Annotated in this window: 59 protein-coding genes, 1 pseudogene and 1 riboswitch (2 of these 61 cut by a window edge); of the genes and pseudogenes, 21 read left to right on the forward strand and 39 right to left on the reverse strand. The window is 45.7% G+C overall.

Going from position 1 to position 57284, the window contains the following annotated elements; genetic code table 11:
* Positions 1–1033 carry the start of a polyphosphate kinase 1 gene (ppk1, locus tag JOE49_RS00250; protein WP_028541444.1) on the reverse strand. It extends 1076 nt beyond the left edge of the window, so the window shows 1033 of its 2109 coding nt (coding positions 1–1033); it begins with the start codon at positions 1031–1033; its stop codon lies beyond the left edge, outside the window.
* Between the two features lie 307 nt (positions 1034–1340).
* Between ppk1 and JOE49_RS00255 the strand changes: the two genes are divergently transcribed.
* From JOE49_RS00255 to JOE49_RS00265, 3 genes are all read left to right on the forward strand, one after another.
* Entirely contained in the window at positions 1341–1586 is a 246-nt protein-coding gene (locus JOE49_RS00255; RefSeq protein ID WP_007431922.1) for a hypothetical protein, read from the forward strand.
* A 200-nt stretch (positions 1587–1786) separates the two neighbouring features.
* On the forward strand, positions 1787–2449 hold the full coding sequence (locus JOE49_RS00260; protein WP_160789075.1) for a futalosine hydrolase: 663 nt from the start codon (positions 1787–1789) through the stop codon (positions 2447–2449).
* Positions 2450–3307, forward strand: a complete 858-nt coding sequence (locus JOE49_RS00265; protein WP_209940372.1) for a 1,4-dihydroxy-6-naphtoate synthase — start codon at positions 2450–2452, stop codon at positions 3305–3307. It abuts the gene before it with no gap.
* A 157-nt stretch (positions 3308–3464) separates the two neighbouring features.
* Here the strand turns inward: JOE49_RS00265 and JOE49_RS00270 are convergent, their stop codons facing one another.
* The 6 genes from JOE49_RS00270 to JOE49_RS00295 form a co-directional block, all read right to left on the reverse strand.
* Positions 3465–3785: a hypothetical protein gene (locus JOE49_RS00270; RefSeq protein ID WP_023990165.1), complete on the reverse strand. Its 321-nt coding sequence runs from the start codon at positions 3783–3785 to the stop codon at positions 3465–3467.
* A 313-nt stretch (positions 3786–4098) separates the two neighbouring features.
* Positions 4099–4389: a hypothetical protein gene (locus JOE49_RS00275; protein WP_013311821.1), complete on the reverse strand. Its 291-nt coding sequence runs from the start codon at positions 4387–4389 to the stop codon at positions 4099–4101.
* Between the two features lie 18 nt (positions 4390–4407).
* The gene (locus JOE49_RS00280) at positions 4408–4734 is read right to left on the reverse strand and encodes a hypothetical protein (RefSeq protein ID WP_023990166.1); all 327 of its coding nucleotides are present in this window, start codon (positions 4732–4734) and stop codon (positions 4408–4410) included.
* A 28-nt stretch (positions 4735–4762) separates the two neighbouring features.
* Positions 4763–5107 (reverse strand): YkvA family protein, encoded by a 345-nt coding sequence (locus JOE49_RS00285; RefSeq protein WP_048481562.1) that lies wholly within the window; start codon positions 5105–5107, stop codon positions 4763–4765.
* 263 nt (positions 5108–5370) lie between these two features.
* Entirely contained in the window at positions 5371–7137 is a 1767-nt protein-coding gene (locus JOE49_RS00290) for a cellulase family glycosylhydrolase (RefSeq protein ID WP_160789070.1), read from the reverse strand.
* A gap of 641 nt (positions 7138–7778) precedes the next feature.
* A complete protein-coding gene (locus tag JOE49_RS00295; protein WP_028541440.1) occupies positions 7779–8696 on the reverse strand; it encodes a DMT family transporter in 918 nt (305 codons plus the stop codon).
* Positions 8697–8844: 148 nt separating this feature from the next.
* On the opposite strand from JOE49_RS00295, the gene JOE49_RS00300 reads away from it, so the two are divergent.
* Entirely contained in the window at positions 8845–9723 is an 879-nt protein-coding gene (locus tag JOE49_RS00300; protein ID WP_071642816.1) for a LysR family transcriptional regulator, read from the forward strand.
* Positions 9724–10079: 356 nt separating this feature from the next.
* Complete coding sequence (locus JOE49_RS00305) at positions 10080–10790, forward strand: DUF421 domain-containing protein (RefSeq protein WP_028541438.1); 711 nt, start codon at positions 10080–10082, stop codon at positions 10788–10790.
* A 20-nt stretch (positions 10791–10810) separates the two neighbouring features.
* On the opposite strand, the gene JOE49_RS00310 is transcribed toward JOE49_RS00305, so the two are convergent.
* The 3 genes from JOE49_RS00310 to JOE49_RS00320 form a co-directional block, all read right to left on the reverse strand.
* On the reverse strand, positions 10811–11254 hold the full coding sequence (locus tag JOE49_RS00310) for a ferritin-like domain-containing protein (RefSeq protein ID WP_049828413.1): 444 nt from the start codon (positions 11252–11254) through the stop codon (positions 10811–10813).
* A gap of 433 nt (positions 11255–11687) precedes the next feature.
* Positions 11688–13262 (reverse strand): sigma-70 family RNA polymerase sigma factor, encoded by a 1575-nt coding sequence (locus JOE49_RS00315; protein ID WP_209940373.1) that lies wholly within the window; start codon positions 13260–13262, stop codon positions 11688–11690.
* Positions 13263–13455: 193 nt separating this feature from the next.
* The gene (locus tag JOE49_RS00320) at positions 13456–13821 is read right to left on the reverse strand and encodes a hypothetical protein (protein WP_209940374.1); all 366 of its coding nucleotides are present in this window, start codon (positions 13819–13821) and stop codon (positions 13456–13458) included.
* 243 nt (positions 13822–14064) lie between these two features.
* On the opposite strand from JOE49_RS00320, the gene JOE49_RS00325 reads away from it, so the two are divergent.
* Entirely contained in the window at positions 14065–14292 is a 228-nt protein-coding gene (locus JOE49_RS00325; RefSeq protein ID WP_209940375.1) for a helix-turn-helix domain-containing protein, read from the forward strand.
* 311 nt (positions 14293–14603) lie between these two features.
* Complete coding sequence (locus JOE49_RS00330) at positions 14604–14978, forward strand: hypothetical protein (protein ID WP_209940376.1); 375 nt, start codon at positions 14604–14606, stop codon at positions 14976–14978.
* Positions 14979–15209: 231 nt separating this feature from the next.
* Here the strand turns inward: JOE49_RS00330 and JOE49_RS26210 are convergent.
* The 5 genes and pseudogenes from JOE49_RS26210 to JOE49_RS00350 all read right to left on the reverse strand — a co-directional run.
* Positions 15210–15317, reverse strand: a pseudogene (locus tag JOE49_RS26210) (iron-sulfur cluster assembly accessory protein); the annotation flags it as partial.
* A gap of 208 nt (positions 15318–15525) precedes the next feature.
* A complete protein-coding gene (locus JOE49_RS00335) occupies positions 15526–16122 on the reverse strand; it encodes a DUF4352 domain-containing protein (protein ID WP_209940377.1) in 597 nt (198 codons plus the stop codon).
* Positions 16123–16241: 119 nt separating this feature from the next.
* Entirely contained in the window at positions 16242–17039 is a 798-nt protein-coding gene (locus tag JOE49_RS00340; RefSeq protein WP_209940378.1) for a hypothetical protein, read from the reverse strand.
* Between the two features lie 675 nt (positions 17040–17714).
* Positions 17715–18677, reverse strand: a complete 963-nt coding sequence (locus JOE49_RS00345) for a tyrosine-type recombinase/integrase (protein ID WP_209940379.1) — start codon at positions 18675–18677, stop codon at positions 17715–17717.
* 224 nt (positions 18678–18901) lie between these two features.
* Complete coding sequence (locus JOE49_RS00350; protein ID WP_013311832.1) at positions 18902–19261, reverse strand: HesB/IscA family protein; 360 nt, start codon at positions 19259–19261, stop codon at positions 18902–18904.
* Between the two features lie 372 nt (positions 19262–19633).
* On the opposite strand from JOE49_RS00350, the gene mqnE reads away from it, so the two are divergent.
* The gene (gene mqnE / locus JOE49_RS00355) at positions 19634–20740 is read left to right on the forward strand and encodes an aminofutalosine synthase MqnE (protein WP_023990177.1); all 1107 of its coding nucleotides are present in this window, start codon (positions 19634–19636) and stop codon (positions 20738–20740) included.
* A 203-nt stretch (positions 20741–20943) separates the two neighbouring features.
* A complete protein-coding gene (locus JOE49_RS00360) occupies positions 20944–22011 on the forward strand; it encodes an NAD(P)/FAD-dependent oxidoreductase (protein WP_023990178.1) in 1068 nt (355 codons plus the stop codon).
* 118 nt (positions 22012–22129) lie between these two features.
* Here JOE49_RS00360 and JOE49_RS00365 read toward each other — a convergent pair whose 3' ends face one another.
* Positions 22130–22387, reverse strand: coding sequence for a YuzB family protein (locus JOE49_RS00365; RefSeq protein ID WP_023990179.1), 258 nt, complete (start codon positions 22385–22387; stop codon positions 22130–22132).
* Between the two features lie 87 nt (positions 22388–22474).
* Between JOE49_RS00365 and JOE49_RS00370 the strand changes: the two genes are divergently transcribed.
* The gene (locus JOE49_RS00370; RefSeq protein ID WP_013311836.1) at positions 22475–22720 is read left to right on the forward strand and encodes a NifU family protein; all 246 of its coding nucleotides are present in this window, start codon (positions 22475–22477) and stop codon (positions 22718–22720) included.
* A gap of 92 nt (positions 22721–22812) precedes the next feature.
* Here the strand turns inward: JOE49_RS00370 and JOE49_RS00375 are convergent, their stop codons facing one another.
* The 8 genes from JOE49_RS00375 to JOE49_RS00410 form a co-directional block, all read right to left on the reverse strand.
* Positions 22813–23577 (reverse strand): SDR family oxidoreductase, encoded by a 765-nt coding sequence (locus tag JOE49_RS00375; protein ID WP_023990180.1) that lies wholly within the window; start codon positions 23575–23577, stop codon positions 22813–22815.
* A 143-nt stretch (positions 23578–23720) separates the two neighbouring features.
* Positions 23721–24563, reverse strand: a complete 843-nt coding sequence (locus JOE49_RS00380; RefSeq protein ID WP_023990181.1) for a MetQ/NlpA family ABC transporter substrate-binding protein — start codon at positions 24561–24563, stop codon at positions 23721–23723.
* A 74-nt stretch (positions 24564–24637) separates the two neighbouring features.
* Positions 24638–25306: a methionine ABC transporter permease gene (locus JOE49_RS00385; protein ID WP_023990182.1), complete on the reverse strand. Its 669-nt coding sequence runs from the start codon at positions 25304–25306 to the stop codon at positions 24638–24640.
* On the reverse strand, positions 25303–26325 hold the full coding sequence (locus JOE49_RS00390; protein WP_053326058.1) for a methionine ABC transporter ATP-binding protein: 1023 nt from the start codon (positions 26323–26325) through the stop codon (positions 25303–25305). Before JOE49_RS00390 ends, JOE49_RS00385 begins: the two co-directional genes overlap by 4 nt.
* 136 nt (positions 26326–26461) lie before the next feature.
* Positions 26462–26601, reverse strand: a riboswitch (SAM riboswitch).
* Between the two features lie 126 nt (positions 26602–26727).
* On the reverse strand, positions 26728–27453 hold the full coding sequence (locus JOE49_RS00395; protein WP_025723590.1) for a Cthe_2314 family HEPN domain-containing protein: 726 nt from the start codon (positions 27451–27453) through the stop codon (positions 26728–26730).
* 51 nt (positions 27454–27504) lie between these two features.
* Positions 27505–29271, reverse strand: coding sequence for a UbiD family decarboxylase (locus tag JOE49_RS00400; RefSeq protein WP_025723591.1), 1767 nt, complete (start codon positions 29269–29271; stop codon positions 27505–27507).
* A gap of 129 nt (positions 29272–29400) precedes the next feature.
* A complete protein-coding gene (locus JOE49_RS00405; RefSeq protein WP_209940380.1) occupies positions 29401–30330 on the reverse strand; it encodes a COX15/CtaA family protein in 930 nt (309 codons plus the stop codon).
* A 173-nt stretch (positions 30331–30503) separates the two neighbouring features.
* Complete coding sequence (locus tag JOE49_RS00410) at positions 30504–30848, reverse strand: thioredoxin family protein (protein WP_028541427.1); 345 nt, start codon at positions 30846–30848, stop codon at positions 30504–30506.
* Positions 30849–31085: 237 nt separating this feature from the next.
* Here JOE49_RS00410 and JOE49_RS00415 point away from each other — a divergent pair, with 237 nt between their 5' ends.
* Positions 31086–32375 carry a DUF2515 family protein gene (locus JOE49_RS00415; RefSeq protein ID WP_209940381.1) on the forward strand — a complete coding sequence of 430 codons (1290 nt, stop codon included), beginning with the start codon at positions 31086–31088 and terminating at the stop codon, positions 32373–32375.
* Between the two features lie 17 nt (positions 32376–32392).
* On the opposite strand, the gene JOE49_RS00420 is transcribed toward JOE49_RS00415, so the two are convergent.
* The 7 genes from JOE49_RS00420 to JOE49_RS00450 form a co-directional block, all read right to left on the reverse strand.
* Complete coding sequence (locus JOE49_RS00420; protein ID WP_071558292.1) at positions 32393–34027, reverse strand: putative polysaccharide biosynthesis protein; 1635 nt, start codon at positions 34025–34027, stop codon at positions 32393–32395.
* A gap of 138 nt (positions 34028–34165) precedes the next feature.
* The gene (locus JOE49_RS00425; protein WP_028541425.1) at positions 34166–34645 is read right to left on the reverse strand and encodes a DUF456 domain-containing protein; all 480 of its coding nucleotides are present in this window, start codon (positions 34643–34645) and stop codon (positions 34166–34168) included.
* Between the two features lie 51 nt (positions 34646–34696).
* Positions 34697–35446: a Cof-type HAD-IIB family hydrolase gene (locus JOE49_RS00430; RefSeq protein WP_023990191.1), complete on the reverse strand. Its 750-nt coding sequence runs from the start codon at positions 35444–35446 to the stop codon at positions 34697–34699.
* Positions 35447–35528: 82 nt separating this feature from the next.
* Positions 35529–37607, reverse strand: a complete 2079-nt coding sequence (locus tag JOE49_RS00435; RefSeq protein ID WP_028541424.1) for a peptidoglycan D,D-transpeptidase FtsI family protein — start codon at positions 37605–37607, stop codon at positions 35529–35531.
* A gap of 191 nt (positions 37608–37798) precedes the next feature.
* Positions 37799–39880, reverse strand: a complete 2082-nt coding sequence (locus JOE49_RS00440; protein WP_209940382.1) for a peptidoglycan D,D-transpeptidase FtsI family protein — start codon at positions 39878–39880, stop codon at positions 37799–37801.
* A gap of 20 nt (positions 39881–39900) precedes the next feature.
* Positions 39901–41052 carry a transglutaminase domain-containing protein gene (locus JOE49_RS00445; protein WP_028541422.1) on the reverse strand — a complete coding sequence of 384 codons (1152 nt, stop codon included), beginning with the start codon at positions 41050–41052 and terminating at the stop codon, positions 39901–39903.
* 16 nt (positions 41053–41068) lie between these two features.
* Positions 41069–41551: a hypothetical protein gene (locus JOE49_RS00450; protein ID WP_023990195.1), complete on the reverse strand. Its 483-nt coding sequence runs from the start codon at positions 41549–41551 to the stop codon at positions 41069–41071.
* Positions 41552–41775: 224 nt separating this feature from the next.
* On the opposite strand from JOE49_RS00450, the gene JOE49_RS00455 reads away from it, so the two are divergent.
* Positions 41776–42948: an MFS transporter gene (locus JOE49_RS00455; protein WP_023990196.1), complete on the forward strand. Its 1173-nt coding sequence runs from the start codon at positions 41776–41778 to the stop codon at positions 42946–42948.
* Positions 42949–43353: 405 nt separating this feature from the next.
* Positions 43354–43698: a toprim domain-containing protein gene (locus tag JOE49_RS00460; RefSeq protein ID WP_029518206.1), complete on the forward strand. Its 345-nt coding sequence runs from the start codon at positions 43354–43356 to the stop codon at positions 43696–43698.
* Positions 43699–43788: 90 nt separating this feature from the next.
* Here the strand turns inward: JOE49_RS00460 and cyoE are convergent, their stop codons facing one another.
* Positions 43789–44733, reverse strand: coding sequence for a heme o synthase (gene cyoE, locus JOE49_RS00465; protein ID WP_209940383.1), 945 nt, complete (start codon positions 44731–44733; stop codon positions 43789–43791).
* Positions 44734–44936: 203 nt separating this feature from the next.
* Between cyoE and JOE49_RS00470 the strand changes: the two genes are divergently transcribed.
* Complete coding sequence (locus tag JOE49_RS00470) at positions 44937–45920, forward strand: metal-dependent hydrolase (protein ID WP_160789992.1); 984 nt, start codon at positions 44937–44939, stop codon at positions 45918–45920.
* A 251-nt stretch (positions 45921–46171) separates the two neighbouring features.
* Here JOE49_RS00470 and JOE49_RS00475 read toward each other — a convergent pair whose 3' ends face one another.
* Positions 46172–46393, reverse strand: coding sequence for an alpha/beta-type small acid-soluble spore protein (locus JOE49_RS00475; protein ID WP_013311857.1), 222 nt, complete (start codon positions 46391–46393; stop codon positions 46172–46174).
* A gap of 121 nt (positions 46394–46514) precedes the next feature.
* Between JOE49_RS00475 and JOE49_RS00480 the strand changes: the two genes are divergently transcribed.
* Positions 46515–46682 (forward strand): hypothetical protein, encoded by a 168-nt coding sequence (locus JOE49_RS00480; RefSeq protein WP_007431986.1) that lies wholly within the window; start codon positions 46515–46517, stop codon positions 46680–46682.
* A gap of 43 nt (positions 46683–46725) precedes the next feature.
* Here JOE49_RS00480 and trpS read toward each other — a convergent pair whose 3' ends face one another.
* On the reverse strand, positions 46726–47715 hold the full coding sequence (trpS, locus tag JOE49_RS00485) for a tryptophan--tRNA ligase (RefSeq protein WP_023990202.1): 990 nt from the start codon (positions 47713–47715) through the stop codon (positions 46726–46728).
* 453 nt (positions 47716–48168) lie between these two features.
* Here trpS and JOE49_RS00490 point away from each other — a divergent pair, with 453 nt between their 5' ends.
* Positions 48169–49134, forward strand: a complete 966-nt coding sequence (locus tag JOE49_RS00490; RefSeq protein WP_209940384.1) for an aldose 1-epimerase — start codon at positions 48169–48171, stop codon at positions 49132–49134.
* Positions 49135–49224: 90 nt separating this feature from the next.
* The gene (locus JOE49_RS00495; protein ID WP_013311861.1) at positions 49225–49461 is read left to right on the forward strand and encodes an alpha/beta-type small acid-soluble spore protein; all 237 of its coding nucleotides are present in this window, start codon (positions 49225–49227) and stop codon (positions 49459–49461) included.
* Between the two features lie 244 nt (positions 49462–49705).
* Here JOE49_RS00495 and JOE49_RS00500 read toward each other — a convergent pair whose 3' ends face one another.
* Together JOE49_RS00500 and JOE49_RS00505 are read right to left on the reverse strand one after the other, a co-directional pair.
* Complete coding sequence (locus JOE49_RS00500) at positions 49706–50107, reverse strand: hypothetical protein (RefSeq protein ID WP_023990204.1); 402 nt, start codon at positions 50105–50107, stop codon at positions 49706–49708.
* A 259-nt stretch (positions 50108–50366) separates the two neighbouring features.
* Positions 50367–52154 carry a M3 family oligoendopeptidase gene (locus JOE49_RS00505; RefSeq protein WP_028541419.1) on the reverse strand — a complete coding sequence of 596 codons (1788 nt, stop codon included), beginning with the start codon at positions 52152–52154 and terminating at the stop codon, positions 50367–50369.
* A 97-nt stretch (positions 52155–52251) separates the two neighbouring features.
* Between JOE49_RS00505 and JOE49_RS00510 the strand changes: the two genes are divergently transcribed.
* Both JOE49_RS00510 and JOE49_RS00515 read left to right on the forward strand, forming a co-directional pair.
* Positions 52252–52422, forward strand: a complete 171-nt coding sequence (locus JOE49_RS00510; RefSeq protein ID WP_014277894.1) for a YycC family protein — start codon at positions 52252–52254, stop codon at positions 52420–52422.
* On the forward strand, positions 52419–52655 hold the full coding sequence (locus tag JOE49_RS00515) for a hypothetical protein (RefSeq protein WP_023990206.1): 237 nt from the start codon (positions 52419–52421) through the stop codon (positions 52653–52655). Before JOE49_RS00510 ends, JOE49_RS00515 begins: the two co-directional genes overlap by 4 nt.
* A 92-nt stretch (positions 52656–52747) precedes the next feature.
* Here JOE49_RS00515 and JOE49_RS00520 read toward each other — a convergent pair whose 3' ends face one another.
* Together JOE49_RS00520 and JOE49_RS00525 are read right to left on the reverse strand one after the other, a co-directional pair.
* The gene (locus tag JOE49_RS00520) at positions 52748–53458 is read right to left on the reverse strand and encodes a DUF2225 domain-containing protein (RefSeq protein ID WP_023990207.1); all 711 of its coding nucleotides are present in this window, start codon (positions 53456–53458) and stop codon (positions 52748–52750) included.
* A 42-nt stretch (positions 53459–53500) separates the two neighbouring features.
* A complete protein-coding gene (locus JOE49_RS00525; protein WP_023990208.1) occupies positions 53501–53878 on the reverse strand; it encodes a globin domain-containing protein in 378 nt (125 codons plus the stop codon).
* Between the two features lie 412 nt (positions 53879–54290).
* Between JOE49_RS00525 and ylbJ the strand changes: the two genes are divergently transcribed.
* Positions 54291–55589 (forward strand): sporulation integral membrane protein YlbJ, encoded by a 1299-nt coding sequence (ylbJ, locus tag JOE49_RS00530; protein ID WP_209940385.1) that lies wholly within the window; start codon positions 54291–54293, stop codon positions 55587–55589.
* Positions 55590–55655: 66 nt separating this feature from the next.
* Positions 55656–56459, forward strand: a complete 804-nt coding sequence (locus tag JOE49_RS00535) for an NAD kinase (protein ID WP_013372943.1) — start codon at positions 55656–55658, stop codon at positions 56457–56459.
* A 58-nt stretch (positions 56460–56517) separates the two neighbouring features.
* Here JOE49_RS00535 and JOE49_RS00540 read toward each other — a convergent pair whose 3' ends face one another.
* A protein-coding gene (locus JOE49_RS00540; RefSeq protein ID WP_209940386.1) for a YutD family protein crosses the window boundary here: on the reverse strand, positions 56518–57284 show its 3' portion. 139 nt of this gene lie beyond the right edge of the window; only the last 767 of its 906 coding nucleotides appear in the window; its start codon lies beyond the right edge, outside the window; its stop codon occupies positions 56518–56520.

Genomic DNA, 57284 nt, shown 5'->3' on the forward strand with positions numbered 1-57284 from the left:
GTACGTTGAAAATATCCTCTTGCGGGGGCAGTTCTTCCGGATACAGTGGTTTGATTGCCGGAAATTTCAAATGCGAATACCCCTCCAAATGATCGGCAAAAGACGACAAAAACGTCAGATCCAACGGCCCGTCCATCTCAAACACATGATCGAACAGCTTGAATTCGCGTTGAAGCTCCATCAGGGCATAGGGATGAATCCCTTTTTCTACTTCCAGTCTAACCGGCGCCCCCCGGCGTCTTCGACGCAGCTCTTTTTCAATCTCTTCGAGCAAATCTTCGATCTCTTCTTCATTAATGGATAAATCGGAGTTACGCGTAACACGAAAGGCATGAACTGCCTCCGGAACATATCCGGTGAACAGCGTTTGGATGTGATGCTTGATTAGTTCCTCAATTAAAATAAATGATTTCTTCTTGCTGTTCGACCGCAAAGGCACCGTAACAACACGTGGAATATTCGAAGGCACCTGCACAATGGCAAAAAGTGGTTTATCCTCCTCTGTATCCCCGGGACGTCTCAAGACGACCGCTAAATATACGTATTTATTGTGAACGAGTGGAAAAGGACGGCTCTGATCGACCGCCATCGGCGTGAGCACCGGAAATATAATTTCATGAAAATATGCATCCAGCGACTTGCGCTGTGTCGTATTTAAGTCTTCATATTCGAACAGTAAAAGACCCTTTTTCGTCAAGAGGCGAGAAATATCACGATAGGTCCGGTATTGTTCCGATACCATTGAGACGGTACGCTTGATCAGGCGTTTGTACAAACCGGAGGGGGTATATCCCGTAAAATCCTTTTGCATAAAACCCGCCTTGATCTTCTCGCGCGTCTCTGCAACACGAACAGCCATAAACTCATCCAAATTGCTAGATACAATCGCCAAAAATTTGGCTCTCTCCAGCAACGGTGTATCTGCATCCTGAGCTTCCTGAAGCACACGGCGATTAAATTCAATCCAGCTTAAATCTCGGTTAAAGTAACGTTCTGACCCGGCTTTATCCTTATTCTGACTCTCTATCAACATATGGCCTCCATCAATTCATGCAGTATAGTTACCCTTTATTGTACTATTAGATGAAACGCACTAGCATCACAGCAGTGTAAACGCAATGTAAAATGTGTGTAAACACAAACTGGATGTTTGAAAAGGTCAATCGGATGCTTTACAAAAATAGCATTAAGCGGTACAGTGTTTACGTCTGTTTCATAGAGTAGATTGACGAACCGTTCCTTTTTCAGTTGTTTATGTTCATTATGATGTGTAGTAACCACTTAGAAGCCACGTTCAATTGCTGATTTTTAAATGGCATGATATAGGGAGGATTTACGTTATGGAACCCAAGAAAACGCCACGCGTACTGCAAAAAAACATCGAATTTTTCACCGCGGCGCTGTCTCAACACCTCGTTTCGGTCTGGCAAGAAGACCCTACAGGTGTATACTGTGAGATTGGCTGTGGATATATCGAGTTATTCAGTAGCGAGATGATTCGGGTGCGCAATCAAGATGGAACCCCAAGCCATTATGACCGCAATATCACCATGTTTCAGTTAATCACGAAGGATCAGCCGATATAATTATTATATGCTATGCCTGCGCTGTTCTTCCAGATTAGAATTGTTTTATGTTACAATTACCGATTTTCATATCTGCTGAATCCTGCAGTTTTTCCAAAAAGCGCCTCAGAGCGCTTTTTTTGTCGACTTTTTTTGAACATCGTTTCGAAAAGCAGTATGATAAGGGAGCATATTACCTAAATTTAAAGGGGAATCAACCGATGGAGCATACAACATCAGATGGACGCATCCTGGTTATGACCGCGGTTGAAGGCGAACGGGAAGCTGTACTGCGGGGCCTGAAAGGCGACACCCGTTTTGTGGTCGAGCTGGCTGGCGTGGGCGCACCGTCCGCAGCAGCTTCAACCGTGCTAGCACTGGCGGCGGCTGGTGACTACCGGCTGGTTATCAGCGCCGGAATTGGTGGCGGCTTCGTGGAGGTCGCTGCACTGGAAAGCGTCGTTGTTGCTGACGCGATCATTGCCGCCGACCTGGGTGCCGAGACGGCAGAGGGCTTCAGCAGCGTGGACGAGCTGGGTTTCGGCTCAAGCCGAATTGCCGTGAATGTTGCCACCGCGCAGCGATTCGTTCAGGCGTTGCGTGCCGCTGGACAGACAGCTGTCGCGGGGCCGATCCTGACCGTTTCCACAGCCACCGGTACGGCGGCAACAGCGGAACGGCTGGCCAAACGCGTTCCCGGAGCTGCTGCCGAAGCGATGGAAGGCTACGGCGTAGCCGTGGCGGCAAATAGACTGGAACTGCCGACGATGGAAATCCGCACGATTTCCAATGCTGTTGGTCCGCGTGACCGCGCAGCCTGGCGGATTAAAGAGGCTTTGCAAGCGTTGGAAGCCGCATTTTCTACATTAACGGAGGTTATATAGATGCAAATTGCTTTTTCACCTTGTCCCAATGACACTTTTGTCTTCCATGCCCTGGCGCATGGATTGATTCCGGGCGTACCCGCGCTGGACATTACATTTGCCGATATCGACATCACCAACAATCTGGCGATCACACCAGACGGACTGGATATCATGAAAATTTCGTATGCTGCACTCCCTTGGGTGCTGGATGAATACGCCCTGCTGCCTTGCGGAGGCGCACTGGGCCGGGGGTGTGGTCCGCTCGTGCTGACCAGGGAAGGTTCCACCGTCGAAGGCCCGAAAGCCCTATCCGGCAAGCGTGTAGCCGTTCCGAGTGAACGTTCCACTGCCTATCTGCTGTTCCGCCTGTGGGCAGCCAAGCATGTGCCTGGGGGTGTCGGCGAGATCGTCGTGATGCCGTTCGACCAAATCATGCCTGCTGTCCGTGACGGGGAGATAGATGCCGGACTGGTTATTCATGAAGCACGGTTCACGTATCCGTCCTACGGACTTAGTAAGCAAGTCGATCTGGGGAACTGGTGGGAAGAAGATACAGGGCTGCCGATCCCGCTCGGAGCTATCATTGCCCGCCGTACGCTAGATCTGGATGCGATCACAAACTGGATACGCGCCTCTGTCGAATATGCTTGGAAGCATCCTGAAGCTTCGCGTGAATATGTATTGTCTCATGCGCAGGAACTTTCACCCGATGTCGCCCAATCGCATATCGACCTTTACGTAAACGATTTTACCGCCAATCTGGGAGACAGCGGATATGCCGCCATCGAAGCTTTGCTTGGTCGCGCTGCGCAGGAAGGGCTGGTACCTTCGTTTGATTTAGCCCAACTGCGCCCTACTTTTATAACAACACGTTAAAAGGGACAGACATGCCATGCATGTTTTCATGCTGAATAGAGTAGTTTAAACATATAAAACCTCCCGAACGAGCACATGGCCTAGCCAGGCGCCCCATTCGGGAGGTTTTATCATTTCATATGGCGAATCCTCATTCGGACTCGCTTGATCCTTATTCTTAGTTCTGTTCCTGCTCCACAACCTCGGTCTTAAATACGTTATCCAGTTTGGTACCCAATCTTTTGACCAGCGGCACCTTGATATCCCGGCTCAGCTCCTTGAAAAAAGCGTCCATGTCACAATTAATCTTATCCAACACGACCTTCACGGTACCCTCTTCCAAGATCTGCTCATTCAGATCCTCCGGTACGGTAACCGAGATATCATACTTCTTGCTTAACGTTTTAATGTAGCGGGTAAAGATTTCGATAAGCTCCTCATTGTTGAACTTCTCAACTGCAACTTGCCCTTTGTTAGTAAATTTCAAATTCACTCTCACGTTAGCATTTCCCCTTTTCCTTTTGACCATTTATTTTGGATAAACGTTGAACCTTTCAGAGGCTCTTCAAAGAAAGGGCCTTACCGGTCGTTTTAGACTCTTGTCCTTTGATATACTAAGTATAACACATTAAGGCCGTTTTCATTTCCCAACTTGTCGTTTTATGATAAAAAATGATACAATTTGCGCATTTTCAGCATAAATTCTTTCTTTTCATGCCAATCATTAGAAATAGTTTATACACAAATACACAAAAAAACGCCTATCTCGCAAAAGAAAGACGTTTCCGTATAGATGCCTAAGTGGTATGCATTTACAGAGGTTTCGTACATTCCCAACCGTGTGAACGATACTCACGCACAGCGTCTCGTATATCCTCAATATCATCAGAATGCAGCAAAACGGCAGGTAGAATTACCCAATATTCATTCTCCGCTAGATCAATAAATACGTCCTCGACATCGTAATATTGCATATCGCCAAATGCCGTATCCCTAATTTTCTGTCCAACCAAAGGTGTAAACTGGGAATCAAATGTTTTCATCACCTTCGTATATTCCTTCACGCCCGTTGCCGAGATCTGCTGTGAAATAATGACGCTCAATGCTGTTACCTCCCTGACCTAATAATGCTCATTATACCCTTCTCTCAGACCTTCTACAAAACCTTGTGCAAAAAAAATCATAAAAATCAATAGGCCGATGCCAATAGCTACGGAGCTGATTACGATAATGAAGATCCCCTGCGTGTCTCTTTGTTCCATCTTTTTAGTCAAAATTCCGAAAACAAGACCTATGATCCCCAACAAGCCTCCAACGACAAAAAAACTAAATACGAACCCCAAACCTGCAAAAATCCAGCCAAATAGAGCGAGCACCCAGCCCTGCGGCTGTGGCTCACTCTGTTTCATCTGCCAGCGTTCCCTCGCTGTAGGTGTATATCTGTCCATTCCTTAGCTCCCCCGCTCATTGCATCTCTTAAGAAAAAAATTCGCTCGCCTTCTCCCGATGGACAGGCTTGATATGCATGTCCAACACTTTCAAAGCTGCCAGCACAATCCCCGCATCATCTGTAAAACCCAACATTGGAATAACATCTGATATAGCATCTAATGGAGAAATAAAATACGCTAAGGCTCCGAATGCTACCCCTTTGGCATACAGAGGCGTTTCAGGATCTATCGCACAATAGTACATAGCCACCGCATCCTTCACAAAGGGAACTTTTCCAGCCGTGGACTTTACCTTATTGAAAAATCCCTTTTTCACCTGTTCTTCCTGTTTTGGATCATACTTGGCTTTGGTTACGTCAAAATCCTTCATAGGTTCCTCCTCTTGCTGACTGGTGAGTTTGAAAGTGCCACCTTCCCGCTTACCAAGCGGATAATTTTGAACCGTCATTTTCACTAACTCAACAGACTTATAGTCATATTTTACTATGACCTCCTTTGATATTCTAGTATATTTTTCCTATTCCTTGCTCCTATGTATTTGTACATGCTTTTGCTTACGATTCCAGAACAAACTAAACGACCTTTCCCATTAGAATTTCGAGAAAAGGCCGTTACTAAAACAATATGAATCTTTTACTGTTTACCGTTGCTATAAATCGTGCTTAACTTGGATGTTGCTCTGATGCCATTCGGACCTTCAATAATGGCATGTCCTTGTTCAGTATAGCTCGATCCTGCCCAGTCGTTTGACATATCCAAATATTCTAGACCTGATCCATTTCCTTTCCAAGACCATCCAAGATAACCTACACCTTTTTGTTGGGCATAACTCATAATGGTGGCCTCGTCAACATCACCATTTGTATGCTTGATTCCGAATTCTCCAATGATGAGAGCTAGATTTTTGTTTAATACATTGTCAATATTGCTTTTTACTGTTTCGGCATTTCCCCCAGCGTATTCGTACATATGAATGGAGAACATCGTATTTTTAAGCGGATCGGCATCAAACACTTGCGTTCCGTAGTCAAAAATCGACTTCGGATATTGCCCCCACCCAGCGGCGTCAACCATAATGGTATTTTTGATGCCAGCATTTCTTAGCTTTGGAATAACTGATTTATACCCCTGTGCCCAGCCGTTCCCATCCCAAGTACCAAACCATTCATTCGCGATGTTGAGAATGACTGTATTTTCTTTTCCAATCAGTGCACTTTTCATTTCAATCCAGTAATCTGCGATTTTATTCAACACAGCAGCATTATCATTTCCCGTACCATCATGTACTTCAAGGATAACAACCAATTTGTTTTGTTCTGATAAAGTGATCAGGTTTTGCAACGCTGACAAATCATCTTTCGTCCATTGTTGACCGTCAGACAGCACGATTCTAATCGTGTTCGCTCCGGTTTTGGCAATTGCAGGTATCGCAACCGACTCTTGACCTTTGTACCAAGTGTAAGCGTGATTAACTCCTCTCATGACAAAGGGATTTCCGTTGCCATCATAAAGCGTCGTACCTTTAACATAAAATCCTGTATTTTGAGAGGAGTCGGAACTTGTTGTTACTTTTAAGACATTACTTGGTTCCGAAATATTGCCTGCTGCATCTTTCGCTTTTACAGTGAAGTTGTAGGATGTGTTCGCAGTGAGACCCGTCACTGTATAACTTGTTGTGGTGCTCGTGCCTACCAGATCTGTTCCGTTATAAATAACGTAGCCAGTTACACCTACATTGTCTATTGAGGTCGTCCATGTAAGAGTGACAGATGTGCTCGTCTTGGATGAGCTTTGGAGGTTTGTTGGGGCGGTTGGTGGTGTCGTATCTGTTGTCGTATCAATCTGCGTGAATCTCCACCTTTGCTGAGCGCTACCGTTGTCGGCCCATTGTTGAACGTTTGCACCGTCATGGGTATAACCACCGACAACATCCAATGCTTTACCACTAGATTGCGAGATCAGCTTATAATATCCACCACCAACGTCAATGATTTTCCATTTTTGCTGAGCGTTCCCGTTGTCTGTCCATTGTTGAACGTTCGCTCCGTCATGGGTATTACCACCGGCTACATCCAATGCTTTGCCACTAGATTGCGAGATCAGCTTATAATATCCACCACCAACGTCAACCACTCTCCACTTCTGTTGCTCCTTTCCGTTATCGGTCCATTGTTGAACATTCGCTCCGTCATCCTTTGATCCCCCTTCAACTTCCAGGCTTTTTCCGCTATGCTGTGCAGTAATTTTGTAAACAGCATCTGAAATAATATCCGATTGGGCAGACGGTGTTGAATCAAGCGCTAGATTAGTAACTCCATCATTGTTAGCGCTTACAATCATGGTCGGCAATATATAAACAAGCATTCCTAACGAGATCAAACACGACAATAATTTCTTCATTTTGTACCCTCCAGGTAACCAGCGTTACAATTCACCGTTTGCTCGAAGTTTCCAACATTTCTATTTAACCGCATCTCAACATACACCTCTCCCTTAGCTTATATATTCAAATTTCCATCCCTTAGGCACGTACTATGATCTCTCCCTCCCGGCCATAATTCGGAAAAGAAAAAAGAACCAAAAGAGCTCTATCCTAATATTAGGTAAACGCTTTCAATTATTCCAAACTAATTATGTGATTGGTAAATGAATTCTTACTCATTCTAGTTTACGTTATACCAAATGTCAATTGTTAGCATAACAAAAATATGTAAAATACAATCATTATAAAAAACAAATATCCTATAAACATAACAAATTAGTGATATTGAGTACCACGTTTCTTTTATCACCTCTTTTTTTGCTCTAAAATATTATATTCATTGAATTCTTTACATAAGAACGAAAACTATAAAAAAAACAAAAAAACCTTTAACGTCATTTTGTTAGTTTAATGTTTTTTATAACAGTACATCTTGTTAGCTAATTTGGTACGACAAACCTCTTTGAAAATCATAGTCAAAAAAAGCACGCTATATTGGTGCTTCCAATATGCGTGCATGAAAGAAGTTATTGAAGTTCTTCCTGATCCATCGCCCCCGTTAATCCTCAAATGTCTCACCGTTCTGATACTTGGTTGATAACTCTATTCTTTCTTTAATATTTACCAGATACACACTGCCTGCAATCAGCACCAGTCCCACAACAAACGTCAAAGTAAGTGATTCCTTGAGCATTACCATACTAAAGACCGTGGACAACACCGGTATCATAAACGTATAGGAGCCGACGGTTCCTGCATCTCCGTTATCGATCAGTTTAAAATAAATCATCCAGCCCATCGCAATCACGAATATCGAAATAAACAATAAAATCGCGATAAAGGAGGTAGTCCAGTGAATATCGCTCCATTTCTCGGTCGTAAATCCAATCCCATTGAGTATGATCCCCCCAAAAATGAGCTGCATCGTCACCGCCCAAATGGAGTCCAATTGATTGCTTTTTTTCTTCATATAAATCGTTCCGAGCGCCCAGCACAGTCCTGAAGCTAGCCCCAACACAATGCCCAGTACCGACAAATGCCCTGCCATCCCACCAGAGCTAATCACGATCACCCCGCCAAAACCCAGTACCAGTCCAATGACCTTCAGGGGAAACATACGCTCCCCCAACCACATCCAAGAGAATAATCCCAACAAGATCGGCTGAAGGAACACTAAAGTGGAAAATAACCCAGCAGGCAAATAACGTAGCCCTACCGTCTGCAAGCCATAGTAGCCTGCAATATTAAATATGGCCAGCACAAGATAAGTCCACGCATTCTGTCTAAAGCGCAAGGTTTCCCGGTGACGCATAGCGAACAATAGCAGAATCACACCACCCAGTAGGGTACGGATTCCTGAAAAAAATATCGGCGGTGTATCTGGCAAAGCCAGCTTGGTCAACGGCCAGTTGATCCCCCATACCATCACTAATATCAAGACAAGCCACAGTGTAGCTTTAGGTGTTAATTTTTTCATAGATATCTTCTCTCCCTTAGATTTTCATCGTTCATTGCTACCGACTAAAATCTGAATAGCCGTTTGCAAAGTTTTGCTTTACTAGCGTATACTGTGATCACTAATAAATAAAATGAATGTTTTCAATAAGGGAGATAACTTTTCACTTATGACCATTACTCAAATTATGATCTTCGTTCGCGTAGCTGAAACGCTAAGCTTCACCCAAACTGCCCATGAGCTGCATATGACGCAGCCCGCGGTCAGCCATGCCATCGCCAGCATCGAAAACGAGCTGGATGTCCAGCTATTGCTGCGCGACCGAAAAAAAGGAGTGCTGCTGACAGATATCGGGAACAAGGTACTGCTGCAATTCCGTATGATGCTGCAAAGCATGGAAAAGGTACAGCAGCAGGTGGCTGCTGAAAAAGGTCTAGACGTGGGCACGATCACGATCGGTGCCTTTCCTTCTGCCTCAGCCTATTTTCTGCCCCCGATTATTCATCATATTCGTCAGCATTATCCGAACCTTGTTTTCGACCTACATGAAGGCTCCACGAATGAAGTCAAGGAGTGGGTGCATACCAGAGAAATCGAAGCGGGTATCATCCTGTTACCAGACCCTCAGGTAGATGTCATCCCTTTATGTCAGGATGACATGGTTATTCTCCTGCCAGACGGTCACCCTCTACAATCGCACAATAAAATCGCCATTCGAGACTTGAATGAGCAGGATATGATCTTTTGTAAAGGTGGACATGAGGTCGCCATTATGGAAGGTTTTGAACGCGAACAAAGTCAGTTGCAGGCACAATTCATTACTCATAATATCAGCACCTTGGTCAGCATGGTTCGACAAGGACTGGGTATGGGCATTGTTTCTTCACTCGCCTTGTCCACGTTCCCCCATGATCTGACCGTCAAGGAGACTTCACCTCTGATCACACGCCAAATCGGTATCGCTGTACCATCCCTGCATAATGCTTCACTTGCTGTACAGTTATTTGTGCGAACCGCGCAGGAGCTATTTACGGATTCGAAGCAGTAGAAGCATTGGATCATGATCATAAGGAGGTCTATTCATATGCAGAGAAATCAAATCATTCGACCAAACAGCTAAATTTCTAACCCATTTCAGGTGGTTTTAGGGAAAGACGGAAACAATTCGTGGGGCCGAAACAATTGGTTGCCTATGCTGGACTACGACAAAGAGCAAATCAAAAATTAAAGGTCTATTAAGAAAAGAAAAAGAAAGAAGGCAAGCCTTACAAGGTAGCTGGGATCGCCTGCGCCAACAAGTTTTTACATCACATATAATACATTAATTCCACTGGTATATTATTCTAGTGCGGCGGGTAACCTATATGTTGAATACCTGCAATTTTTAAACTAGGAGGCTTTTGCATGAATGGCCATCTCGTTATTTTGATCAGAAGTTTCTCTGCATTCGTTATCCTCATGCTAATTGGGAGAATACTGGGGAAGCAAACCCTCTCCAATATGAACTTTCACGAATTCGTGACGGCGGTCATATTAGGGGCTATAGCAGCCAACTTTGCCTTTAACGAAAAAATAGAAGTTGTCCACCTATTAATAGCCCTGTCTGTTTTTACAATTACTTCTTATGTTTTATCCAAGTTTTTTTTGAAATTCAGAAACTTTAAGATGTGGACAGAGGGAGCACCCACCGTTCTCATAGAAGGAGGGTTCATTCTCGAAGATAACTTAAAAAAAAATAATATGACATTAGATTCTTTAAATCAACAGCTTCGCCAGAAAGAAATTTTTAATATAGAAGAAGTGGAGTACGCCCTCCTTGAGATTAACGGAAAACTATCTGTTCAAAAGAAAAAGGAACTGCAAGCCGTGACATTAAAAGACCTGCAGTTGAATGCAGGTAATGCCACACAGTTCCCAATTGAGCTTGTAATCGACGGACAGCTTTTACATGGCAATTTAAACTCCAATCATATTCCCGAATCATGGCTGCTGTCTCAACTGAAGGCACGCGACAAAAAGTTAGAGGACGTATTCTATGCCGTTAAAGGCAGCAACGGCCAACTCTATGTGGATGAATATAAGGATAAAATCCAGCATCCAATTGATGTGGAGTAGTATTGACTTGCGGTCAATAGTTACCTGAGATTCAACGTAATCAGATAATTGTATTTGGCAGCGTGCTTAAGCTCATCCAATATGATACCGTACACCGTGTCCTTATAGATGCCAGCAGGCAATCCAAACCAGATGTTGCGGTATCGTTCCACCGCACCCAACTCCCCCATCAAGGCGCGCTGTAAACCTTCTGTATAAGATTGCACCCTCTCATATTGCTCACTACTGATGCCTGCAATTTCTTGTCCTGTCAAAGCCCGATACATCTCTCTGAACATTTTATTGTGGCCGCGCTCATCGTTACGGATGCTTTCAATAATAGCCACCTGCTCTTGTGAGGGAGCCAAATTGATCAATTCATCGTAGAACAACTCATCGTTACGCTCCCCTTGTACCGCTTCCTTTATCATTTGTACTGCTTTCGGAAATCCTGTGTTCCAGATAGGTACAAAATTGGCCCGCATATAGTATGAATTTCCCCAGTAAGAAGGTACTTGATACAAGTTTATCTCCTCCCGATGTTAGTTTTTAGAAAGTATATGCGCATCTGCCCATGTCGGTTCCTAACATTAGGAAAAATGACTGTTTCGCACACTCCTAGTCGCCCTTTTCTAGTGAAGTAATGCTAGTGGCTATTTGACTTACCAACATACTGGGTTGATTATACTGATGATAGCTAACACAGGGGAAGAACTCACTAAAAAATTAATTACGATTTGTGTCATAGTTGAAAGTGCTGCATCTATTGCTATAAGCTACAGAGAAATAGACGAGAGACTCCTTGACAAACATTAGCTGGTTTTCTTGTCTTAATATAGTCTACTAAAAAAACAAATAGGAGTTTTCCATAAACGGAAAACTCTTTCGCACTTTAAACAATCTGCTTCTATACTTTCTTCAATGTCGGACCAATCCACCAGCCAAATCATCCCATCGCCAAGAAACCTCATGTCCATGGAGATGCAGCCCCCCAAACCACTCGTCGATCCCTTGAACTGCAATGCGGTCCGCTGATCCATTCAGTACCTCATTACCCAACTCTGTCAGAATTACCTTTCGGTTCAGAAAATCCGGAATTTGTCTGAAATCCAAGCTGGCCTCATCCCCGTCAATGATCAGCAAAGGATGTTCGCCTTGCGCCAAAGCACGAATAAATTTCCAGTATTCGAGATCACCCATCCCAAGCACATGCAGAACGTCAGTTACCTGACGAAACAATTCCAATGGCGTATTCACTCCATTATGAACGGCCTGAAGCGTGGTCTGTTCCACAACGCCAAGACCATTCTGCTCCGAGGGCAGCCGCTTGAGATGCGCTGTGAAAGCTTCATAGGCAAAAGGCAGGCCGGATGCTGCCAATTCTGCCTTCTTGTTTTCCAGCAGATTAGCCATTTGAACAGGATCAGGAGAAGCATACGCCTGCCAAAGCTCGCTTCCGAGTTCCATTTCTTGCCGCCCAATAGTCCGCCAGGTACCGGATAATGTCTGAAGCTGTGCCGGAGTGAGCTGTCCCAGACCATGGAACCGTTCGATTCCCGGAAACTCCCCGATACAGAGCAGGCTCAGCTTCGTGCGGCCCAGTTTCTGTCTTTTGAACCAGTGGAGCAGATAGGCGAGCATGCTCTGATCAAACAGGTCATGCTCAAACCACAACACGACTTCATCATACTTAATAAACTCACGAAGTTTCTGCTCTTGTTCCTCACAGCTCGTAATATATTTGCTGGCCGGAATACCCATCGTTTCTTCCAGGACCTGGGCCCGCAGTGCCCGTTCTTCCGCCCCCGCTGGATTTGCAAATATCGGTCCTGCCGGATACACCTCTCTCCATACAAGCACATCACCCTGTACAACACCCTGCTTCAACATCTCGCCTACAACATCACCGTTAACAATATGCAGCATGTTTTGCCCTCCCTCATACAAATGATTGAATACGGAAACAAGGTCGGCTACCGGGAGTGTACCTTTCAACTTTCGGCGGGCATCGTGCAGCCGCTTCTTAAGCGTCGGGACCGGAGTGCCCAGATAATCCGAAATTTCCTGCAGAGAGTAGCCGTAAAAATAAAACAATCGCAGAGGCACGCGCAGCTTGGCAGACAGTGCCTTCACCGATTGTTGCAGAACTTGGCTCTCCTCCCTACGCTCCGCAATTTCTGCTAAACCCGGTACTCCTCCGGAAACCTGCACAGCCTCATCCAGAGGAAGCATCGAATGATGCTTGCGCCGCAGCATCCGCTGGCACTGTCTTACGACAATGGTCTTGAACCAGCCTGGAAAAGCGGACGAGGTCTGCAGTTTCTCCAGATTCTGATAAGCCTCTATGAACGCATCCTGCACGGCATCTTCCGCGAGATGAACATCCTTCAGCATGTCATAGGACACCGCATAGGCCATCCCGCGAAAATGCAGCATCAGCTGACCGAACGCTTCCGCATCCCCTAGCCGCGCCTTTTCAACCCACTCCCTCATACGTCCCTAGCCTCTTTTCTTTCGTGTTCTTATTCTTAAGTGCCAACTCCGTGGAGGAAGGTTACAAATCATATTGATGGAAAAATGAATTGATTGATAAAGAGCTTCACTGAACACAGCAACCATATTAACAGATTCTTTCTCAATAGAAGCATAATGTAGTTACAGGCTGTTGGTTTTCAACAGAAATATATCATCCTTTATTTTTTACGAGGTTAAGTTCAATATGACTTCGACCATGTAGCCATAGCAGTTCATCCAGTAAAAACGCCAATCCATCCTTACTACGCAAACGCTCAATCATTTCTGTAACGACCTCCATTATCTCACGCTGTACATTGTTCGCTAGTTGGAGGCCCCCACTTTCCCCATCCACATAAAGATGTGGATGATCCGGTTGATCTACCTTTCGTACATGTCGCAGACACAGTATCCCATGTTCAAGATAAAAGAAATAGCTACGATCATACAGAACTCCCTCAAATAATTCATACATATGAGGGTCCTCATCAGGTCCATATACCATGACAACTCTTTTCAATTCAACCGATTCCGTCATTAATAATTCCCCCTACCTTTATATCACTGATTTAATTATGTATTAATATCCAGCATAAACATGATTACTGTATGAATTATCTGGAAAACATAAGCAATCTCCCCCTATTAATTGTATACTTATTTTACTTTTATTCGCATATACGTTTATTAGTATAATTTTATACGACTTTTAGTATATAGTCAATATCTATTTTACGGTTATTCGTATATTGGATATAATGGGTTGGAGGGTGGTGTACGTATGAGAACGATTCGCCTTAAATTGAATGAAATTATGGCACAACGGGGACTTACGCAAACCCAACTTTCCGAATTATCGGGTGTTCGTCAGGCTGCTATCTCTGAAATGTCACGGAACATTCGTGAACAAATAAATCTTAAAACACTTGTGAAAATTGCGGATGCACTTGAGATTGACGATATATCAGAACTCATAATAATTGAAAATTCTGAAAAGGATCGCCTATAAAAGCGGTCCTATTTTCGATATAAATTCTTGTTTTAGTTTCATTTTGACATTAGCTTTTAAGACGAGACATTAAACTGCGAAGTATTGCAAAAAACATATAATTACATATTCAGGAATATCCATAAAGAAATCGTGGAATGATTATTACGCAATGCGCAATTTCTAAAGCCTCAGAGTAAGACCTAACAAGATAAGCAAGTGAGCCATAGATTAGTTTAACTGTCGATATATTAGATCAAGTTTATAGCATCCCAAATTGTCAATCACTGTAGCTTATTAAAATACTATTAAAGACGAAGAGGAGAAGGATTGTGACTGAAGAGGAGAAGGAATATTATAGAAGCAAAATAGATTTTAACAAATGGATTCTAGGCATTATTTCGATTTTACTAGGCTTTACAATTACACTGTTTGGAAAATTAAATGAAATGCGTTTCCTTTACATCCTTCTTTTAGGTTGGGGTAGTCTTTCTTTTTGCTTTTTTAGTTCTTATGCTTTATTGAGGATGTACTTTATTCTCTTTGAAACAAAAATCTTTCCTGAGAGACCTATACCAGAAAAACTAAAGCCTTACTTAAAAAGACAGAATAGAGATAGTTTTTATTTAACGCAAAGACAACTTTATTCTTTTTTTATTGGTCACCTATGTATTTTTATTTTCGTATTGTTAAATTTAATTTTTTGAATCATAAGTAGTTTACAAGTTTTTCAATTCATCAAAAACCTCCATAACGAAGGTAGTATGTTGCTACTTCGTTATAGAGGTTTTATTAGTGAACGTAAAAAGCTTTTTTATTACGTAATGATTAGTTAGCACTCCAAATTAAGCATATATTTTCTATACGCCCTTTCGAAAGCTATCATAACCAGTAACGGTCGAGAAAATTAACAAGCCAAAGTCCTCATTTTTAAATTTTTAACAAGGCTCTTCGTTCGGTTTCCCGGCATCCATAGCCGTACGGAAGCTTGAACCACAGCCGCATGTAGCTACAGCATTCGGATTATGAATCGTGAAGCCGGCGTTAGGCTCACATTCGGCCAAAACCGCGTCAGATCAACATTTTTGAGCGTTGAACGGGATTGTGGATACGCACGACTACTTGTTAATCACACGCCTCTACAGCGTATAATCACGTTAATCGTATTTTACCCCAATGGATGACGGAACGCAACGCCTATAAACGAAGAAAAAGCGCCTGCCTCCGAAGAGACAAGCGCTTAGTTTACTTTAATCACTTGCTTAGATTTATGGTCACCTTACCTGCGTATTGTGTATCGAACATATTATCTCTTGCGTTCAGACTGAACCCTACTGCGTCCTTAGGGACTTCAAATGCGACTTCTGCTTTGCGACTAAGTCCAGGGTTTAAACTATCGAATGCAAACTGTTCCTTTAAGTATGAGTTGGCGTCACTGCTCGGGTCATACTTACGACCATTAGAATCGTATAGAGAAAAGTAATTGCTATCTATGTTAACAGGTTTACTTCCTACGTTACGGACCTTTACAGAGACAACCACAAACTTACCTTCTGTCGTTATATCCCCTACGGAGCCTTTTTCGGAGGTTCCTGCTACAGTAAATTCATAAGTTCCAAGTTTTACTTTATCACCGATCACAGGGCCTTTTGGTTTTGGTGGCACGCTCTCGCTTTTATCTTCAGGCGTTGTAGTCTTTGTCTTTGGTGCATCTGCTAGAACTACTGTACTACCTGTATTGGTACTTGCGGGCAATGGCTCTGGATTATCAGACGTCAGCTTTCCACTAATCGCAAGTATTACGACTAGCGCGATAAGCGCGCCAACCACGCCGTATATCTTGTCCTTCACATCTTCCCCTCCGCTCTATCTTATATCCACATAATACCATCGGACTAAGACGCTGTCACTACGAATACACGAAAAAACGGACCCACCTACGCAGTATCGCGCAAATGAGTCCGCCACCTTTACCGAAAGTTTTCTTTTCCCGCAACCAACTCATTGCGTATTTCACGGTAATCCTTGTTCAAGCGTATAAGCGAACTAATCGCAGTCTCCACGTCTACGACCTTCCGTAAATCCTCCGTACTAAGTGCATCACGGATGGCCTCTTTCTTCTCAAGGCTGTACATTTCGCGGAGCCCGTTTGCATCAGTATCCCACAGCACCTTATATACGAGATTCGTGAATGTAGCGTATTCAAACCCTTTATCTTTGAGACTACCATTATAGAACGCTTGAATCGAATCCGTGAGGCGGCGACGTTCTCGTTTAGAGATTTCGCGCTCGATCGCCCATTGACGTTGCTCAGCGTCCGCAATTTCTTCCACGTTGAGGAGATAGTTACGGATAGACTTCGCTACTTCAGACTCCGTAAGGAGCATACCAATACGGAGAAGACCGCGACGGGTAAGTAACGTCAGAGAACTTATGCCTTTAAACGCATGTTCACCTTGAACACGCGTCTTAAAATCCGTTAATGTTTTTCCTTTTAAAACACGAACCTCTGAGTATTCATTCAGTTCGCTCCGGTTACGTCTAATAACTGATTGAATGGTATCAGTTGGTACTTCATAATAAGAAGCTGCCATTTCTACCGTTACTTCGGTAGTACCATCAAGACAAGCTACAAACTTCACCTTGTCTAGAACTTCGTCCTTAAAAACCAAGTCATCCCGCATAGACTTACTCTCCGTGAGGATGAGTTCGTTCCGTCCAGTAAGATCATATGAAACCTGCTGAACATCTTTCTTTTCTTTTGCCATGGTAGACACCTCCCCCAAATTGCTCACTATTTCGACAAAATGGTAGGATATACCTTCGGAACACTTGTTCTAAATGAAACTTTTTTACCAAGTCTTTAGAACTATTCGAAAGCAGACCCACCCGAAGGCGAGTCCGCATATATCCGCTTTATTTCGTTGTCTTTTCCGTCTTGAACGTTGAGTACACACCTGTCCCGATTAACGCGTAGGAAACGATGTCTACTCCGATTTGCCACGTTCCAAAATCCGGTGCAACTCCGTACTTTTCGAGGACTTGGTACGCAAGGCCGACGACCGCTGCGATAAATAACGGATTAGTTTTTTTTCCAATTAACTAATAACCAATTTAACTAATTAGTTAATGACAATCAGTACGATATTGTGTAAACTAAAAATGTAACGCATTACAAAAAGAAAAAGGCCGCTAGTATCGCAAGACATAGCGCGGCCCTTACTTAAACTTATCTTATTTTACGAAAAATAGCCGTTATCTTTGGACGGATGCTCGGCTATTTTTCGCGTCTTATTTCGATGACGAGTGCTACGAACATTATCATAAGTGACAATGTTTCATATACGGTCATAGGCGGCACCTCCTAGGTGGCCGCTTTTTGCTATGCCTTGCTTGCCTAAATTATACAACACCTCCCTCTTCCTGCCTACTATTTTATACTCTCATAGAAAATAACGCCGCATTGTCCGTATGTCTGACCATCCGCCCATTTTCTGCATGGTAAACGGATCAGCTCCGTTAAGAATCATTGCACGCGCCCAGGTATGACGGTAAACGTGTGCGGTCATTTTCTTACCGGCTACGCCCGCCTTTTCTCCGTAATACTTCAGCCGCTTATTGAAGTGATTCGCTGTTACGGGATCGCCGAAGCAAGACATGAATATCCGGTCCGTCGTGAAATACTGACGATTTTCTTCTATTAATTGAAGTAATAACTTCGCTATGTGCGCAGAAATCGGAACCATCCGAGGCTTACGGTTTTTGTTCACTTCACCGCTCAACGTAATAAAACGTGTCTGGAAGTCGATATCCTGTATCCGTAGACTGAGCATTTCCGATACGCGACACCCCGAGTCAAGTAGTAGCGCAATTGCCACGTAATCCCGATACCCGACAAAGTCACGCTGTTTAGGTTGCGCCAATATCGCCTTTACCTCGTCGTCAGTCAGACAATTCGTGAGGTCAACGTCCTGGCGCAACAAACGTACTTTAGTGACCGGATTGACCTCAATAAGCTCATCGCGTTCCATCTGATTAAATATCGCTTTTAACGTACGAAGGCGTATATTGACCGTTGTATCGGACAGTCCGACGGGTTGATTCTCCGTAGGAATGTACTTATGGCCGGAATAACGAACCTTATCGAATTTCATATACGCGACATGGTCCCGAATTATTTCCGTCGTGATATCCTCGACATATTGAATTTCCGGATGTTTCTCGCGTAACCAGGCGATAAAATACCCGTAATGCTTCGCGTAGTCCTTGAGCGAGCGTTCACGTAAACCCTCCGACTTCTTCGCACTTATAACGAAGTCGATCGCTTGCTCAAGTGATAATTGCGGATACTCGCGCGCTAACCTCCCGCCAGCGGGCACCCGTCTTTCACGTTTCTTTAACGCCATAATAAAGAAGACCTCCACATAAGTATAGTACGTGACTATACCGCTGTAGAGGTCGTAATTCACAACCCTAAATCGCATGTTTTGGGGTTGTTAACGTTCATCTTACGGGATTGTTAACGCTCAAAATCTCGCCGTAATCCGCATCCCCGAACACTTATTCCGCTAGGCTAACGCATTGGCCTCCGAACAGATCATCGGAAAACAAAACGTTGATATAGCGCGGTTTAACAAGGCTCTTCGTTCGGTTTCCCAGCATCCGTAGCCGTACGGAAGCTTGAACCACAGCCGCATGTAGCTACAGCATTCGGGTTATGAATCGTGAACCCGCCTGACATTCCAGACTCTTCAAAGTCGATTTCCAGACCGTCTAGGTAGCGGATGCTTTCCTTTTCCACTACAATCTTCATATCCTGTACGTTCATATATATATCCTGATCCGTCTCGTTGTCGTCAAAGCCCATTGCATACGAGAATCCAGTGCAACCACCCGGCGTAACACCCAGACGTAAAAACATATTCGGCGTTTCCTGCTGCTCCAGCATATCTTTCAAACGCTCAGCAGCGGAATCGGTGATGTTAATCATAGCTCCATCCTCCTCTTTTACTTCATGTTCTCCTTCAGTATACTCCACTATTAGCAGGTGCTCAAGTCATGGAATGTCCTTCCCTTACAGGCTTAAAGACCTGTTTTTCTATTCGTTTGTATTGAACACCGGTGGTGTGAGGTTTATAATAGGTGAAGAGTGTGTAAAAGAAACTGTCGGAAATTTGTCATTTCAAAGGCGATATTTTGAGATATTCATCATTGTAGCCTGGCATTGTAACATTTTTCACATATCGTATATCCGCGCTGCCGGATTCTTACCGACGGAACGGGACATCCTGTGCGCACTTAGCGCTTGTGCCGCTGATTTGGCGGACAGCCTCGCACAGAGCAACTTGAAGGAGGAATAGGCATGTCCACATTAGTTACACCTTTTACAGACCGCAGAATGGCGGAAATTGTAGAAAAGGTACAGAACGGTATTCGTTTGAACCTTGAAGACGGTATATATTTGTATGAAACTGACGATATCCTCACACTGGGTCAGTTGGCTAACGAAGCTAATTTACGCAAGAACGGAAAAAAGGTTTATTTTATCGAAAACATGAGCCTGTACTTCACCAATGTATGCGAAGCGCGCTGCGCGTTCTGCAATTTCCGCAAGGATCAGGGGGAGGACGGCTCTTATACGTTGTCCGGGCAGGAAATGATTGATTATGTAGAGCAACACATCCATCCGGGGGTAAGAGAATTTCATATCGTCGGTGGTCATAATAATCATGTGCCTTTCCAATACTATGTAGACTCATTGAAGGCACTAAATGAAAAGTATCCCCACGTTACACTGAAAGCTTACACTGCAGCGGAAATTGACTTTTTCACACGCATAAGCGGCTTGAGTATTAAAGAAGTGCTTCAGGAGCTGCAAAAGGCTGGACTTCAATCCCTGACTGGTGGTGGCGCGGAAATCTTGTCCGACGAATATCGGAAGAAGATGCGTGTTACCAAAGCCAACGTGGACCGCTATCTCGAAGTACATCGCACGGCCCACAATCTCGGCATGAAAACTCATACGACTATGCTGTACGGTTCGGTCGAATCGTATCAGGATCGTATTGAACATATGCTGCAAATTCGTGAATTGCAGGACGAAACGAACGGATTTATGGTATTTATTCCATTGTCCATGCAGCCGAAAAGCAAAAACGCCAACATCATGCGCCGTAACTCCGCTTACGAGGATCTCAAAACCATTGCGATCAGCCGCCTGATGCTGGACAATATCGACCATGTCAAAGCTTACTTCATTAATATTGGCCCGCAATTGACACAGGTCGCTCTCACCTTTGGCGCATCAGACGTCCATGGCACGATTGTGCGTGAGCAGATCAGCCATGCCGCAGGTGCGTTAACCCCTGCCGGATTGACCCGTAAAGAGCTAATCTGGCTGGTCAAAGGTGCCGGACGTATACCTGTTGAACGGGACACCTTCTATAACGAAATCGAAGTTTTCGAATAAATGTAATATCGGATTCAAATTTCCCGCGAGCATTTCATCCCCATTACTCACACCATGCAGCATCTGCTGCCTCGGAATACGCTGGTCTGCCTGACAAAGGCAGGCCTGATTCTCGGGTTTTATAACAACAAAAACTTGTGTTAGGTCGACGAGACACCAGACCATTTGCCGGGGACACGGTAGCGAAAGGAAGGCGGATTTTGATGAAAAATTTCGTTATTCTGGGGGGCGGCTATGGCGGCCTTACCATTGCCAAAGAATTGCTGGATAAACACATTCCCGACGATGTTCAAGTTATTTTAGTGGATCGAATGCCCTTTCAGGGGTTGAAAACAGAGTACTATGCCCTCGCGGCAGGTACGGTTTCTGATTTTGATTTGCGGGTGCATTTTCCAGATGAACAACGTCTTATTCGCAAATACGGAGAAGTCACCTCGATGGATCTAGAGAATAAGATTGTCCATTTTCAAGACGGTGAACCCTTGCCCTATGACCAGCTTGTCATTGCGTTGGGTTGTACCGACCGCTTTCACAATACACCAGGGGCTGAAGAACACAGCTGTACGATCCAGTCATTTAACCATACTCGCCAAACCTATCTGCGCTTGAACGAAATCAAGCCATATGGACATGTCCATATTGTAGGCGGCGGTCTTAGCGGTGTTGAGATTGCTGCGGAGTTACGTGAAAGCCGCACGGATTTGAATATTACCATTATGGATCGGGGCGAGCGGGTGCTGTCGGCATTCCCGCAACGTTTGTCTGCCTATGTACATGCTTGGTTCAAGGAGCATCAGGTAAATGCGCTGAATCATGTTGCGGTTTCCCGTATTGAGCCGGGGGCTATTTATAACCGTGACGAGCAAATTGTAACGGATGCAGTGGTATGGACGGCTGGGATTCAGCCGGTAAAAATCGTGCAGGATTTAGCCGTCCCTAAAGACCCTCAGGGTCGTATCGTGCTCAACGAGTATTATCAAATACCAGATCATCCTGAGGTGTATGTGGTCGGAGACTGTGCGAGCCTTCCCTACTCTCCAAGCGCTCAGGCGGCAGAAGTGCAAGGGGAGCAAATCGCACACATTGTACGCGACCTGTGGAAAGGCCAAACACCTCACCCGCATCCTTTAAAGCTGCGCGGTACATTAGGCGCACTTGGCAAGAAGGCCGGGTTCGGCTATGGCTTTATGGGCAGTACCTCATTGCGCGGACGAGTACCACGCCTGCTTAAAAGCGGCGTGCTCTGGAAGTCCAAACGCCATTTTGGCTAACCGCATGCTCAACAAACAAAGAAGACCCGCTCCCAGAGCAGGTCTTCTTTGTTTGTTGAGTGAATGATGATGTATATTTCCTATACAAAAGGAAGCTGGTTAAACGGACCATTCTATTTCAATCCAAATCTAGGTTATCCCATGCTTCAGCTTCCTTAATTTTGTTCATAATCACTTCGTACAGAAGCTCTGCTGAATCTGCGGATACAATCTCACCGTTGACCATCGCATAGGGTTCGGCGTTGCACTGACCACAATTGCTTAGGCAGCCGTATTCAATCACATCATAATCTGGATTCTGCTCCAGCTTGGACATGATTTCATCGGTACCCCAATGCATATTACTGGTGCAAAACTCAATAATAGGCCTTAACATTTTTTCACCTGCTTTGGATGACGGGCATTTTAATTTGGCCCGCTTTGTAATATAATAATAAAGGTATAGGAAAGGAGTTGAATTCTAATGAGCGAAACACAAAGCGTTCAAATGTATGACGAAGTAGCAGATGTACTGGATAAGCTCCGTCCGTTCCTGCAACGCGATGGTGGCGACGTTGAGCTGGTTGACGTTGAAGACGGCATCGTTAAGCTGAAGCTGGTAGGCGCTTGCGGCAGTTGCCCAAGTTCCACAATCACGCTGAAAGCAGGGATTGAACGCGCTCTTCTCGAAGAAGTCGACGGCGTCCAAGAAGTGGTACAAGTATTCTAATGCTTGATGCATAATGATCATGAGAGTCTTGACTTCGGTATCGAAGCTCAAGACTCTTTTTTGTATTACAGCGTCTGAAGGATCACTTAAGCTTATATGGTTGGCCGAATGGGATCTAAACCTCCCGATACATCCATAATATTGCCTGTTATAAAATCCGAATGCTCCTCACATAAATAGGCGATCACTCGTGCAATGTCCTCTCCGCTCCCCGGACGTCCACGCGGTGTCTCTTTATCCTGCATGCCGATGACATCGGCGATTGACATTTCCTTATTTGCTCCTCGGATGTCCCCTGGACAGATCATATTGACCGTAATGCCATAAGGAGCTTCCTCCACAGCCAGTGACTTCGTAAAAGACACCAGCCCCACCTTGGCGGCTGCGTAGACGGCACGATGCGGCCAAGCCCTTGCTTCTCCAGCATGACCAAAGCCAAAATGAATAATACGTCCCCAATGCTGGCTACGCATGTGGGGCAATACCAAATGATCCAGCAGCATGGTACCAACCAGATTTCCTTGTATCATGGCATGAATCTCAGCTACACTGTAATCCGCAAACAGACGGCGTTCCCGGATGAACGGTCCGGCATTGTTCACCATAATATCGACTCCACCCAGCCGATCCTGTACTTCACCAATCAGCCTCGTGATATCTTCCTGAACAGAGATATCCCCTTGTAAAGACAGGCAGCGTACTCCCTTAGACTCAATCACCCGCTTAAGCGCTTCGGCTTCTGCTTGGCTATGCACATAATTTAGCGCAATATTACAGCCTTCATCCGCCAGACGCAAAGCGGTCGTTTTACCTAAACCTTTGGCACTGCCGGTTATGAATGCGACTTTATCTCTCAACAATTTTCCTCCTGTTCACAGAGAACGGTCACCCCCAAGTATAAAATATTTAAGCTTCCCCTACAACTCCATCCAAAAAGAAACCCCAGTCCTCTTGTTCAAGAGAATCTGGGGTTTGCGTGCAATGCGTTCTCGTTCCCTGCTTAAAATGCTGGAATAATCGCGCCTTGGTATTTATCTTCGATGAATTTTTTAGTTTCTGGAGATTGCAAAGCTTTGATCAGCTTCTGAATCGCTTCGGAATCTTTATTATCAGGACGTGCTACCAGAACGTTAGCATAAGGAGAATCTTTATCTTCCAGTGCCAGTGCATCCTTCGTTGGATTCAGCTTCGCTTCCAGAGCGTAGTTCGTGTTGATCAACGCAATATCCACTTCAGGCAACTGACGTGGCAGCATAGCCGCCTCAAGCTCCTTGAATTTCAGGTTTTTCTTATTTTCAGTAATATCTTTTACCGTAGCTTCAATGTTGCTTGCGTCTTTCAGCTTGATCAGACCTTGTTTCTCCAACAACAGCAATGCGCGGCCTCCGTTTGTCGCATCGTTCGGAATGGCTACAGTTGCGCCATCTGGGATTTCATCAAGCTTTTTATATTTTTGGGAGTAGATACCGAATGGCTCCAAATGAACTGCGCCCACAGAAACCAGATCCATTTTGCGCTCTTTGTTCATCACATCCAAGTAAGGTACATGTTGAAAGAAGTTAGCATCCAGTTGCTTGTCAAACAATTGTACGTTCGGCTGTACATAGTCGTTAAACTGAACGACTTGGAGACGAACCCCTTCTTTTTCCAACTGAGGCTTGATCGCTTCCAAAATTTCCGCATGCGGCACAGGAGAAGCTCCAATTTTCAGCTCCACTTCACGTGGTGATCCGCCTGTATTTTCGGTCGCATTGTTTGTATCCGATGTTGTGCTCTTTGTACCGCAAGCCGCCAGCACCGCAATTAATGTCAAGCTAAGTACAGCCAATACCCATTTCTTCATGTTATTACCCCTCCAATAATTTGTAATATTCAGGATCAGACGTCCTGATCAATAAGGATATCTATATGTTTTCCCTATTTTCGAGTATAATGCCGCACGAGACGATCTCCCGCCATTTGCAGCAATTGTACCAATACGACCATCAGCACGACTGCAACGATCATGACAGCCGTTTCATAACGATAATAGCCGTAGTTGATAGCCAGTGTACCCAGTCCACCGCCCCCGATCATCCCGGACATTGCCGTGTAGGATACGAGTGTAACGACGGTAATAGTTAATGCAGCGAGCAGACCCGGAAGTGCCTCACGTAACAGCACACGCCGGATAATTTGTCCTGTCGAGGCACCCATCGCTTGTGCGGCTTCAATGACACCCTTGTCCACTTCACGCAGAGACGTTTCGACAAGACGTGCGAAGAATGGGGCAGCCCCGATAACCAACGGCGGAATGGTTCCCAGCACCCCAGTCGAGGTACCTACCAGCGATCGTGTAAAAGGAATAAGTGCAACGATCAAAATGATAAATGGTACGGAACGTAAAATGTTAACGATGAATGATAATACAATGTATATCACCTTCATCAGAGTTAACGAGGAGCGACTCGCCAGAAACAATAATATGCCAAGCGGCAAACCAATAATGAGGGTGAACAATGCGGATGCTCCGAGCATCTGAAGGGTTTCCAGAGTAGAATTCCCTAGCTCATCCCAACTCACTTGTGAAAAATCAAGTTCGCTCATTGTCCGATCACCTCCACATCAAGTCCTTGCCCAGACACTTCGCGCAGCGTATGCTCTATATCTTCATGGTTTCCTTCAAAACGAACGATCAGCTGTCCATAGGGTACATTTTTAATCGTAGATATGGTTCCCTGCAAGATCGCAAAATCAACACCAGTGCTTCGAGCCGTACGCGACAGAATCGCATCATATGTTTTACTGCCCAAGAAGGAGATACGTACCACCTGCGCCGACTCACCGCCACCTGCTGCCGCAATCGCTGCTTGCAGCTCCTCGGGATGTTCTGACTCCCGTTGGATAAAGTCCTTGGTTACCTGGTGCTGTGGCTTCAAAAATACTTCCGCCACTGGGCCTTGCTCCACGATGTCGCCCTGATGAATGACGCCAACTCGATCACAAATGCTTTGAATGACATGCATTTCATGTGTAATCAGCACGATGGTTAAATTAAAGCGCTGATTAATATCCAACAACAATTTCAGGATAGACCCCGTCGTTTGCGGATCAAGCGCAGAAGTCGCTTCGTCACACAGCAATACATGAGGATCACTAGCCAGCGCCCGTGCAATTCCTACCCGCTGCTTCTGTCCACCTGAGAGCTGTGACGGATACTTTCCACTGTGTTCTTCCAGACCCACCAGTTCCAGCAGCTCACGAACTTTCATGTCCAGCTTTTCCCTGGGGGTGTTTACCAAACGCAAAGGAAATGCAATATTGTCATACACCGTTGCCGAAGACAACAAATTAAAATGCTGAAAAATCATTCCGATTTTTCGACGTTGCTTCTGTAACTGGGATTGACTCACAGTAGCGAGGTTTACCCCGTCTACCCATACTTCGCCTGAAGTAGGGCGTTCCAATAAATTAATACAGCGGATCAATGTACTTTTCCCCGCCCCGGAGTGACCAATCACTCCGAATATTTCTCCACGCTTTATAGAAAGATTCAACCCAGACAGCGCATTAACGCGTCGGTTGCCTTTGCCATAATGCTTGGTTAACTGCTTAAGCTCTATCAACGTGCTGCGACCCCCTTCACTTCTTCCTTACCCTTTTAACCAATTGTCATCTCTCAGGATTGTATAAAATCGCTATTTATTTATACAAAAAAGAGCCCCTTTCACAGAATGAAAAGGGCCCCACCTTGCGAACCTTTTCTCATCTGCCAAAATCGCTATAACTCTAGCGGTTTTGTAGGAATTAGCACCATCATGTTCCCTCCCAGTGTATTACACCGGGAAAGAACGGGTTGCCGGGCTTCATCGGGCCAGTCCCTCCACCTCTCTGGATAAGAAAAATATGTTAAACTCCAGCTTTAGCTGTCCGTTAAGTTTATATAAAAAAAACATAATTCAAGCATTTTTCTGAAACTAGGTTTCAGTATAGATAGTTTACATTGCTTTGTCAAAGGATATTTTCTATCATATTTTTGGGCGTACTGCCCGGTTCTCCCATTGTTTCGCAGTATAAGTAAAGGCGTTTGACAGCGACCGACATACCATTTCCAAGCCCTGCTGCAAATCTTCCAAATGGTGATCGAGGTCCTCCAGTTGGATTTTTCCATACAAAGCTCGGTGTCGTTGCCAGAGATCATCCTGCATTTCCGTATTCATATAGTGTATCTCCGTATTCCGACGCTTACGCAGCCGATTGATGGCATCGTTGTAAGTGTCCTTGATATCATTTAAATTATCGGTCAATACAGGATGCATTTTGAGATACTTGAGCTGCCGCAACACGGTAAAATACGAATAATGCGCCTTATACTGCCCTGTTTTTAAATCATACAGATCATTTAGCCAGTTACCCAGCTTATCCAAAATAGAGAAAACCCGAACAAACCCATCTTTATAAAAGAAAACATATAATGCATAATCGGATTTTTCATCCTCACTCATATCTTCAGCATATCCGGCTTTCACTTTCATACGGAAAAAGGCGGAAGCATGATGGCTCTGCTCCAGTTCATCCAGAGATGACATTAGACCGCGTGTTAAAATATCCGCCTTCCGAAAATCGTGGGTCGGATCTCCACCAGCCTGAATTTGCCGCTCCAGCAGGTTCAACATAGCTGACATGCTATTCATGGCATCTAGCAGGATGCCTTTGTTCACACGTGGTGGCTCACCCAGTAGCTTGCGTATCATGCTTACGCCTCCTTATAAATGTAAAATCCGGCTGTAGGTTTAATTAGGGCGTCAAGCGAAATAACTCGTCCATCGTTGATCTACAAGCTTAACAATATCCTCACGCGGTAACACCTCATCTGGATACCCCGGCTTCATACGCGCATCCACTACAATCGGCAGCTTATAGTTCAGATGATGCAAACGCACTTCGCTGTCTGCGTACATATCTGTAGCCGGGTTAAAGCGTGTGAATACCGTCCACAGGAACGAGGCTTGAGAGCGAACGACTTCTTTGGCATCGTCTACAATGAAGACGAGCGGCCACTCTTGCTCACCCGCTGCTAATCGCTCCAAAACACGTGCCGCCAGCTCAGGCTCCTGCTCAAAGGACGCACCCGATACGACAAGGCAACCTCCGCAATAGGGCTCAATTTCACGAATTCCCGGCAGATCGCCTCCCTCATAAGCACGAGGCAATTCACGTACAGGCTCACCTATCCCCATCAGGATGGCCTTACTGCCATGATTCAGCTTGCGGCCTGTGTAATCGAGTGTATCGTGTGAAGTGTGATTGAAAATAAATAAATCCCTTGCTGGATTAAATCGCTCCAGAATGGTTTCCAGCAGTAGGTTAAAGTCAGATAAATCAATTACTCGATCCGTCAGCATCAGGAACTTTGTCAACGATAATTGACCTTGACCCAAAATGGTAAAACCGGATACAAGCGCTTCACGGGAGTAGCTTTCACGTACGACTGCCGCTGCCAGCGCATGTACGCCCGTTTCCGCATACGCCCACAGGGACTTGACGGAAGGCATCACAAGCGGATAGGCAGGCGACAGCAGACGTTGCAAAAACTCACCGAGATAGTAGTCTTCTTGCCGAGGCTTACCTACAATGGTTGCCGGATAAATGGCATCCTTGCGGTGATGCATATGTTTGACATGAAATACAGGGAAATCATGCTGTAATGAGTAATAGCCAAAATGATCACCAAACGGGCCTTCCGGACGGCGTTCATGAGGCGGTACATAACCGCTGATTGCAAATTCTGCTTCTGCTGGAATCCGGTGACCCCCGAGCGGGTCTTCTGTCATGGGCAGCTTGCCTCCCATAATAAGCGAAGCCAGCAACAGCTCAGGCAAGTTTTCCGGTGCTGGCGCAATGGCAGACGCAATCAGGGCAGGCGGGCCACCGATGATAATCGTCGTAGGCAATGGCTCATTACGCAGTTCCGCTTCATGATAATGAAAACCGCCGCCTTTATGAATTTGCCAGTGAATGCCCGTCGTCTGATCATCATAAATCTGAATGCGGTACATCCCCAAATTATGATCCTTGGGCTGACCTGGCTTCTCAGTATACACGAGTGGAAGCGTAATAAACGGCCCTCCATCCTCATGCCAACTGGTCACTTTAGGCAGTGGTGCCAGCGGAGCCTCTGTACGGCGAACTCCCAATACAGGGGCCTCGCTATGAGATACTGTTTTTAGCCCTACTTTTAGCATGTCCTTAATCAGGCCACGTTCATTCCACAATGCTTTGGGTGTAGGTGGAAACAATGTTTTGGTCGCTCCTACAATCGCATCCATCAGCTGCTCTGGTCGCGGGCCAAAAGCCATGTCCACACGGCGATTCGTGCCAAACAGATTACTGGCTACAGGAAACGGGGTTCCTTTTACATTCGTGAACAGAAGTGCCGGCCCTTCTTCCTCAATGACTCTTCGATGAATCTCAGCCAGCTCCAGGTAAGGATCGACAGGTGCCTCTATAATTTTAAGATGATTTTCTTTACGCAGCGCTTCAATAAATTGGCGCAAATTCTGGTAGATCAACTGGACGACTCCTCCTAAGCAAATCAAGCCCTCGAGAAACTCGCGGGCCTGGTTTGTTTCTTATATGCTATTATACGTGTTTAAACGCCTCTTGGGCAAAAATCCGCTTGACTATGATCTATGAAACGCTTAGGTACGTTGTGCTTGGGTCGGAACAAGCTTGCGGTCCGGTGACAATTGCCATACACGATAGCTCAGATAAGCCAAGATGGAGAACAACGATGCAATCACCAGCATATGTCCCAGCACGATAAACATGTAGATTTCAGGTTTGTTGACGTACAACAAGATAATTCCAATCACCACTTGAAGCAAGATTAACAAGACCGATACGACACCCAATATACGGATATCCCGGTGGTTCGGGTGATAACGGTATGAGTAGTGACCCACAGCCAAGATAATGACGAACAGCAGACCAGCTGAAATCTGATGAAGCAGCAGTGGAGATATGAAGCCCCCAATATTTACAACCTTCTGGATGACCGAGTGACTAAGCAACGCCCCTGAATAGACAGCAATATAGGTATAGATCGTCGATAACCATATAAAGTTACGAAACCCCCGACTGACAGGCCCAGGAATCAGACGCGGGGTGTGGCGTGAATCTGCATGCTCCTGCCAGGCCCCCAACGTCATCATAGTCGCACTGGCAAAGGCGATAAGCGCAAAGCCAAAATGTAGTCCCATGACTGCAGCCGATTGGGAAAAGACGACAGCCAACGCCCCCATTGCACCTTGTATGATGACAAACATGAGCGTGAGCAGCGAGAATAGCTGCAAATCCTTCCGATGCTTCATAAACAGCAAAAAGCCAACAAATGAGGCGATAGAAAGAATCCCGGCCATGGCACTGACGGAGCGATGAGAGAACTCAATAAGGGATGCAATCGTATGTGCCGGAACCAGCTTGCCATTGCACAGCGGGAATTCCCGGCCACAGCCGAGACCCGAATCCGTCCGCGTCACGACACCTCCACCGAAGGTAGCCAAAAACATGACAATACATGTTACGAGTGCCAGCCATTTTAATATTCTAATTTTGTTATTCAAATTCACCCGTATCCTTCCAAATATAATATTTATTCACTTTATATGTTGTGAAATGATCACTTAAAGTAATTATAACTGATATATCGTTCCTTGACATACGAGCTTTGTTGACAAAATGTGAACGTGTCCGTGAGAAAGCCGCCCCCTGAGAAGGAAGCGGCTTTCTGAATGTCTTGATGTTATTTTGCCAAGCTCGCGTGGACTTCAACAGCCCGATCCAAAAATTGCTCAATCTCTTCGCGGGATTTGCGCAGTCTGTTCACCAGACGTACCAGTTCTCGCCCTTCACTGTAAGCGATAAAGCTAGGAATCCCCAATACATTTTGCTCTTGACTGACGCTTTCGGCCTGTTCTACATCAATCTCAATTAATGTAAGCTTATCTGCATATTGTTGTTCCACATCAGGCATGAACGGATCGATGAAATGACAATCCTTACACCAGTCCGCCTTAAACACAGCCACCGTAACGCCCGGAGTGGATATTGCCTTATTAAAGTCTTCATGAGAGACGATTTTTTGCATGGATGATTCCTCCTTAAATTCTTTTTGTGCTGAAAAGATTGCACTTTCTATTGTAACGCCAAGTGAAGCTTTTGCACACTCCCCCATTCTACTCACATGCCGATTGGAAGCCCTCTCATTGAGGCATACTAAAGATATACTTAAGAATCCACATAAGCGTCGACATCCTAACAGCATACCCAACATACTTGGCAGGATACGGGGATGCTTGCAGTTGGAAAGGAGGTTAATTTAGTCATGTCTCTTACCGAATGGCTCCATACAGCATCTCGACAGCTTCAAGGAGGGCTAAAGTTACTGGGTTCCGTTCCCCGTGTTGCAGAGGAAGCTTGGGAGGGCAAACGGGCGGCTTGGACCGAATCCCGAAAATTACGCTCCCCCTTGCGTGAACTAGCGTGGGATTATCATACGGCACAGGCCGCTATGAATGAAGCTGAAGCGATAATGCTGGTGAACGGACCCGCTACGCGTCCCTCTTCTCTGAATATGCCCTTATGCGAAACAGACTGTGAGCTACTGGAGAGGATCAAGAACGATACAGCACAGGAGAATCGCAGCAACGTTACCCGCACTGCCGCTTACCTTGAATGCTACCGTGGCTACCCGGAGTTACACTGGGCATTACTGGCCCACCTGGTTTCTCGTAATGGCGGCTATAATATGACCGATCTGAAAGGGGGACTGATTGGCAACCTGTTCGGTGAACAGGAAAAGGAATGGCTGTATCGGCTACTGGAGCGCTGTAACGCCCTTATTTTTCAAGACGCTTATCCGCAGTTGCAACTTTACATGCACAGCCGTCATTTAGGTCGAAGTTGCTTTCATTTGTTGCCTTATTTTCACGTTTCGCCATTCATGAAGCCCTTTTGGGAACGTTTCTGGGCTTGGCGGGATAGCTCTCTGTTGACTGTGGCGCTCATCATTAATGAACAAAACTATATTGAAGGACGTGTGGTAAAAGATCCGTATTTCCAAAAATTTGTAACACACAAGCCGGGCTTTTATTTGCATGACTGGCTCCAGCTAAATCAGGTTATATTTCCACTTGGACTAAACGGTGGACTTGCTGGACTAGTAATGGAGCGTTTCGGCCATTTGGACGAGCGGATCGGCTTTGGCAAAAGTCTCTATGCTATGCTCTTCGGCCATCAGCAAGTGCTGGACCAGGTATCCGCATTCGCTAAAAGTGTGCCGCATACAGGTTCACGCAGCGACTATTGGCCCGGATTGTTCACCCCGAATGAACAAAAAGCGCTGCACTCTCCAGATGAAAGTGCAACGCTTTTAGCACATGAATGGCTACCGCCAGGACAACGTCTGTACAGTCCGGAGCTGAACGCCGTCTGGTCCGATACAGCTTATGATCCAATCCCCCGGTATGACTGGTTTCAGGACGGCTCCACACTTGGACATCTCAGCGAACCAAGGCGACCGCTGTTATTTGCCATGCGCCATGAGCATCGTCATGGCATCCAAAAAACAGCAATGGCCCACGTTGCCCATAACAGCTTGCAACCTTTCCACTGAAAGACTGGGGGACTCTTTTAGCCTCGTTGTCCTGTGGACTCACGCTGTAGACGCATTAACGGACGCAGTACCTTTTGCAACATACGCGGATAGTTGCCCAGCTCGTCCCTTCGCAATACGCGCAGTACAACCAGCAACAACAAGTAGCATACCAGTACAGCTGTCCCGGCAATGCAGCACGCGATCAAGAAGGCCACACGCGCAGGCATCAGATGCACCAGCAGAATACAGGCTTCATTTACACCGTATCCGATAGCTCCCGAGACGACGACTGCGGTTAAGAACCCTGCCCAGCGACGGCCCATGATGGAAAAGGAGACGATCCCTTTAAGCACACGCAAATTCAGCAACGTGATCACGAGGAAACATAATCCGGTTGCAGCAATGATCCCATAAATTCCAAGCCAACCAGCCAGCAGCCAGCTCGCTGCAAACTTGACGACGATACCGACCATGACATTAACCATTGAAATACGCGGCTTGCCCATACCGATCAGTATCGAATTAGAAGTCATCATCGTAATCTGGAATATCGTTCCGAGTGTCAGAACAGCGATGATACCACTGCCTCCAAGCGAGCTAAACAGTAAACCATTAATAGAATAGGCGGTTACACATAAAGCCAGCACAATCGGCATCCCAGTCAAAATAGAGATACGCAAGGCCAGCGTCATCTGATTTTGTAAATGCTGCTCATCCTTACGGGCAAATGCCGCTGAAATGATCGGAATGAGCGATTGGCTGAGCGCAATGGCCAAAATCGGCGGAATTCCCGCCACACTCTGTGCCCGAGAGCCTAGATAACCCAACTGAGTAGTCGCCTGATCCAATCCCACTTGACCAGACAGCAGTCTCACCACAATCGACGTATCAATAAAGTTGACCGCCGGAACCGTCAGAGACGACAATACAATGGGAATGGAAAGCTTGAAAATATCTTTGTAAATGCGCATCATCGGTAGCGCGGAGCTTTCCTCTTGGAATTGATCTTGACGATCCTGTCGATCCTGGCGACGCAATTTCACCGTGTAGTACAACATAACCGCTAGAGCGCCAAGACTTCCCATGACACCTCCAAAGGAAGCCCCAGCCGCAACCTCGCGATCTCCATAACCTAGCTTCAAAATAATAAAAGCGAGTACAATAGCGGTCGCTACCCGTGCAACCTGCTCCACAATTTGTGAAATACCGCCTGCGGTCATATTACCGCGCCCTTGGAAGTATCCACGCATCATGGCAATGGCAGGGAACAGCAGTAATGCTGGTGCCAAAGCCTGAATGGCCAAAGCGGATTGCGGAACCCCTGCTACATGCTCGGCAAAGTAAGGTGCTCCAAAATACAGCAGCGCTGTAATGATAATGCCTGCCGCGGCCGCGAATATCAAAGCCGCACGATACACACGTCGCGCTTCCGAAGGCCGATCCAGCGCATAGCGTTCTGAAACCATTTTGCTCAACGTGCTTGGGATGCCGGCCGTAGCCACTGTGAGCAGCATCAAATAAGCGTTGTTCGCAATGGTAAACGAGGCGTTCCCGACGGAACCGAGCAAATGCTCCAATGGAACACGCTGTACCAGACCAAGTACTCTGGCCACCAAGGCGGCAGCGGCTAAAATAAGCGTACCTTTAAGGAATGTTTCTTTATTGGACAAAATGCGTTCCCTTCTTTCTTGCTGTTCACACGCATGCAAAAGCCCCGCACAAACAGTCATGGCCTGAGCCATCACCGGTGCGGAGCCGCATGTCGATTCTGTCTCTGCAAATCATAATAAACCAAAACGAATCTCGGGTCATAACACCCAAATCAAGAATACAATAATCATGGCAAGCTGCAAAATCACTTTCATCACGGTGCTGGTAAAAAGGCCTAATACAGAGCCAAAGCCCACTTTAATAGCTCGGTCCAGCGGGGCTTTGCCAATTAGTTCACCCAGCACAGCGCCGATAAATGGTCCCAAAATCAGGCCAAATGCCGGAATAACGAAGGGGCCGATAATAATCCCGATGGTACTCAGTATCGCCGACAGACGCGAGCCGCCAAATCGCTTGACACCCCACGCATTCACAGCATAATCCGCAACAAAAAGGGCAACGACGATTAGTGTTTGTATAATCCAAAACAATGCATTGTATGGAGCAAACGAGAAAAACCAGCCGTATACAAAAAATGCAAAATAGATGGCGAGCGCCCCCGGCAATACGGGATATACCGCCCCGGCCATGCCCACAATGAACAGCACAATAACAACAATCCAGCCTACAACGTCCATGGGCCTCCTCCTTCTCGTCCATTCATCCGGCCTGCTGCATTATTCATTTTATTACACAAGCACATAATCACGGATCACTTCTACAATGCCGTCGTCATTATTCGAAGCCACGACCAAATCAGCGGCTTCTTTAACCGTATCCTGAGCATTCCCCATTGCTACGCCCAGTCCAACCGCTTGAATCACAGCCAGGTCATTCAGACTGTCGCCAACGGCAACCACCTGCTCCAGAGTAATGCCAAGCAGATCGCACACTTCAGCGATTCCACTGGCTTTGGATATACCAGCTGGGTTAATTTCCAGATTTGTCATCGAAGAATTGGAAATTTCAAGTCCACCCATATCCTGAAGCTTAAGTAAAATTTGGTGGCGAATTTCGTCATTTTCCGTATTATAACCGAATTTGAGCCACTCCTGTGTGTCCAATGTATCCGGCCAACGATCCCTATTATATAATTCCTCCGTTGAGTAAGCCCAGAACCAAGAGCCTGTTTCTACAGCAATTTGGTGCATCTTACGAACGAGCTCCTTATCAAGTAAATAACGGCGCCACAACTCGTGGGGTGATTTCCACACCTCACTGCCGTTTACGGTTACCATTGGCGTCTCCAGGCCGAGTTGCTGACCGTAAGGCAGAGCATGCATCGCTGCACGTCCGGTGGACAAGCATACATGAATCCCTTCCTGAATCGCCTTGTTAATCCAGTTAATCGTTTCCAAGGAAATTTCATGATTATCATTCAGTAAAGTTCCATCCATGTCGAGCGCAAGCAGTTTGTATTTATATTGGTTTTCTCCCATAGTCTCTCTTCCTCCTGTATGTCCCTTATGTCCAACGACATTTTACCATGAAAAAGAGAAGCCCACAAAAGTATTCAAGTCCTCACTTTGCTGCCAGAGGCTTTTTAGGAGTACCATCTAGCCCGTAAACTTCGTCATACGCATCAAATATTTTACGCGCAACCGGTCCCGCGCTCGTCGCACCAAAGCCCCCTTCAGGAATGATGACCGCTACCGCCAGCTTCGGATTTTGACGGGGAGCAAAAGCGATGAACACCCCGTTATCTTTAACCGTACGTCCCACCACCTGCTCGGAAGTCCCCGTTTTACGGGCATAATCATAAGGGAATCCATTAAAGGCTTTAACATCTGTAGCCATACCTCGAATCACTGTATTCCAGTACGTATCTGAAAAAGCGACCTCATTCAGCACCTGCGGCTTAAACTCACGTACGAGATTCCCCTGATCATCTACAATTTTGCTGACCAAATGAGGCTGCATACGCTTGCCCTTTGTTGCCAGCACAGTTGTATACTGGGCTAACTGCATCGCTGTATATTTTCCCTGCTGACCAAAGGATGCCTGTACCAAACGTGTCAGCGCACTTTCATGCTTGCTCGTATACTCAAGTCTACCTGCCCACTCGCCCGGCAGATCTACTTCTGTCGGAACGCCTAATCCAAATTCCTTCATATACTTGTCCCATACGTCAATTCCCTGATGTACCCCTGCATTACTTCCGTATTTGCCATACAGCGGCTTGCCGATCATATCCACCATAAACGTATTCGACGAGACCTCAATTGCCCTGCTAGGTGTCAAAGAACCATACACATGTCCGCTAGAATTCCCAACCCGGCTGGAGCGATTTTTGCCGTAGTACGCACTTCCCGTATCCAGATAAGTTTGTCCGGGAGAAAACAGGTTTTCCTTCAACCCGATCAGCACGGATAGCGGTTTAATGGTTGAACCCAGAAGCACCGAGGATTCTGGATGTGGACCCGCTTTTCCGCTAGGGACGGATTTAATGGTTCCATTTCCCATTTTATGCTGAATTTCGTCATATACCGAAGGCGAGGTACTTCCACTTTTCCATACATTAGAGTCATAATCCGGCATACTGGCCATTGCCACGATATTTCCGGTCTCTACCTCCATCGCTACAGCGAAGCCAGTGGTAGCGTCTTGATGAAGCTTCCCCGATACGGCATGAGTATGAAGCCAGCGAAGCTGATCCATAATGGCCTGTTCGGTTTTCTGCTGAATTTCCTTGTTAATGGTGGAATATAAATGATGTCCTTTTTCAGGAGGAGTAATGGATTCAATGCCCTCCGGCATGCTGCGCGGATTGACTTCTACCGTTTTATATCCGTTTTTTCCTCTCAGTTCATCCTGGTACTGAAGCTCCAAGCCATCATATCCGACCGTTTCACTTTCCGAATACACCTGTGTCGGTCTTAGAACCTCCGAATTAGCTTCATAGAGCTCTTTATATTTGGGCCGGTTCGTTCGAGCTCCTTTGAACTTGTACATATATCCAATCGTTTGTACCGCCACCCGATCCGGGTCATAATGGCGTATACTTTCTTCTACAACCTCTACACCAGGGAACTCTGTCCGATGTTCCAGAAAATAAGCGATTTCCTGCCGACTCAGGTCGGATTTGACCAAACGTGGGGTAAATCCCCTATATTGATTATAGTCCGGGTCCAGTCGCTTTTTTATTTCCTCTGCATTAAGCTGCTCTCCTTCGTTACGACCCAGTTCGTTTAATTTGGCAGCAAGCTTGGCAGCAAAAGCATTGAGCTCAGGGAGCAGCTTTTCCCCCGGCTTGCGATCTTTCTCCGTACGCTTGCTATAATCCTTAGATAAAGTTACATACAGGGACTGTACTGGAGTCGAATATGCCAGCTTAACCGTACCTGTAGAATCATAAATCGTGCCGCGACTCGGGGCTAACGGGACATTTTTCGTATTTACGGATTGCTGCTGGCCCTTCAGCTCCTCCGATTGTACAAACTGCAATACAGCTAGTCTGGTAATGATCAGGGCAAACAGCACAAAAGCACTAAAAAACAGTAGGTTGGTTCGTAAAACCGTCCGTTTTTTTCGTGACTCTTCATTCTCTTCAACATTTTTCTTTTTAAATGAAAACTTTTTATCCAAACTTCCTCTGTCCATATTAGCTGGTCATTACTCCTTCCGATTAGGGTTTCATATTCCTGATCCTACCATATCTAAAACAATAAACGATGAATTCTAAGATGACAATTTTGTAAGAAAACGTAGAAAAAACATAAAAAAGCTTCCCTCAGCCCAAAGGCTAAGGAAAGCTTTCATGAAATGACATCGTATAAAATCGTATAAAATGATTATGGCTGTTTGATTGCGTTAGAATCGGTTGCTGTTTCAACCTTTTTCTTAGGTACCCCGTCCAAACCATATACTTCATCGTAAGCATCAAAGATTTTGCGTGCCACAGGTCCGGCGCTCCAAGCCCCGAAGCCCCCTTCAGGAATAACAACCGCTACTGCAAGTTTGGGATTCTGACGTGGAGCAAAGGCAATAAATACCCCGTTATCTTTTAGTTCTCTGCCCACACTTTGCTGCGATGTCCCCGTTTTGCGAGCAAAGTCATAAGGGAAACCTTTAAATGCGCTGACATCTGTTGCCATCCCGCGTATGACTTCATTCCAGTATGCATCCGGAAATTTCACTTCATTCAGCACCTTCGGCTTAAACGTTTGAACTACATTGCCGTTGGTATCTTTAATTTGACTGACCAAATGCGGCTCCATCCGTTTACCCTTGGTAGCAATCATCGTTGTGTATTGGGCAAGTTGCATAGGTGTATATTTACCTTGTTGACCAAAGGATGCATATGCCAATTTAGAAAGTGCTGACTCTGATTTACTCGTGTACTCCCGCCAACCCCGGAACTCACCGGGCAAGTCTACTCCAGTAGAAACACCTAATCCAAACTCCTTCATATAACGATCCCATACGTTAACGCCCTGGTCTTCTGCGGCATTGTTGATGTATTTGTTATATAAGCGTTTGCCAACCATATCGACCATAAAGGCATTGGAGGAATGGCGAATAGCGGTTGCCGGGTCCATTGAACCGTACACATGACCAGATGAGTTGCGCACCCGTGAGGAGTTGTTACGTCCGAAATAAGCCGCTCCTGTATCTTGATAGTACGTATTTGTTGTAAACAGTCCTTCTTCCAATCCAATAAGAACGGACAGCGGTTTAATAGTTGATCCGAGAAGTACAGTAGAATCAGGGTGCTGTCCAGATTGGCCAGAGCCAACGTTCTTAATTGTGGCGTTTTGATACACATGTTCAATCTCTTTATATTTATCTGTCGAAATTGTACCCGTTTGCCAGTAATTCGCATCATAATCCGGCATGCTCGCCATGGCTACCACATTACCAGTATCCACTTCCATAGCCACAGCGAAGCCTGTTTTGGCATAAGGATGAGTCTTTCCAGAAACCGCGTGTGTATGGAGCCATCTCAATTGATCCATAATGGCATTTTCAGTCTTAACCTGAATTTCTTTGTTAATCGTGGAATAGACATTATCTCCTTTTTGCGGAGGAGTAACGGAATCTACACCTTCCGGCATATTGCGCGGATCTATCGGAACGGTTTTATAACCATTTTTCCCTCGCAACTGTTCCTGATATTGAAATTCAAGTCCATCAAAGCCTACAGACTCGTTATCCATATAGATGAGACCCGGATCATTTTCAGCTGACATGGATTTTTGAATATTTTTATATTTATCCAACGTTTCACGCGCACTTTTGTAGCTTTTAATGTAGCCAACCGCTTGAACTGCTACCGTATCTGGATCGTAATGACGTACCGTTTCCTCTACGACATCTACGCCCGGGAACTCACTCTTATGCTGCATAAAATAGGCAACTTCATCTTTATTAAGATTCGTTTTAATCAGACGCGGCGTAAAACCGCTAAATCTCTGATAGTTTCGGTCCATAGCGTCCATAATTTGCTCTGCCGTCATTTTCGGCTCATCTTTATTACCATATTGAGCAAACCGATTTGCCAGCTTTTGTGTCATATTTTCCAGCTCAGGCAACAGCTTTTTATCAGGATTACGTAACTTTTCCATACTGTCACTATAGTTCTTGGAGAGTGTGATATACAGCGATTGTACAGGTGTAGAATACGCCAGTCTATTCTGCCCGGTCGAATCATAAATCGTTCCGCGAATCGGCGTAAGTGGTACATTTTTGGTAACATTACTGGCCTCCTGCTGCTTAAGCTGAGGTCCATCTACAAATTGAAGTATCGCCAGTCTTACAATAATGACCGTAAATATAATGAACGAGCTGAAAAAGAACAGATTGATCCGAAAGCTGAATCTTTTTCGATCAGACGTCTCGTTGTCTTTTCCCTGCTCGTTGTCTATCTTTCTCATGTGCCCTTTTCCACTCCTTATTAAATCACTTTATCCTTGATATGTGTTTGGGCAAAACCAGGCGGATTAAACCAGTCCCCACTTTGCGCCCAGGTCGGGTCTAACGGTACCCACTGATCCTGCGCGCTCAAATACACTTCATTCCATGCATGGGAACCATATCCTCCCTGTCCGTTATATCCAAGCCCTGTCACCACCTTTACCTGTAGTCCCTGCGACCGAGCCATCATCGCATACAGGCGGGCATAATCAATGCAGACTCCTTTACGTGTATCAAACGTATCTCTGGGGGTCTGTTCATGCCAGTCACCACGCTGCTCATAGGCTTCTACCTTACCGAAATCATAGCTAATACGGGTACCTACCCATTCATACAACGCTCTGGCCTTTTGCTCATCACCGCTCATCCCCTGTGTAATCTTGGCCGCAGCCTGACCGATATCGTTCGGAATTTCCCGGTCAATCATTTCGTATTTTCGCTGCAGGATACCATTTAATTCCTTGGTAACGGCCTGCGTAAATACGGGCAATTTATCCTTAATCAGTGTACCGGATAACGGCTCAATGACCGATTGCGCTCCCTGCTTATAAATCGGTGAAGCTTGGACGTAGCTGCTAAACCCGCTGTCTGGATACAGACTTACGCCGATGAATAGCAGGGCTATAACCATGATAGCGCGTGCTCCACCAATAAGAGTACCTATTCCAGCCCCTGCCACCCTGCTGAAAAAGCCTGATTTTTTTTCATGCTCATGGAAAGAAGAATCTGACTTGCCCCCTACCATCAACACATAAATTGCACGTAGTACAAATTGGGCGATCGCATAACTGAGCATAAACAATACGGCGAACCGCAGCAGCGGAAACCCCTCTAAGCCCGCCACCAACGTATAATAAAATTGCTCAATCCCGCTTAGTTCTCGCTGAGGCAAATGTTCCATGTAAGCCGCCAGCCATTGTTGTACCTTCGGTGAAAGCCACATGGCTAATCCGAGCGAGCACAAAATACCCGCCACAGTCAGTATGCCATCCACAATAAGACTGAACAGCGCCCCTACAGATCTGGAAGCTCCTCGTCTCCAGCCCTGAATCAACGACAGCAGTACAATGACAATCAAAAACACCGTCACGCCATTCCAATGAAGAATAGGCTCCAGCCAGGATGGTTTCATTGTGTTCCTCCTGTCTCTACGGCGACTGTGGCGACTGTGTTACAGCCGAGCCTTTCGCACCTTCGATATATTTCTTGACGGTATCGCCCATACTCCACTCGCCCAGCGACATCCCCTGAAACCATACCTTGACCTTGTCCCCATCAAATGGACCTTTCACTTCCAGGTTGGAGCTGGTTACCGAAAACGTACCATCCGCGTTAGATGTGTATTTGGCGTCCCGTCCCTCCTTGATCATCATGTTCAAAGCCTCGCTCTGAACCTTGTTGATCGCATCATCCTTTGCCTGAGTAACGACCTTGCCGACCTGTTCAAAGGAAATGCCACTGTAGATAAGCAAGCCTGCAATTACGACAATGACAATCAGCCATTTTATGAGAGTTCTTACAACCTTCAATATGACTAACAATAGGACAAGCCCAATTAATATATACAGCCAGTTATCCTGAACAATATGCCAATTATGTTCCAAAAACTCTGTCCAGACGCCCTTATCCATTTCGCTACACTCCCGTTTTCAACTACATCATTTAAATCACAAAATTGTCTCTGTAATTATACATGATTACGTGATGCCCTGTCAGCTTAGCTCTTTTACATACCTTGTTATTCAATTCTTGTCCATACAAAGTGGTCTATGTTCGTCCACTCCAGCGTACAACTTAGGAAGGGCCGATACGTAGTGCAACATGAAAGTTTACATTAGGGAAGGGGGGTCATCCCATGAAAACAGCCCTCTGGCTGTATCTTTTTTTATTCATTGCCTTTTTCGATCTGCATGCACAATATCCTATTTTGACACCATTCGCTATCTCCCTGGGTGCAGCACCTACTTTTATTGGCTGGATGATGGGGATTTACTCTCTAACTCACCTGCCTGGTAATTTGATGGCCGGCCCCAAGGTCGACAAACACGGCAGCCGCCGATATATTATGTTCAGCCTAACAGCCGCAGGCATTATTCTTATCATTCAATCGTACATCCACACACCGTGGGAATTACTTTTTCTTCGGGCGATTAGCGGTTTTGTGTTGGCCTTTTTATCTCCAGCCTGTCTGGCCATGTTGGCACAGCTATCCGATCATCCAGTTACGCAGGGCAAATATATGTCGGGACATGGTGTCGTTCACACATTGGCCTCTGTCCTGTCTCCAGCCGCCGGTGCATTTATCGTAGCCAGTTTCGGCTTTAGTGAGACGTTTAGTTCCCTTGGCATCATTCTCGTAGTCACGGGACTCATGGCTTATTTCACCTTGCCCAAAACAGCACCCGCTCCACAGGCCCAATTATCAGATGGTCATGCGACACCTGCTCCACTATCCGGGGTACAGAAGACGCGTTTACCATTCAATTGGCGCTACCTGCTCCTTCCTTTTGTTTTGGCGTGTGCACAAGGCATTTTATTTTACGAAATCCCATTACGAAATAACGGTTCTGCGTCCATGATGTCCACCGGATTGCTCTTTTCCATCATCAGTTTGGGAGCACTTTGTACGCTCAGCCTGCTGTTTCTGAACAAATATTCACCCATGGCGCGACTACTTTGTGGCATTATTTTGATGTCTCTAAGTTTCTACGCACTCGCCACCACGCCCGAAGCGGCGATTGGTATCATACTTTTTATTTTGGGAACAGCCAAAGGCATCATTTTCCCAGCATTAGCCTCTCTTTTCATACGAATTGGAGGTGCGCGACTGGGCAAAACCTTTGCACTACAGTCTATTGCAACATCTATCGGCTCCTTTGCCGGACCTGTACTGGCAGGTCAGCTACCCGATCACATTTCTCCTTTTTTTATCGCATTTCTGATTCTGATGGCTGGCCTGCTATTCGTTCCCGTTAAGCGCTTATCTCCGACGCCGCCACTGTCTGCCTCAGGACCTTATCATTCCTAGCTAGTCTGAGGCAGTGGTTTGCTAATATGCTACCTTTAAAGCCCAAAATGCCGTTCAAGAGGGCAAATGCACAGTACACCATCCCCCTATCCACATAGACTATTTTGACTGAACATTCACTAACAAAGGGAGGTGCAGCCTGTGAGCCACTGTCATCCTTGCCCTATTGGAACTTCAACTGGCACCATTCTTGTTCTTTATATTTTGCTCGTCATCATTCTCCGTACTTGCTGGATTTAATGTCCGAATTGCCCTAACATGTTGCCCCTTGTGCCATGCCTGCCACTTCTGGCAGGCTGTTTTGTTATTTTTTGCATGAGAACCCTATTTGGAGCTACACTATACACATATTCTTCATTTCCCGGGGAATTTCGAGCATATGTATCAGACAAGGGGTGAGCTTAAATGGCGATAACCGTGATCGTCGAAGGGAAAAATGACCGCAGCAAACTTCGCCGATTACTTGACCCGGAGGTCCACATTTTATGCACCTTCGGCACACTAAACTCTATAAAACTGGAATCCCTCCACAAGCGGGCCAAGCACGACGAAATATATTTGTTTATGGACAATGACAGCTCAGGGAAAAAAATAAGGGGTGTACTTGCAGACTCTTTTCCGGATGCCTACCATATGTATACCCGCAAAGGATACGCTGGCGTAGAAGGCACTCCAGACGAATATGTGATCGCTCAATTGGAAAAAGCAGGGTTGGAAGAATACATTATATACCCGCCACCTGTTCTTTAGTCTTTAAAATAACAAAAAGCTGTCCTCAGGCCGCTTTCAATGCCTGTTGGACAGCTATATGGTGCACTATAAAATGCCTCTAAAATGACATTAGAACTTATGAACCGTATCGACGATCATCAGCAAGAAACTGAGTGTCAGATGGTTAATGGAAAAGAAAAATACTTTCTTCGCCCAGGAATCCGTTTCTTCTTCCTTAATCGTAAAACCTTTAAAGGCATAGAATGCCCACAGCACGGACAGTAACACGGACACGATCATAAAACTCATACCGGCATATCCATAAGCATACATAAGGATGGGTACCGGAATCAGCAATACAATATAAGGAATCATCTGAATCTTCGTCCGATGGATACCTTTTACGACTGGCAACAACGGAAATCCTGCTGCGCGATATTCCTCAACTCTGCGAATAGCAAGTGCCCAAAAGTGAGGAGGCTGCCATAAGAACAGGAGAGCGAATAAGAGCCAAGCGCCCATATCAATACGACCCGAAGCGGCCACATAACCAATCACCGGAGGCATTGCACCAGAAATACCGCCGATGGATGTGCTCCATGTAGACGAACGTTTTAACCAAAGTGTATAAATACCGACGTAGACGAACATACCAAGTAATCCCAGTAATCCTGCCGTTACACCAGAGAAGGAGAATAGAACAGCTAACCCAACAACGCCCAAAATAATAGCGTATGACAACACCGTTGTAGGGGTCAGACGCCCTGTTGGCAGTGAGCGATTACGTGTACGCTCCATTTTCAAATCCAGCTCACGGTCAAAATAGTTGTTAAAAACACAAGAAGACGCCATAACCAGCATTGTACCTAATAGTGTAAGAATTAGCTTTATATAGTCAACATCCCATTGCGACGCTAACCAAAAACCACCAAAGGCTGCAACCAGATTGGTACGAAGGATGCCTGGCTTGGTAACTGTAATAAAATCTTTCCAAGTGCCCGCTTTACCGGGTGGTTTAGATTTTACAGAATAGGTAGCCGCATCCGAAGAAGTCTTATAACTTATATTATCCATTGTGAGTAACTCCCCCTTAGAGATGTATGAATTCGGGAGTAAGTTGAACTCCGATATAAATTTTATCATATACCTACCCCAAAAAGTTTGACAGAAAACGCACAAAACGTTCACAATTCCGATGGCAAATCGCCCCTGCTGATCGTTTACAGTAAATTTGGGTAGTAATAAGTACAGGAAACAATACAAAAGGAGCGACAGATATGGATACAGCCACACACTTTGTCATGGGAATCGGATTGGCCGGGCTGGCCTACACTGATCCTGTCGTCGCCGGAGATCAAAAGTTGGCCGCAGTCATACTGCTCGCTACAGTCGTAGGGTCACAAGCTCCGGATTTTGACACTTTGCTTCGGTTGAAAAACAATGCAGCCTACATTCGCAATCACCGTGGACTGTCGCATTCAATTCCCTTCTGGTTGATATGGATCTTGTCCATAACAGGACTGATTTGCCTGATCTTCAGAGATGTGCCCCCAGGTCATGTAGCATTATGGGTAACGATTGCCGTCTGCCTGCATGTATTCACAGATTTATTTAATACGTACGGAACACAGGCATTCCGGCCGTTTACAAACAAGTGGATATCTTGGAATATCATCCATATTTTCGATCCCTTTATTTTTGGCACCCATGTTGCTGCGATTATGCTGTGGATCACCGGATTGACTCCACCCGCTCCCTTATTTATTACGCTGTACGTTATTATTGGCCTATATTACATTTGGCGAACCTGGAGTCATTTTATAACCAGAAAAGCGGTACGTAATATGGACAATGAGCGTCAGGAGGGCGACATCTATTATATCATTCCCACCGTATCATGGAACCGGTGGCATGTGGTAAAAGCTCATCAGAATGGAAGTTATGACATTGGCGGATTAAATGGCAAACACTTATTTTGGACGAAACATGCAATTCCATCCACACATCCTGCCGTAGAAGCCTCCAAATCCTATCGCGATGTGCAGGCATTTCGCTATTTTTCCTCCTTTGCCGTTGCCGAGGTGGAGGAACTGGAATGGGGCTACATTGTGCGATGGGGAGACGTGAGGTATCGACACCGGAGACAATATCCATTCGTGGCTGTGGTCGCGATGGATAAGCAGTTCGGACTGATCAACAGCTATATTGGATGGCTCAGTGACGAAAAGATGCAAAAACGCCTTTCCCTGCATACGAATTAAAACCTGCTTACAAGCTAACAACAAGCCGTATGAACAACAGACAGCAAGTTCCCATTAATCTGGGAGCTTGCTTTTTTTGGTCATTCCCGCAAAAAATCAGATCTCATGAAAGCGCCCTCTTGACGAAGCGGACTTGCGTGATTCACAATGGTCATAAGCCATGCGTAAAAAAATCCGGAGCATGATCGCTCCGGATTTTCTTCATCACAGTTGCTCATAATACAGCTTCCAAGATGGAGTGTTTATGTGTATTACTGCAAACGGCTGCTGCCCGACAAGGATTGTTCTGCTTGTTGGACCAGCTTTTTCGTGATATATCCCCCAAGCGAACCTGTTTCGCGGGAAACAACATTACCGAAGTAACCGTCCTGAGGGATGGTGATGCCAAGTTCTTGAGCTGCCTCATATTTTAATTGTTGTAAAGCGGCGTTGGCCTGCGGTACTTGCAGGTTGTTTGAACGACGTCTGCTCATATTTGAATCTCCTTTCAGTTCTTTGTGAGTGAGGTTCATTGCAAGCTTGCAAGATTATTATGGCTCGCTTACAACTACTTATTCCTGAAATTCAACATTCGAACACTGGAGGTTTTTACCAATGAGCAAAGGTTTATCCCTATGGTTCGCCGTTTCATCCATTGTCCTGCTGACCGCAGCCGCTATATCCATCAGTTATTCCGCATGGCTTGCCATTCTACTTGGGCTATTATCTGTCGGCAATATCGGCTGGGGTTTCGTGGTCAAAGCTCGACAACGCCGCTCCTAATCCAATCTTATAAAAGGCCTAATCCGTTGAGCCTCAATATGCTTTAGCGTAGACGTGGCAGAAAGCCCATGCGCTCTTTGACCGCAGACAACGTGACTTCAGCCGCTTCTTGTGCGCGCTCTGCGGATTGGGCTAAAATACGTCCAATCTCACCGGATTCCCGGATGTCGCGATAGCGCTGCTGAATCGGTTCAAGCATAGCTACAACGGTCTCTGCCAGTTCTTTTTTAAATGTTCCGTACATTTGACCTTCATAGCGATCCTGCACTTCTTGGAGCGACAAACCGGAACACTGACTGTAGATGCCCATCAGATTACTAATTTCTGGTTTATTGGCCGGATCATATCTAACCTCACTACCAGAATCGGTCGTAGCGCGGCTAATTTTCTTGCGTATGACTTTCGGTTCGTCCAGCAGGGCAATAAAGCTGCCTGCATTCGGATTGCTCTTACTCATTTTTTTAGATACATCATCCAGGGACATAATTCTCGCCCCTACTTCAGGGATATATGGTTCGGGAACAGTAAAATAATCTCCGTAACGGTGATTAAAGCGACCCGCCAAATCGCGTGTCAGCTCCAGATGCTGTTTCTGATCGTCGCCTACCGGAACGAGATCCGCGTTGTAGAGCAAAATGTCAGCTGCCATCAACGATGGATATACGAACAGCCCTGCTCCTACGGAGTCCTTGCCTGCCGCTTTGTCTTTAAACTGAGTCATACGTTCCAGCTCGCCCATATTCGTCAGTGTTGTCATCAACCATCCCAGCTCAGCGTGCTGAGGAACATGGGATTGTAAAAAGACATTGGATTTCTCCGGATTAATACCTGCTGCGATAAATAATGCCGCTACCGCCTCCGACTGCTCACGTAATTGGGCCGGTTCCTGCGGTACGGTAATTGCATGAAGGTCCACGACCATAAAGTAGCATTGATGATCCTCTTGCAATTTGACAAAGTTTTTCATTGCACCAATGTAATTGCCCAAAGTAAGTTGTCCGCTAGGCTGAATACCTGAAAGTACAGTTTTCATATTCTTCCTCCTCAGTTTATTTCAAAATTAGAACGCAAAAAGGCCCCGCATCCTCAAGGGACGCGAGACCGTGGTACCACCCTTATTCATTGCCGTCAGCCTATTACTTGTCAGAGCTATGCTCCGTGGCTGCCTGCAATCTTAAAGCTCCGTTAACGGGGAGCAATCGGCCGTCATACTGAGGACAGTAGAATCCTGTTCTGTGCGGCACTCCAAGGTCCATTCAGCAGTGCAGGCTCACCGATTCCCATCTACCACCGGCTTTCTGAAGAGCTTATGCGAAAGCTTACTTGTCCTCATCATCGTGTTATCCATGTCATTACTTTCTAAACTACATTAATGATAATTCCGCATAATGTTATTGTCAAATGACGATTGTGCCCTACGATCAAAAATCTGTTATCATAATGACACGAAGCTTCAACCGATTATAGTGGACAAAGGAGCATGGATATGAAACAAGTGACCAAAGAACACTGGAACGGTTACGACACGTATGTTTTACATAGTGGTGAACTCGAAGTTACGATGATCCCTCGCCTCGGGAATAATATTATCTCAGTGCGTGATCTGAAGCTCGACCGGGATATCGTACGTCGGCCTGGTGAGGAAGAATTGGCTTTCTATTTACAAAAACCTTATCATTTTGGCTTGCCCATTTTGATTCCTCCAGGCCGAATTCGCAAGGGACAATTTGAGTTTGACGGTGTTCCTTATCAGTTCGACCGAAATACTGCCAATGACAATCATATACACGGTCTGCATCGTAATCAATCCTGGCGCTGCAGTGATATTGAAGAGGATGAAGAAGGTTGCAGTGTTACTACCGAGCTTTTAACAGAAAGTGATCCGCACTGGATGGAACAATTCCCCCTTCCTTTACGTCTGGAGATGACGTATCGCTTACAGGGTGCTGTATTAAGTCAAACGCTGCGCGTAACGAATTTGGGTGAAAAAGCAGCTCCATTTGGCTTGGGATATCACACTTGGTTTATGGTGGACGGAGAACCTGAGCGCTGGCGCCTAAAGCTGCCTGTGAACGGCGTCTATGAGCAGGATGCTGAACAGCTACCTACAGGTATCATTACTTCGTTGGACGACTTGGAACAGCTCTCTTCGGGACTTTCTCTGAAAGGAACAAATCTAGATACGCTGCTGCGGGCAACGGAAGGCCCTGCTGAAGCTCTTTTGACCCGTGACGACGGTTATCAAATCCGCTACACAGCAGATGAGCAATACTATAAGTATTGGGTTTTATATACCAAAGGTGAATGCGACCAGTATCTTTGCATTGAGCCTTATACATGGCTGCCTGATGCACCCAATTCACCTGATCCTGTCGGGGAAGCCGGGTTGATCCGTCTGGAGCCTCAGCAATCCATCGACCTCAAAACTCAGATTCATATCATATATCCGTAATTTTCCTCTAGTCACTTTTCTTCCTTCGGCGCATATTTTCATAACTCTGTCGCATACTAACCTCATCACAGCCGAAGGAGGTGACTACACATGAATGAAGCTAATCAAGGCAGAAGCCGTCGCAGTAACAACCTAGTTGTTCCTCAAGCCAACAACGCATTGCAACAATTGAAATATGAAGCTGCACAAGAGCTGGGCATCACCATTCCGGCAGATGGTTACTACGGTGACATGCCATCCCGTGAAGCTGGTTCTCTGGGAGGCTATATCACTAAACGCTTGGTACAGCTGGCCGAACAGCAATTATCAGGTCGTTCAGGTCAATAAGCGTCATTATTCCGCGTGAGCATTCCGTTCATCGTAATTTACCAAAATGCGTTATAACGGGCATATAACAAAGGCGGTCTTCCCTAGGAAGGCCGCCTTTTCTTTACTCTTTTTTATCAGGATTTTGCAAAATTCGATTCCAGTCGCTCCGAAGTGCAAGATATAGACGAACTAACCATTTCGATCTATATCTTGTTCATCGGAAGTCGCTTATGGTTTTTTTTCAAAATTCTCATATAAATGTTTATTCCGAATTAGCCGCTCGGTATGTAGGCTTGTTGTAGCGGATCATGAGATTCGCCATGTTGTAGTTGGACTCCAGTGTTGCATCTACCAAAATCGTTCCTTGTCTGATGGCAAAATCGAAAGCAATCTCACCATGAGTCCAGCTACGCTTATGATTTAGCGTTTCTAGGGCCATACGCCGAAAATCCTCCCGATGCTTTACTGATAACCCCGGTTCTACTGCTGCAAATGTGCCACCTTTACCTGCAAGCGGATTATGACGAATCCCAAATTTCCCAACTACATTGTTACGTATTTGTACAAATACGATACCTGACGACAAACCCGCCAGTTCATTATCCAGTTCTTTTAAAACGATATCCATCTGCCTTGCCAACGACAATTGACCTACTTCATCCATTACAAAAACCCTCCTATATACCTTATCCAAAAATATTTAATAGGTCTTACGGCTCAATTATATGCGAAGATTTTTAACCTTACAATCAAAACCAACATAATTGGGTATTTATAACTATTTTCTAAGTATATCCATCATTTTAAATTTCGCCAACAGGTAATGTTAATTACACTTCGACATTTTGCGACTTTGTTCATCATCTTCTGCAAAAATTACAAAAAAGGCCTCCCTCGTGGGAGACCTCTAAAGTGTAAATCCGTTATTTTGTCATTTGTAAAAATTGCTCAATATCCTGAACAGTAACTTGCGCAGCATTACGCCAGAAGTCAGCCTGTGTTAAATCGGTACCTAAGTGCTTGGAAGCCAATTCTTCGACTGTCATGCGACCTGTATCACGCAGCAAGGCATCATATTGGTCGGCGAAGCCGTCAGGATTTTCCTTCGCAAAAGCGTAAATTCCTGCACTGAACATATACCCGAATGTGTACGGGAAGTTGTAGAATGGAGTATTCGTAATATAGAAATGCAGCTTGGATGCCCAAAAATGAGGATGAGCCTCATCCAGGACACCACTAAACGCTTCACGCTGCGCTTGTTCCATCAACTCGCTTAATTGTTGTGCTCCTACGACTCCTTTTTTCCGCAGCTCGTAAAAACGGGTTTCAAACAGGAAACGGGCATGAATGTTCATAAAGAAGGCTACACCACGCTGAATTTTATCCTCCAGCAAAGCCACCTTTTCCTGACCCTCGGCAGCTTCCAGCAACGCATCTGATACAATTAGTTCTGCCAGCGTCGATGCCGTCTCAGCTACGTTCATGGCATAATTTTGATTCAATGGGTGCAATTCATTCATCACATGCTGATGATAACCGTGTCCGAGCTCATGGGCCAGTGTCGAAACATTGGATGGTGATCCGGCATAGGTCATAAAAATACGGGTCTCTTTGCTCAGACGCAGAGATGTACAGAAACCACCCGGACGTTTGCCTGGACGATCTTCTGCTTCGATCCAGCTTTTCTCAAAAGCCATTTGGGCAAAGTCAGCCATTCTCGAGCTAAATTTACCAAATTGCTCAACAATCGTTACAGCAGCATCGTCGTAAGGGATTTTAGTAGTTGACGTCCCCAGCGGAGCTTCAACGTCATGCCAGGACAGCTTCTCTAAGCCCAGCAGTTTTGCTTTCCGCTCCAAGTATTTGACTACAATAGGCTTTGTTTCATTAATAACCTGCCACATCGTATCCAGCGTTTGTGCAGACATACGGCTGATTTCCAGCGGTTCCTTAAGCACATCTGTCCAGCCTCGTTTTTCATATAGCTTCAGACGGAAGCCTGCCAAATGATTCAATGTATCCGCGCAATAGTCCTCTACCTGAGTCCATGCCTCTTCCCAACGTGCAAATACGTCTTTACGTACGCTGCGATCTGCTTCATCCAGCTTATTAGCTGCCTGACCTACAGACAGGTTTACGATCTCGCCATTTTCTGGCACAGGGATCGTCATATTTTTGACAATGGTATCATAAAAGTCGCCCCAGCCATGGTAGCCATCCACTGCCAGATCCAATGCAAGGCTTTCCAGCTCAGGAGCCATTTTTTCACGTGCTTCGTTCCGATATTCGGTCAGGACAAAAGAAATCGGCTGGATAGCTTCGCGCTCCATCCATTTCTGCCAAATGTCTTCACTGGTTTGTGCCAGCAAGTTCTGGAAAGATACTAAAGCACTTTTTCCTTGGGCATATAGCGTATTGACACGCGCCCCCAGTTGAACAGCCAGCTTGTCGTGCTGGTTTTGAGCAGTTAGACAAGAGACAAAGGAACCCGCCTGAGACGCACCATTAAACAGCTCCTGTATGCTATTCAGTACACTATCCAGACGCTCGGTATCCAATACCGTTTGTGGTACTTTGGCTGCTTTAAGCTGAGCTTGCAGTTGTTGGACCTTGCTTTCCATTTCTTCCAAAAATGCAAGAAATGAGGCAGAGGAAGATCCTCCGCTAAAAATAGATTCCAGATCCCATGTTTGCTTTAACGGTGTTTTCATAATAGTTCCACCTTTCTTTTTTGGCGAATTCTTGTGGTTTCATATACAATAAAGCTACATCGTGATAGTAAATCACTACAATTGGGAGGAAAACAGGATGAGACCCTTACAAATTTCGCCGGAAACGGCTGTGAAATTATCCGAAAAGCTCGGCATTCCGCTGGAACACCTTATGCATACACCCCAGCACATTTTGATGCAAAAGCTAGCCGAACTGGCTAAAGAAGAAACCGCTGACCCGAACGGCGGAGAATCGGACAAATCATGATCCCTTTTCATAAAACCTGGCCTTATGACATCGTCATGGGAGACGTTTATGTACAGTCTTGTCCGTTTTGCGACCATGATAATGTTTTGCTGCCCCTGAAGCCAAAAGAACTTAAGCTCATACACGAAGGTATGAAAAAGCTGCTTGTGTTTCCATGCTGCCATAACAAGGTTACTTTAGTGGATTGTGATGACGATTATTTGCTGTCAGATACCACATTGCGTCATCATTAATTCATGAGGCAGTTGTAAGATAAGATAACCCGTTTTACAAACAAGGTGTGAACCATGAGCCTAAATCGGCCATAGTGCACACCTTTATTTCTTCAGGAGGAGCTTGCGTCTTGCATTTCCTCTGGCAGTTGGTAATTTTTAGCCAGCATTTGTTCTCGCAGTACAGACCACTGTTCACGGGAAGCCCGGATCATGGCTGCATCCATAATCTTTTTGTCATTAATGACACGCGAAAACCAGCGTACCGCTTCGTTAAAGTTGCCTGTACGTCGATGCAATTCACCAATCAGATAAAGCAGTTTGGCATTATTCGCCCCGACACCCTCCAGCTCATAGACCCGAACATAAGAATCCAGGCTAAATTTGAGAAAGCGAAGCTCCTGCTCCTCATTTCCCTGGTATCTGTACATCCAAGCGATATGCTGTAATAGACTAGCTACTACGCGTTCCTTTTCTCCGATGACCTGGGCACATAGTAAACCCAGTTTATACGTTTCTAATGCCTCTTCCCAGCTACGATGCCCGCCATATTCGCGAGACTGCCAGCGATTACCGATTTTATCCTTGAATATCTTGGTTTGCTGTTCGCTTAACTGAACGGTAGAGTGCTCTGTCGAGGTAAATCCACAATGAGGACAGACCCTTACGACATAAAAATCCGGATTTTCATTCTTATAATAAGCACAAAAATCTGAATCCGTACGAATGGCCTTCTTTAGGCTTGGTCTTACACGGGATGTCTGAAATTCTTCTTCGCAATGTGGGCAAATGATTTTGATCTGATATAACGGTTCAAGTTCCAATGTTTTTACAACCCTCTCCAAAATTCGGCAATCCCCGAAAGCTTACGGGGTATTTACAAAATGATGCGCAGGACCAGACAAACGGTTAAGTATGATTGAACGAAGCGGCTCCTCAATGCCCGTATCCGTTAACGCACCTGCCATACAAGACAACCATGCCTCTGCTCGCTCCTCCGTTACGGGAAACTTCATATGTCTGGCACGTAACATCGGATGACCATATGCATCAGAAAAAAGGGACGGTCCTCCAAAAAACTGGCTCAGGAACATATACTGCTTTTCCTTAACCGGTTCCATGTCTTTAGGAAACAGGGGACTTAACAACGGATCTTTATAAACTCTCGGGTAGAAGGCCTCAATAATAGCACGAACACCTTCCGCACCCCCAAGGTTGTCATAAATGCTCAGGCTAGGGTTCACTTTTCCTCCAACTTTCTGTGCTATGGTAATAAATATACACCCGTATTATAACAAAAAACAAAAAATGACGCTAAAAATAAGCGTCATTTTATCAATTTAACATATGAAGAGGGTGTGCTTCGTTGCACACAGCTTCGTCATTCTATAAACACAACTAATAACTCCGCCAATCCTCTTCACCGGGATGGACGAGAGAGGCACGAATAACATACACAAAAGCACATACGAACAGACCGGCAACGATACTCATCCTGATCACTCCATCCTTAAGGTTATGGATCGTTGTTTTCCTATTTTAACATACTATTTACAAAAATACAGCATTAGATGTAACCGTTTTCTTTGATTTTTTTGTACTCTTTGTCCATCCCCGACATAGGTATATTAGTACAACTCCAAAGGAGGGGCCTCTATGTCGCTATACCGTCGTTACTCGCTTCCTCTGCTCATCCTTACACTGCTATTCCTGTTTATGCTTATGGCTGTATACCCGCAATCTTCTCTGAATGCCGGGCTTCGGGGGCTTGCCATCTGGTGGGACGTGCTGTTTCCGTCTTTATTCCCGTTTTTCGTTATTTCCGAGCTTCTCCTCGGTTTCGGAATTGTTCATTTCATAGGTGCGCTGTTGGATCCGCTGATGCAGCCTCTATTCCGTGTACCTGGTTGTGGGGGTTTTGTCGCTGCAGTCAGCTGCGCATCCGGTTACCCGATTGGAGCTAAACTAACAGCCAAGCTGTGGGAGCAAAAATGGATCACACGCATTGAAGGAGAGCGTTTGGTCGCGTTTACCACTTCCTCTGATCCGATATTTTTGATCGGTGCGGTTTCCGTTGGCTTCTTCCATCAACCAGAAATTGCACTCGTACTGGGCGCGGCCCATTATGGTGGCGTGCTCATCATCGGGCTGCTTATGCGCTTCCACGGTTCCCATTCAGGGGAAACAGATACTCGCAGCGACCGCCCTCAACCTACTCAAAAAGCCTGGTCGAAGTCCACGAATACAAAAGCAGCAGGTCGCAACAGGCAGCCTGGACCCCTACGCCAAGCATTATATGCCATGCATACAGCTCGTTTGGAAGATGGTCGCCCATTGGGTGAGTTACTTCGTCAGGCGATTACTTCCTCCCTACGCCTTATTATTGTCGTAGGAGGGCTAGTTGTATTCTTCTGTGTCATTTTAGAAGCTTTGACGAACTCCGGTTTAATGAGCGGGCTTCATCTGCTTACGGCAAGCCTATTGACTGCATGTGGTCTTCCTCCTACGTTAACGGAGTCCATTGTGGGTGGTATTTTCGAAGTCACTTTAGGAGCGCAAGCCGCAGGTAAAGCCACGGCAGCGGCGTTACCATTCAAGGTAGCCGCAGCCGCTTTTGTTCTCTCCTGGGGCGGGCTGTCGGTTCATGCACAGGTTGCAAGTATTTTAAATATGACAAATCTCCGTTATATGCCATTTTTGTTGGCCCGGGCTGCGCACGGCATCATCTCAGCACTGCTAGCTCTCGTGTTATGGCGGCCTCTGATGGGACAGGGAAGCTCTCCAGTCTTTTCTCCGATATACGACATCGCGTGGTCTCCTGGCTTCTCGTCCGTCATGTTGTTACAAAGTCTGCTGTTTCTTGCCTTTATACTGGCTGGAATGCTTAGTCTCTCATGGTTGAGTGTGGGTACAAGTCGCTTATATGTACGTTTGAGAAGAACACACAGGCAATGAACGATTGTGTTCTTGCTCATAATTGATTATGATCGATATATACCCATGACAAAGGAGCTTTTCATCTTGAGATATTATGTTCTGGATCGCGGGGATCAGCACTCCATGGACTTGAGTCAGCAATTTCACCGTCTTGCCCAAGAAAAGAATTTCAAGCTGGATGCCGAATCGCCGGAAATCGTCGTGTCTATTGGAGGCGATGGTACGATGCTTCATGCGTTTCATACCTTCATCGACCGCATTCCGGATATTGCCTTTGTTGGTGTACATACCGGTCATCTGGGCTTTTATGCTGATTGGCGTGCGGACGAGCTGGAGGAGCTAATCCACCTGATGAGCCAAAGCGGATCTGAGGGACCGCTTAACCCGAGAATCGTTAAGTATCCACTGATTGAGTTGGAAATTCACAAGAAGTCAGGCAATGCTTCTTTTATTGCATTGAATGAGTTTACGTTAAAAGGGGTGGATGGCACTGTCGTTGCCCAAGTAGATATTAACGATATCACCTTTGAAATGTTTCGCGGTGACGGTATATGTGTTTCTACCCCCTCAGGAACGACCGCCTATAATAAAGCACTTGGCGGAGCTATGGTTCACCCCACCATTGAAGCATTGCAGTTGACTGAGATCGCTTCCATTAATAACCGTGTGTATCGAACACTGGGATCGCCATTGCTACTGCCCAAACACCATCATTGTGATATTTTTTCACGGAAAGATCAGCGTCTTTTATTGACAGTAGATCACCTCAACTTTCCTGTGGATGACTTAATCTCTGTTCGATGTCAGGTCGCAAGTCAGAAGATCAGCTTCGCTCGTTACCGTCCTTTCCCATTTTGGGATCGAGTACGCAACGCTTTTCTTAATTAGAATCTATAAAAGAGCCGACTTTGGCTCTTTTTTTACAAACAAAACGGTTCCTGAAAATTCAGGAACCGTTTTGTTGTGGAGCTGTAAATGTTTTATTCTTTTTACTACCCTCAGCTCTTTCGGCTTTAGCAGCTGGCTGGGTCTGACGCTGGCCCTCAGGTTCACGAGAGACACGAACTTGCCGTCCCTCCCGATTTTCCTTTGATTGACGCTCATAGCGTGGTCCACGCGATTCCTTTTTATCGAAACTCCCTTGCTGATTGCGCTGTCTACGTGGTTCCCGAGCTTGCTGCCCTTCACCCGGATTACGTCCATCCTTTGCTTCACGTGGTTCTCTTGGCTGGCGCGAATCGCGTGCTTCACGCTGCCGATTTCCTTCACGTCCTTCTCTGGATGGACGACTTTCGCGAGCTTCACGCGGCTGTCGCTCACGTACTTCCTGGGCATCCTTCGATTCCCGACGTTGCAACTCGCATGGTTCCCGGGATTCTCGAGGCTGCTCCACTCGCGATTCCTCCGTAGCTGTGGAATCCTGCTGTGATTGCGGCCACTCCTGTTCTCCAGCTGTATGTTGCAATACTTCTTGCTGCTCTTCGGGTTCTAGCGTTCCTGCTTGTTCCCTTTGAGCATCTACCAACTGCTGAATATCTGGAGCAATGATTTCATCATTGACCCCGTTTTTATTAACCACTTCACGACTTTTTTGCAACACAAAATAGGCACAGCCAAAATTGCAGTATTCATTAATGTAATCGTCCAGTATCACTATAGATGTATCCTTATTTGCTTTGGGATGACCGTCTCGATAAAAGCCCTTCAGACGTA

Source organism: Paenibacillus sp. PvR133 (assembly GCF_017833155.1).
Classification (GTDB): domain Bacteria; phylum Bacillota; class Bacilli; order Paenibacillales; family Paenibacillaceae; genus Paenibacillus; species Paenibacillus polymyxa_B.

Excerpts from the sequence above, each read along its gene's own strand:
- JOE49_RS00255 (WP_007431922.1), top strand. The coding sequence starts at position 1,341 with ATGGAACCCAAGAAAACGCCACGCGTACTGCAAAAAAACATCGAATTT.
- JOE49_RS00260 (WP_160789075.1), top strand. The coding sequence starts at position 1,787 with ATGGAGCATACAACATCAGATGGACGCATCCTGGTTATGACCGCGGTT.
- JOE49_RS00265 (WP_209940372.1), top strand. The coding sequence starts at position 2,450 with ATGCAAATTGCTTTTTCACCTTGTCCCAATGACACTTTTGTCTTCCAT.
- JOE49_RS00280 (WP_023990166.1), bottom strand. The coding sequence starts at position 4,734 with ATGGACAGATATACACCTACAGCGAGGGAACGCTGGCAGATGAAACAG.
- JOE49_RS00285 (WP_048481562.1), bottom strand. The coding sequence starts at position 5,107 with ATGAAGGATTTTGACGTAACCAAAGCCAAGTATGATCCAAAACAGGAA.
- JOE49_RS00290 (WP_160789070.1), bottom strand. The coding sequence starts at position 7,137 with ATGAAGAAATTATTGTCGTGTTTGATCTCGTTAGGAATGCTTGTTTAT.
- JOE49_RS00295 (WP_028541440.1), bottom strand. The coding sequence starts at position 8,696 with ATGAAAAAATTAACACCTAAAGCTACACTGTGGCTTGTCTTGATATTA.
- JOE49_RS00300 (WP_071642816.1), top strand. The coding sequence starts at position 8,845 with ATGACCATTACTCAAATTATGATCTTCGTTCGCGTAGCTGAAACGCTA.
- JOE49_RS00305 (WP_028541438.1), top strand. The coding sequence starts at position 10,080 with ATGAATGGCCATCTCGTTATTTTGATCAGAAGTTTCTCTGCATTCGTT.
- JOE49_RS00310 (WP_049828413.1), bottom strand. The coding sequence starts at position 11,254 with ATGCGGGCCAATTTTGTACCTATCTGGAACACAGGATTTCCGAAAGCA.
- JOE49_RS00315 (WP_209940373.1), bottom strand. The coding sequence starts at position 13,262 with ATGAGGGAGTGGGTTGAAAAGGCGCGGCTAGGGGATGCGGAAGCGTTC.
- JOE49_RS00320 (WP_209940374.1), bottom strand. The coding sequence starts at position 13,821 with ATGACGGAATCGGTTGAATTGAAAAGAGTTGTCATGGTATATGGACCT.
- JOE49_RS00325 (WP_209940375.1), top strand. The coding sequence starts at position 14,065 with ATGAGAACGATTCGCCTTAAATTGAATGAAATTATGGCACAACGGGGA.
- JOE49_RS00340 (WP_209940378.1), bottom strand. The coding sequence starts at position 17,039 with ATGGCAAAAGAAAAGAAAGATGTTCAGCAGGTTTCATATGATCTTACT.
- JOE49_RS00345 (WP_209940379.1), bottom strand. The coding sequence starts at position 18,677 with ATGGCGTTAAAGAAACGTGAAAGACGGGTGCCCGCTGGCGGGAGGTTA.
- JOE49_RS00350 (WP_013311832.1), bottom strand. The coding sequence starts at position 19,261 with ATGATTAACATCACCGATTCCGCTGCTGAGCGTTTGAAAGATATGCTG.
- mqnE (WP_023990177.1), top strand. The coding sequence starts at position 19,634 with ATGTCCACATTAGTTACACCTTTTACAGACCGCAGAATGGCGGAAATT.
- JOE49_RS00360 (WP_023990178.1), top strand. The coding sequence starts at position 20,944 with ATGAAAAATTTCGTTATTCTGGGGGGCGGCTATGGCGGCCTTACCATT.
- JOE49_RS00365 (WP_023990179.1), bottom strand. The coding sequence starts at position 22,387 with ATGTTAAGGCCTATTATTGAGTTTTGCACCAGTAATATGCATTGGGGT.
- JOE49_RS00370 (WP_013311836.1), top strand. The coding sequence starts at position 22,475 with ATGAGCGAAACACAAAGCGTTCAAATGTATGACGAAGTAGCAGATGTA.
- JOE49_RS00380 (WP_023990181.1), bottom strand. The coding sequence starts at position 24,563 with ATGAAGAAATGGGTATTGGCTGTACTTAGCTTGACATTAATTGCGGTG.
- JOE49_RS00385 (WP_023990182.1), bottom strand. The coding sequence starts at position 25,306 with ATGAGCGAACTTGATTTTTCACAAGTGAGTTGGGATGAGCTAGGGAAT.
- JOE49_RS00395 (WP_025723590.1), bottom strand. The coding sequence starts at position 27,453 with ATGATACGCAAGCTACTGGGTGAGCCACCACGTGTGAACAAAGGCATC.
- JOE49_RS00410 (WP_028541427.1), bottom strand. The coding sequence starts at position 30,848 with ATGCAAAAAATCGTCTCTCATGAAGACTTTAATAAGGCAATATCCACT.
- JOE49_RS00415 (WP_209940381.1), top strand. The coding sequence starts at position 31,086 with ATGTCTCTTACCGAATGGCTCCATACAGCATCTCGACAGCTTCAAGGA.
- JOE49_RS00425 (WP_028541425.1), bottom strand. The coding sequence starts at position 34,645 with ATGGACGTTGTAGGCTGGATTGTTGTTATTGTGCTGTTCATTGTGGGC.
- JOE49_RS00430 (WP_023990191.1), bottom strand. The coding sequence starts at position 35,446 with ATGGGAGAAAACCAATATAAATACAAACTGCTTGCGCTCGACATGGAT.
- JOE49_RS00435 (WP_028541424.1), bottom strand. The coding sequence starts at position 37,607 with ATGGACAGAGGAAGTTTGGATAAAAAGTTTTCATTTAAAAAGAAAAAT.
- JOE49_RS00440 (WP_209940382.1), bottom strand. The coding sequence starts at position 39,880 with ATGAGAAAGATAGACAACGAGCAGGGAAAAGACAACGAGACGTCTGAT.
- JOE49_RS00445 (WP_028541422.1), bottom strand. The coding sequence starts at position 41,052 with ATGAAACCATCCTGGCTGGAGCCTATTCTTCATTGGAATGGCGTGACG.
- JOE49_RS00450 (WP_023990195.1), bottom strand. The coding sequence starts at position 41,551 with ATGGATAAGGGCGTCTGGACAGAGTTTTTGGAACATAATTGGCATATT.
- JOE49_RS00455 (WP_023990196.1), top strand. The coding sequence starts at position 41,776 with ATGAAAACAGCCCTCTGGCTGTATCTTTTTTTATTCATTGCCTTTTTC.
- JOE49_RS00460 (WP_029518206.1), top strand. The coding sequence starts at position 43,354 with ATGGCGATAACCGTGATCGTCGAAGGGAAAAATGACCGCAGCAAACTT.
- cyoE (WP_209940383.1), bottom strand. The coding sequence starts at position 44,733 with ATGGATAATATAAGTTATAAGACTTCTTCGGATGCGGCTACCTATTCT.
- JOE49_RS00470 (WP_160789992.1), top strand. The coding sequence starts at position 44,937 with ATGGATACAGCCACACACTTTGTCATGGGAATCGGATTGGCCGGGCTG.
- JOE49_RS00475 (WP_013311857.1), bottom strand. The coding sequence starts at position 46,393 with ATGAGCAGACGTCGTTCAAACAACCTGCAAGTACCGCAGGCCAACGCC.
- JOE49_RS00480 (WP_007431986.1), top strand. The coding sequence starts at position 46,515 with ATGAGCAAAGGTTTATCCCTATGGTTCGCCGTTTCATCCATTGTCCTG.
- trpS (WP_023990202.1), bottom strand. The coding sequence starts at position 47,715 with ATGAAAACTGTACTTTCAGGTATTCAGCCTAGCGGACAACTTACTTTG.
- JOE49_RS00490 (WP_209940384.1), top strand. The coding sequence starts at position 48,169 with ATGAAACAAGTGACCAAAGAACACTGGAACGGTTACGACACGTATGTT.
- JOE49_RS00495 (WP_013311861.1), top strand. The coding sequence starts at position 49,225 with ATGAATGAAGCTAATCAAGGCAGAAGCCGTCGCAGTAACAACCTAGTT.
- JOE49_RS00500 (WP_023990204.1), bottom strand. The coding sequence starts at position 50,107 with ATGGATGAAGTAGGTCAATTGTCGTTGGCAAGGCAGATGGATATCGTT.
- JOE49_RS00505 (WP_028541419.1), bottom strand. The coding sequence starts at position 52,154 with ATGAAAACACCGTTAAAGCAAACATGGGATCTGGAATCTATTTTTAGC.
- JOE49_RS00510 (WP_014277894.1), top strand. The coding sequence starts at position 52,252 with ATGAGACCCTTACAAATTTCGCCGGAAACGGCTGTGAAATTATCCGAA.
- JOE49_RS00515 (WP_023990206.1), top strand. The coding sequence starts at position 52,419 with ATGATCCCTTTTCATAAAACCTGGCCTTATGACATCGTCATGGGAGAC.
- ylbJ (WP_209940385.1), top strand. The coding sequence starts at position 54,291 with ATGTCGCTATACCGTCGTTACTCGCTTCCTCTGCTCATCCTTACACTG.